52 protein-coding genes and 2 other annotated features are annotated in these 46,230 nt (G+C 48.6%); of the genes, 9 read left to right on the top strand and 43 right to left on the bottom strand.

Annotation, left to right across the window (positions count from 1 at the left end):
- Positions 1-185: 185 nt before the first annotated feature.
- Positions 186-1,529: a type I glutamate--ammonia ligase gene (gene glnA / locus QOR82_RS03905; RefSeq protein WP_283583461.1), complete on the bottom strand. Its 1,344-nt coding sequence runs from the start codon at positions 1,527-1,529 to the stop codon at positions 186-188.
- A gap of 210 nt (positions 1,530-1,739) precedes the next feature.
- The gene (miaA, locus tag QOR82_RS03900) at positions 1,740-2,660 is read right to left on the bottom strand and encodes a tRNA (adenosine(37)-N6)-dimethylallyltransferase MiaA (RefSeq protein ID WP_283583460.1); all 921 of its coding nucleotides are present in this window, start codon (positions 2,658-2,660) and stop codon (positions 1,740-1,742) included.
- A gap of 106 nt (positions 2,661-2,766) precedes the next feature.
- Here miaA and QOR82_RS03895 point away from each other — a divergent pair, with 106 nt between their 5' ends.
- Positions 2,767-2,943, top strand: a complete 177-nt coding sequence (locus QOR82_RS03895; RefSeq protein WP_283583459.1) for a DUF3042 family protein — start codon at positions 2,767-2,769, stop codon at positions 2,941-2,943.
- A gap of 91 nt (positions 2,944-3,034) precedes the next feature.
- Here QOR82_RS03895 and QOR82_RS03890 read toward each other — a convergent pair whose 3' ends face one another.
- From QOR82_RS03890 to QOR82_RS03860, 7 genes are all read right to left on the bottom strand, one after another.
- Positions 3,035-3,460, bottom strand: coding sequence for a rhodanese-like domain-containing protein (locus QOR82_RS03890; protein WP_408612914.1), 426 nt, complete (start codon positions 3,458-3,460; stop codon positions 3,035-3,037).
- Positions 3,461-3,482: 22 nt separating this feature from the next.
- On the bottom strand, positions 3,483-4,448 hold the full coding sequence (locus tag QOR82_RS03885; protein ID WP_283583458.1) for an ROK family glucokinase: 966 nt from the start codon (positions 4,446-4,448) through the stop codon (positions 3,483-3,485).
- On the bottom strand, positions 4,438-4,695 hold the full coding sequence (locus QOR82_RS03880) for a YqgQ family protein (RefSeq protein ID WP_283583457.1): 258 nt from the start codon (positions 4,693-4,695) through the stop codon (positions 4,438-4,440). Before QOR82_RS03880 ends, QOR82_RS03885 begins: the two co-directional genes overlap by 11 nt.
- Complete coding sequence (locus QOR82_RS03875; RefSeq protein WP_283583456.1) at positions 4,695-5,354, bottom strand: rhomboid family intramembrane serine protease; 660 nt, start codon at positions 5,352-5,354, stop codon at positions 4,695-4,697. The genes QOR82_RS03880 and QOR82_RS03875 overlap by 1 nt, the downstream gene beginning before the upstream one ends.
- Positions 5,351-5,908 (bottom strand): 5-formyltetrahydrofolate cyclo-ligase, encoded by a 558-nt coding sequence (locus QOR82_RS03870; protein WP_283583455.1) that lies wholly within the window; start codon positions 5,906-5,908, stop codon positions 5,351-5,353. The genes QOR82_RS03875 and QOR82_RS03870 overlap by 4 nt, the downstream gene beginning before the upstream one ends.
- Before the next feature lie 140 nt (positions 5,909-6,048).
- Positions 6,049-6,198, bottom strand: a complete 150-nt coding sequence (rpmG, locus tag QOR82_RS03865) for a 50S ribosomal protein L33 (RefSeq protein ID WP_104688004.1) — start codon at positions 6,196-6,198, stop codon at positions 6,049-6,051.
- Between the two features lie 172 nt (positions 6,199-6,370).
- Positions 6,371-8,464, bottom strand: a complete 2,094-nt coding sequence (locus tag QOR82_RS03860; RefSeq protein WP_283583454.1) for a peptidoglycan D,D-transpeptidase FtsI family protein — start codon at positions 8,462-8,464, stop codon at positions 6,371-6,373.
- Between the two features lie 194 nt (positions 8,465-8,658).
- On the opposite strand from QOR82_RS03860, the gene QOR82_RS03855 reads away from it, so the two are divergent.
- Positions 8,659-11,304: a YfhO family protein gene (locus QOR82_RS03855; RefSeq protein WP_283583453.1), complete on the top strand. Its 2,646-nt coding sequence runs from the start codon at positions 8,659-8,661 to the stop codon at positions 11,302-11,304.
- Between the two features lie 74 nt (positions 11,305-11,378).
- Here QOR82_RS03855 and greA read toward each other — a convergent pair whose 3' ends face one another.
- From greA to QOR82_RS03820, 7 genes are all read right to left on the bottom strand, one after another.
- The gene (gene greA, locus QOR82_RS03850; protein ID WP_283583452.1) at positions 11,379-11,864 is read right to left on the bottom strand and encodes a transcription elongation factor GreA; all 486 of its coding nucleotides are present in this window, start codon (positions 11,862-11,864) and stop codon (positions 11,379-11,381) included.
- A gap of 115 nt (positions 11,865-11,979) precedes the next feature.
- Entirely contained in the window at positions 11,980-12,339 is a 360-nt protein-coding gene (locus QOR82_RS03845; RefSeq protein WP_283583451.1) for an endolytic transglycosylase MltG, read from the bottom strand.
- A gap of 4 nt (positions 12,340-12,343) precedes the next feature.
- On the bottom strand, positions 12,344-14,770 hold the full coding sequence (gene pheT, locus QOR82_RS03840; RefSeq protein WP_283583450.1) for a phenylalanine--tRNA ligase subunit beta: 2,427 nt from the start codon (positions 14,768-14,770) through the stop codon (positions 12,344-12,346).
- 6 nt (positions 14,771-14,776) lie between these two features.
- Positions 14,777-15,823, bottom strand: coding sequence for a phenylalanine--tRNA ligase subunit alpha (locus QOR82_RS03835; protein WP_283583449.1), 1,047 nt, complete (start codon positions 15,821-15,823; stop codon positions 14,777-14,779).
- Between the two features lie 48 nt (positions 15,824-15,871).
- Positions 15,872-16,072: a binding site (T-box leader), on the bottom strand.
- 49 nt (positions 16,073-16,121) lie between these two features.
- Positions 16,122-16,454, bottom strand: coding sequence for a winged helix-turn-helix transcriptional regulator (locus QOR82_RS03830; protein WP_283583448.1), 333 nt, complete (start codon positions 16,452-16,454; stop codon positions 16,122-16,124).
- A 12-nt stretch (positions 16,455-16,466) separates the two neighbouring features.
- Entirely contained in the window at positions 16,467-16,967 is a 501-nt protein-coding gene (locus QOR82_RS03825; protein WP_283583447.1) for an HD domain-containing protein, read from the bottom strand.
- Between the two features lie 128 nt (positions 16,968-17,095).
- The gene (locus QOR82_RS03820; protein WP_283583446.1) at positions 17,096-17,881 is read right to left on the bottom strand and encodes a TrmH family RNA methyltransferase; all 786 of its coding nucleotides are present in this window, start codon (positions 17,879-17,881) and stop codon (positions 17,096-17,098) included.
- Positions 17,882-17,943: 62 nt separating this feature from the next.
- Between QOR82_RS03820 and QOR82_RS03815 the strand changes: the two genes are divergently transcribed.
- From QOR82_RS03815 to QOR82_RS03800, 4 genes are all read left to right on the top strand, one after another.
- On the top strand, positions 17,944-18,216 hold the full coding sequence (locus QOR82_RS03815; RefSeq protein ID WP_283583445.1) for an acylphosphatase: 273 nt from the start codon (positions 17,944-17,946) through the stop codon (positions 18,214-18,216).
- A gap of 112 nt (positions 18,217-18,328) precedes the next feature.
- Entirely contained in the window at positions 18,329-19,306 is a 978-nt protein-coding gene (yidC, locus tag QOR82_RS03810; RefSeq protein ID WP_283583444.1) for a membrane protein insertase YidC, read from the top strand.
- Between the two features lie 55 nt (positions 19,307-19,361).
- A complete protein-coding gene (locus tag QOR82_RS03805) occupies positions 19,362-19,772 on the top strand; it encodes a peptide deformylase (protein WP_283583443.1) in 411 nt (136 codons plus the stop codon).
- A gap of 159 nt (positions 19,773-19,931) precedes the next feature.
- Positions 19,932-21,248 (top strand): MATE family efflux transporter, encoded by a 1,317-nt coding sequence (locus tag QOR82_RS03800; protein WP_283583442.1) that lies wholly within the window; start codon positions 19,932-19,934, stop codon positions 21,246-21,248.
- 26 nt (positions 21,249-21,274) lie between these two features.
- On the opposite strand, the gene QOR82_RS03795 is transcribed toward QOR82_RS03800, so the two are convergent.
- Positions 21,275-21,658, bottom strand: coding sequence for a PaaI family thioesterase (locus tag QOR82_RS03795; protein ID WP_283583441.1), 384 nt, complete (start codon positions 21,656-21,658; stop codon positions 21,275-21,277).
- 31 nt (positions 21,659-21,689) lie between these two features.
- Between QOR82_RS03795 and menB the strand changes: the two genes are divergently transcribed.
- Both menB and QOR82_RS03785 read left to right on the top strand, forming a co-directional pair.
- Complete coding sequence (menB, locus tag QOR82_RS03790; RefSeq protein ID WP_283583440.1) at positions 21,690-22,511, top strand: 1,4-dihydroxy-2-naphthoyl-CoA synthase; 822 nt, start codon at positions 21,690-21,692, stop codon at positions 22,509-22,511.
- Positions 22,512-22,524: 13 nt separating this feature from the next.
- Complete coding sequence (locus QOR82_RS03785) at positions 22,525-23,943, top strand: o-succinylbenzoate--CoA ligase (RefSeq protein ID WP_283583439.1); 1,419 nt, start codon at positions 22,525-22,527, stop codon at positions 23,941-23,943.
- Between the two features lie 76 nt (positions 23,944-24,019).
- Here the strand turns inward: QOR82_RS03785 and QOR82_RS03780 are convergent, their stop codons facing one another.
- The 26 genes from QOR82_RS03780 to QOR82_RS03655 form a co-directional block, all read right to left on the bottom strand.
- On the bottom strand, positions 24,020-25,495 hold the full coding sequence (locus QOR82_RS03780; RefSeq protein WP_283583438.1) for a HAMP domain-containing sensor histidine kinase: 1,476 nt from the start codon (positions 25,493-25,495) through the stop codon (positions 24,020-24,022).
- A gap of 18 nt (positions 25,496-25,513) precedes the next feature.
- Positions 25,514-26,200 carry a response regulator transcription factor gene (locus tag QOR82_RS03775; protein ID WP_283583437.1) on the bottom strand — a complete coding sequence of 229 codons (687 nt, stop codon included), beginning with the start codon at positions 26,198-26,200 and terminating at the stop codon, positions 25,514-25,516.
- 195 nt (positions 26,201-26,395) lie between these two features.
- Positions 26,396-27,325, bottom strand: a complete 930-nt coding sequence (locus tag QOR82_RS03770) for a CHAP domain-containing protein (RefSeq protein WP_283583436.1) — start codon at positions 27,323-27,325, stop codon at positions 26,396-26,398.
- Between the two features lie 162 nt (positions 27,326-27,487).
- Positions 27,488-27,667, bottom strand: coding sequence for a 50S ribosomal protein L32 (rpmF, locus tag QOR82_RS03765; protein WP_283583435.1), 180 nt, complete (start codon positions 27,665-27,667; stop codon positions 27,488-27,490).
- A 51-nt stretch (positions 27,668-27,718) separates the two neighbouring features.
- On the bottom strand, positions 27,719-28,270 hold the full coding sequence (locus tag QOR82_RS03760; protein WP_283583434.1) for a YceD family protein: 552 nt from the start codon (positions 28,268-28,270) through the stop codon (positions 27,719-27,721).
- 60 nt (positions 28,271-28,330) lie between these two features.
- Positions 28,331-29,473 (bottom strand): nucleotidyltransferase, encoded by a 1,143-nt coding sequence (locus QOR82_RS03755; protein ID WP_283583463.1) that lies wholly within the window; start codon positions 29,471-29,473, stop codon positions 28,331-28,333.
- A 12-nt stretch (positions 29,474-29,485) separates the two neighbouring features.
- Positions 29,486-30,229 (bottom strand): class I SAM-dependent DNA methyltransferase, encoded by a 744-nt coding sequence (locus QOR82_RS03750; RefSeq protein WP_283583433.1) that lies wholly within the window; start codon positions 30,227-30,229, stop codon positions 29,486-29,488.
- Positions 30,229-30,588: a ribosome silencing factor gene (rsfS, locus tag QOR82_RS03745; RefSeq protein ID WP_283583432.1), complete on the bottom strand. Its 360-nt coding sequence runs from the start codon at positions 30,586-30,588 to the stop codon at positions 30,229-30,231. The genes QOR82_RS03750 and rsfS overlap by 1 nt, the downstream gene beginning before the upstream one ends.
- The gene (gene yqeK / locus QOR82_RS03740) at positions 30,581-31,198 is read right to left on the bottom strand and encodes a bis(5'-nucleosyl)-tetraphosphatase (symmetrical) YqeK (protein ID WP_283583431.1); all 618 of its coding nucleotides are present in this window, start codon (positions 31,196-31,198) and stop codon (positions 30,581-30,583) included. Before yqeK ends, rsfS begins: the two co-directional genes overlap by 8 nt.
- Complete coding sequence (locus QOR82_RS03735) at positions 31,185-31,835, bottom strand: nicotinate-nucleotide adenylyltransferase (protein ID WP_408612915.1); 651 nt, start codon at positions 31,833-31,835, stop codon at positions 31,185-31,187. The genes yqeK and QOR82_RS03735 overlap by 14 nt, the downstream gene beginning before the upstream one ends.
- A 16-nt stretch (positions 31,836-31,851) precedes the next feature.
- Positions 31,852-32,163 carry a ribosome assembly RNA-binding protein YhbY gene (gene yhbY, locus QOR82_RS03730; RefSeq protein WP_283583430.1) on the bottom strand — a complete coding sequence of 104 codons (312 nt, stop codon included), beginning with the start codon at positions 32,161-32,163 and terminating at the stop codon, positions 31,852-31,854.
- 9 nt (positions 32,164-32,172) lie between these two features.
- On the bottom strand, positions 32,173-33,294 hold the full coding sequence (gene yqeH / locus QOR82_RS03725) for a ribosome biogenesis GTPase YqeH (RefSeq protein WP_283583429.1): 1,122 nt from the start codon (positions 33,292-33,294) through the stop codon (positions 32,173-32,175).
- On the bottom strand, positions 33,287-33,820 hold the full coding sequence (locus QOR82_RS03720) for a YqeG family HAD IIIA-type phosphatase (RefSeq protein ID WP_283583428.1): 534 nt from the start codon (positions 33,818-33,820) through the stop codon (positions 33,287-33,289). Before QOR82_RS03720 ends, yqeH begins: the two co-directional genes overlap by 8 nt.
- Before the next feature lie 136 nt (positions 33,821-33,956).
- Complete coding sequence (rplT, locus tag QOR82_RS03715; protein WP_283583427.1) at positions 33,957-34,310, bottom strand: 50S ribosomal protein L20; 354 nt, start codon at positions 34,308-34,310, stop codon at positions 33,957-33,959.
- 41 nt (positions 34,311-34,351) lie between these two features.
- A complete protein-coding gene (gene rpmI, locus QOR82_RS03710) occupies positions 34,352-34,549 on the bottom strand; it encodes a 50S ribosomal protein L35 (RefSeq protein ID WP_283583426.1) in 198 nt (65 codons plus the stop codon).
- Positions 34,550-34,572: 23 nt separating this feature from the next.
- The gene (gene infC, locus QOR82_RS03705) at positions 34,573-35,085 is read right to left on the bottom strand and encodes a translation initiation factor IF-3 (protein ID WP_283583425.1); all 513 of its coding nucleotides are present in this window, start codon (positions 35,083-35,085) and stop codon (positions 34,573-34,575) included.
- A 42-nt stretch (positions 35,086-35,127) separates the two neighbouring features.
- Positions 35,128-35,261: a sequence feature (ribosomal protein L20 leader region), on the bottom strand.
- Between the two features lie 37 nt (positions 35,262-35,298).
- A complete protein-coding gene (dnaI, locus tag QOR82_RS03700; RefSeq protein WP_283583424.1) occupies positions 35,299-36,246 on the bottom strand; it encodes a primosomal protein DnaI in 948 nt (315 codons plus the stop codon).
- Entirely contained in the window at positions 36,243-37,637 is a 1,395-nt protein-coding gene (locus QOR82_RS03695) for a DnaD domain protein (protein WP_283583423.1), read from the bottom strand. The genes dnaI and QOR82_RS03695 overlap by 4 nt, the downstream gene beginning before the upstream one ends.
- 12 nt (positions 37,638-37,649) lie before the next feature.
- The gene (gene nrdR, locus QOR82_RS03690; RefSeq protein WP_283583422.1) at positions 37,650-38,135 is read right to left on the bottom strand and encodes a transcriptional regulator NrdR; all 486 of its coding nucleotides are present in this window, start codon (positions 38,133-38,135) and stop codon (positions 37,650-37,652) included.
- A gap of 34 nt (positions 38,136-38,169) precedes the next feature.
- Complete coding sequence (gene coaE, locus QOR82_RS03685) at positions 38,170-38,766, bottom strand: dephospho-CoA kinase (protein WP_283583421.1); 597 nt, start codon at positions 38,764-38,766, stop codon at positions 38,170-38,172.
- A gap of 13 nt (positions 38,767-38,779) precedes the next feature.
- Positions 38,780-39,613 carry a DNA-formamidopyrimidine glycosylase gene (gene mutM, locus QOR82_RS03680; RefSeq protein WP_283583420.1) on the bottom strand — a complete coding sequence of 278 codons (834 nt, stop codon included), beginning with the start codon at positions 39,611-39,613 and terminating at the stop codon, positions 38,780-38,782.
- A 17-nt stretch (positions 39,614-39,630) separates the two neighbouring features.
- Entirely contained in the window at positions 39,631-42,297 is a 2,667-nt protein-coding gene (gene polA, locus QOR82_RS03675; RefSeq protein ID WP_283583419.1) for a DNA polymerase I, read from the bottom strand.
- Between the two features lie 111 nt (positions 42,298-42,408).
- A complete protein-coding gene (locus tag QOR82_RS03670; RefSeq protein WP_283583418.1) occupies positions 42,409-43,125 on the bottom strand; it encodes a Bax inhibitor-1/YccA family protein in 717 nt (238 codons plus the stop codon).
- Positions 43,126-43,209: 84 nt separating this feature from the next.
- A complete protein-coding gene (gene murC / locus QOR82_RS03665; protein WP_283583417.1) occupies positions 43,210-44,520 on the bottom strand; it encodes a UDP-N-acetylmuramate--L-alanine ligase in 1,311 nt (436 codons plus the stop codon).
- Positions 44,521-44,600: 80 nt separating this feature from the next.
- Entirely contained in the window at positions 44,601-45,239 is a 639-nt protein-coding gene (gene ytpR / locus QOR82_RS03660; RefSeq protein WP_283583416.1) for a YtpR family tRNA-binding protein, read from the bottom strand.
- Positions 45,240-45,297: 58 nt separating this feature from the next.
- Positions 45,298-45,618, bottom strand: coding sequence for a thioredoxin family protein (locus QOR82_RS03655; protein ID WP_283583415.1), 321 nt, complete (start codon positions 45,616-45,618; stop codon positions 45,298-45,300).
- Between the two features lie 123 nt (positions 45,619-45,741).
- Between QOR82_RS03655 and QOR82_RS03650 the strand changes: the two genes are divergently transcribed.
- Positions 45,742-46,080 (top strand): hypothetical protein, encoded by a 339-nt coding sequence (locus tag QOR82_RS03650; RefSeq protein WP_283583414.1) that lies wholly within the window; start codon positions 45,742-45,744, stop codon positions 46,078-46,080.
- Positions 46,081-46,230: the final 150 nt, after the last annotated feature.

Genomic DNA, 46,230 nt, shown 5'->3' with positions numbered 1-46,230 from the left:
CTAGAAAAATATTAAACTATCAAACACCGTTTGAGATATTTTTTGAAGAACCGTTGCACTTAGTTTGACAATTCGTCCTAAAAAGCGCTCCTGATAGCTAGCGGCAAATCAGCATTGTCTTTAACAGACTGATAACCACTCTATGCTAACTATCAGAAGCGCTTTAAACTTTTTTCGCTAATTGATTAATACTGGCTAATGTAGGAATTGCGTTCCCAGTCCGATACCTGTTGACGATATGCATCGTATTCCCGCGTCTTGGCTTCGTAGAAACTCTGGTAGAGGTGATCGCCCAGGGCCGCCCGAACAACATCATCTGTCTTAAGATCCTTCAAGGCGTTATGGAGGGTGTCAGGCAGGTTCTTGATGTTCTTTTCTGTCCGTTCCTTTTCGGACATCTCGTAGATGTTTTCGTCGACACTCGGTGCTGGAGTCAGCTTGTTTTCCAAACCGTCCATCCCTGCTGCGAGGATCGTTGCAATCGCCAGGTATGGGTTGGCCGTTGGGTCAACGGAACGCAGCTCCAGCCGCGTCCCCATGCCCCGGTCACTTGGGATCCGGATCAGCGGCGAACGGTTCGAAGCAGACCAAGCAACGTAGACTGGTGCTTCGTAACCCGGAACCAGCCGCTTGTAAGAGTTGACAATCGGGTTGCAAATCGCCGTTAAGCTGCGCACGTGCTTGAGAACACCGGCCAAGAAGTGGTAGGCGGTGTCAGACAGCTGCATTTTGTCTTTGTCGTCATAGAAGGCGTTATGGCCGGCTTGGTCAAAGAGGGACATGTTGATGTGCATCCCTGAACCGTTAATTCCTGATAATGGCTTTGGCATAAAGGTTGCATGCAGACCGTGTTGCTTAGCAATTGTCCGGACAACGAACTTGAAAGTCTGGATATTGTCAGCGGCTTCAAGGGCGTCGGCATATTTGAAGTCAATTTCGTGTTGGCCAGGAGCAACTTCGTGGTGGGATGCTTCAACGTTGAAGCCCATCTTTTCCAGCATAATGACGATGTCACGACGGCAATCTTCACCAGCATCGCCGGGTTCCATATCAAAGTATGATTCGTGGTCATTAACTTGGAAGGTCGGGTTGCCGTGTTCGTCAGTCTTGAAGAGGAAGAATTCGGGTTCGGGACCGATGTTGAAACTCTTAAAACCTGCATCTTCCATCTTCTTGACTTCGCTGATCAGAGCGTTGCGAGGATCACCAGCAAATGGCGTACCATCCGTCATGTGTACACTGCAGATTACCCGTGCAACCTTCCCGTGTTCTTCACCCCACGGGAAAACCAGCCAAGTAGAATTGTCTGGGTAAAGATACATGTCACTTTCTTCAATCCGGACAAAACCATCGATTGATGAACCGTCGAACATGATCTTATTAGCCAGCAGCTTATCCAGCTGGCTAACTGGAATGTCAACACTCTTCATCGTGCCGAACAGATCAGAAAACATCAGGCGAAGAAAATGAACGTTTTCCTTCTTGACCAAGTCGTGAACTTCATCATTGGTATAGACATGTTTTGACATTGAAATCATCCTTCCGTTGCGTCCTGCAACAATCCCTGGGACCAAGTCCGAGTTAACTTCTGGCGATGAGGCGTCACGAAAAGCCGAACAATCTAGCAGCCCCCACTCGTTACTCATCTCTCACTGGTATAAAGATTAACGGCCTGTATGAAAAATGTCAATTCAAATTTAGTGAATCGAACGGTTAAAACTGGGAAAGCGTTTTCTGATTTACTTTGTTAACCATGCCCGTAGATCAGCTTCAATTTCTTTAGTACTATTGACACCGCTGACTAAATCGTACCAATGGACTGTCATCTTATTCCGAAACCAGGTCAGTTGACGTTTCGCATAGTGCCGAGAATCCAGTTTGATTTTTTCAATTGCATCGTCAAGCGAACATTGACCTTCAAAATAATCAAATAATTCGTGGTAGCCGATACCCTTTCCTGACTGCCACTGGCGACCGCCAGCCTGCCACAAACGCCGTGCTTCGTCGACCAACCCTGCCTTGACCATCAAATCAACCCGCTGGTTAATCCGCTGGTACAGAACTTGTCGATTCGTCGTTAAAGCGATGATATAAAATTGGTGCTGACTTCGGTGTTGAGGCTGATCAGAGAAGCGATGTCCCGTTGTCGAAATCACTTCTAAGGCCCGCACCACCCTTCGTACGTTGTTGACCGGAATCCGTTCAGCAGCGTGCGGGTCTTGACGCTTTAATTCATGCCAAGCAGCCTTGGCGCCATACTGTTCAGCAAATTGTTCCCAACGCCGCCGGCTGCTGCCACCTTGCTTACCATTAGAACCACCGAGATTTAGATTGTTGACGAGGGCTTGGACGTAAAAGCCGGTGCCCCCGACCACCAACGGTAAATGCTGACGTTTGCTGATAGCGGCGATTGCCTGATTGGCTAATCGTTGAAAATCTGCCACGGAAAAACTTTCATTCGCTTGGCGGATATCGATCAGGTGGTGCGCTACTCCCGCCATTTCCGCATTTGTCACCTTCGCCGTCCCAATATCTAGTCCCCGGTAGACCTGCATTGAGTCGCCCGAAATCACCTCGCCGTTTAAATCCTGGGCCAGTTGAATCGATAGGGCCGTTTTACCAACTGCGGTCGGCCCGACAATTGCAGCCACTTTGGCCATTCCTAAGACCACCTTTCATTGATTAATTCAAACTTTCTTCGGTGTTAGTAGTGTATAATTAAAGAGTAACCATCACAATACGATTGACAAGAAGGAGGTTGTGAAGATGGGAAAATTTGCTAAAGGCTTTGTATTTGGCACCGTCGCCACGTTGGCAGCAGTAGCCAGTGGCGTAATCACCTTCCACCAAACGGTTATCAAACCCGTTGAAGACGAAGAAAACCGTTTCGACGAAAACCGGCGGGCAGCAATCCGGAAAGGACGGAGTGCTCACCAGGGCTAAATTGCTATAGCCAAATAGACAACAAAAGAAAACCTCTAGAATTCGGAAGTATCCGGATGCTAGAGGTTTTTATCATCTTAGGCTGATCTGACTAATCAGCGTACTTGTCCTTCTTCGTCTTGCCGTGCCATTCCAGATAGCCGCCAGCAAGGATGTAGAGGTCGCGGTAACCGTGCTTGTACAAGACGCGAGCAGCCTGAATTACCGCCGTCGTCCCGGCATCATACAAGTAAACCGGCATGTCCTTACGCAATTCACTGTATTGCTGAGTCAGATAAGCATAGGGAATGTTGCGGGCACCTAAGATATGACCCTTGCGAAAGTCATTATCCTGGCGAACATCCACCACCTGGGCCTTATGGATGCCACGAGCAAACTGATCCTCATCAATTACGGTTGCGTAATGGTGCATCTGCCAACGCTGGAAGAGGTAGGTTCCACCCCAGACAATGATTAGAGCCCCAAAAACAACGACCAGGGAAGCCCACATATTACCACCTGTTGCTGCAATGATCAATCTCTCTCATCCTTCCCTGAGTTTACTCAAACTGACGGGCCAGTGAAGCAGCACCGATCACACCAGCGTCGTTACCTAATTCAGCTAACTTAAGCTTCGTCGAAGTCCGAACAGTTGGAAAGGCAAACTTGGTAAAGTTCTTTTGAACACGATCGAGCAGGAACTTACCAGCAGCCGAAACCCCACCGCCAATAACCATGAATTGCGGGTTCAAAGCGTTAGAGAGGTTGGCACAAGCCAGGCCGAGGTACATGCAAACTTCGTCAACGACCTGGTTGGAGAGGTAATCGTTTTGCTTAGCCAGGTCAAAGACGATCTTAGCCGTTACTTCTTCCCCATTGTCGATCATTGCCTTGAGCTTGCTGTCGCCTTCATATTCTTCCGCCTTGTCTTGGGCAATGTGCACAATCCCGGTTGCAGAAGCATATTGTTCCAAACAACCATGGTTGCCACAAGTGCAAAGGTAGCCACCTGGTTTAACGATCATGTGGCCGACCTCACCACCAGCATCACCAAAACCGTGAATTAACTTGCCATTAGCGATCAAACCACCGCCGACACCGGTGCCAAGGGTGATAAAAGCTACATCGTCACCTTCATTACCAGCACCCTTCCAACGTTCACCTAAAGCAGCAACGTTAGCGTCATTTTCAATAGCAAACTTAAGTCCGGTACCTTCTTCAATCGGCTTGACGACCTCAGTTGGCTTCTTCCAGCCGAGGTTGTAGGCACTCGTTACCGTTCCCTTTTCGTGATCAATTGTTCCGGGAGTCCCCATCCCAATTCCGATGAAGTCCTGTCGATCCATCTTGTAAAGGTCGATGTGGTGGTTAATTGATTCAACGATGTCTGGAGCAATGTGAGAACCGTCATCCAAAATATTGGTCTTGACCGACCACTTTTGTTGAATTTCACCATCTTCGGTCAAAAAAGCGAACTTAATCGTCGTTCCGCCAAGGTCAACACCAATCAATTTTTTATTGCTCATCTTTATTCGTCCCTTTCCTATGCTTTAAATCATACTCTGCTTGTTCTCGGTGTTCCCGCCTCAAAACCAGCTTGGCCTGCAAATAGGTCTGCCGATCAATCACGCCAGCCTGGTACAAGTTATCAACCTCAAGGGCGGCCAATTCAATGTCCCACAGCCGCCGGCCAACGTAGATGAAAACATCAAAACGTTTCAGGAGCTGCAATACATCGTAATAAGTCTTCAAGTAATTGTTATTACTCTGCATTAACGTAACCCCATTCCGCCGAAGACAAAAATAGCTACAAGTAATATAATGCCACTCAGTAAGCGCTTTAGCAAGTCAATTCTTCCGAGGCGCGGTGCAGCAACCACCGCAGCCATCAGAAAGCCACCCACAAGACCGCCAAGGTGACCGGCCAAATCAATTCCGGGCATAAAGACATCAGTAATCAAATTAAAAACAACCAAAAGTAAAAATTGTCTGGCCACGGAACGAATTGCCATATTATCATGAAAAGCCATTCCAAGAAGGAGAAACGCTCCAAATAAGCCGAAAATTCCCGTACTAGAACCAGCGGCCAAACCATTTGTCAAAAAGGCATTGCTCAATAGATTCCCGGTCAACACGCTGACGAGGTAAATAACAAGCATCCGCCAGTGGCCAAATAAGCGCTCCACGTAATAGCCGATAAAAAACAAGGTGATCGAATTGATGACCAGGTGTCCCGTACCAATATGAACAAAACCAGCCGTCAACAGCCGCCAATACTGACCAGCCCGAACGAGAGCCGCATTATTGGCTCCAAAATGCAACAACACTGCCGTATTCGTCGAACCCCCAGCAAAGGTCATGGCCAAAAAGACGACGACCTGAATGACGATCAAGATGGTCGTCACCGGGGCATCACGCCAGGAATAAGTCATTGCTCATCACCTGTGCTAATGACCCCGCCAATTTGAACGTCAGTGTTATCACTGGTCCAGGCATCTTCAGCAGCCAACTGCACATCCAGGGCCAATGAAAGAGTCCGGCCCGAGTAATGCTGAAGATAACGGTCATAATAGCCGCCCCCAAAACCGAGGCGCTTGCCGCTCTTCGTAAAGGCAACGCCTGGAACAACGATCAGATCAATTTGCTCAGCCGGCCAAACATCGCCGTTAACTGGTTCCAAAACGCCAAAGTGGGTTTCTTCAAACTGGGATACTTCGTCAATTGTTACAAATTCCAGCTGGTGTTTCGGCAAGGTCCGCGGCACTAATATCTGCTTTCCCTCTTCTTGTCCCCGTAAAATAATGGGGTGAGTGTCAATTTCAAAGCCCATGCTCATCGTTACCGCAACAGACCGAGCTGTCAGCCATTCCTGCTGACTGAAAAGCTTTGCGTATAGCTTTTGCTCTTCCCTCTGACGAGTGGTCGGGTCCAGCTGCCGCAGGCGAGCGATGTAAGCCTGCCGAATCCCATTCTTACTTGCTGTCATGATCGTGCCTCCCTATTTTAATTACAAAGAAATCCCTAGCATTCAGGCAAGAACACTAGGGACTCATATTGACAGTTATTGACGAGAGCTGAATGACTCCCTTGCGGCTGTCACCCGCAATTTTCCGAGTCAAAGTCGGATTACTTCGTTTCGCGGTGCAGCGTCACTTTGCGTTCGCGTGGGCAGTACTTCTTCAGTTCAAGACGGTCGGGATTGTGCCGACGGTTCTTGCTGGTTAAGTAAGTCCGTTCGTGGCATGAAGTGCACTCTAAGGTAATGTTTACACGCATCGGTTGCAACCTCCAAACATAATTAAGATTATTTCCGGTTATTCGAAAACCTAACTCATTCAATATACCATCAATCAGATCGTTTTTCCAGAAAAAACTCCGACTTTGTTAAGGAGTTTTCCTTGACACGATCTGCCGAAAGAAGAAAGAAAAGCAAAACGACAGCACCGACTTAGTTACTGCTATTTTCGTACTTCTTCGGACTCTGCACCATCTTCCAGTAAGCATTGAAGATTTGCCGGGCCATCGTCATGTTAGCTCCGCCGTCACTGTTCGAGCTACCAGGGATGGAAAGGGCCACGACGACCTGCGGATCATTGGACGGCGCATAGCCCGCAAAACTAAGCGTGGTCGTCGAATGACTCTTGTAGTAAGTTTCGGCCGTCCCAGTCTTCCCAGAAACGGATGGCTTGATGTCTTTCATCTTGCCGGCAGTAACGTAAGCGTTCGTCCCGTGGGTCACCAGATAAAGCCCCTCGTGAACCAGCTTAAAGTCTTCCTTCGTAGCCGGAATCTTAGCCTGAACCTGCGGCTGAGTCGTTGATTCAACCCGCCCTAACTGACCGTTAGCCTTGGTTCCACGAACTTCCTTGACCAGGTATGGCCGCATCTTGTAACCACCATTAGCAATGGTCGACATGTACTGAGCCAACTGAATAACGGTATAGGCATCGTAGTTCCCGTAGGAAAGGTCGAGGGCTGACCCGATATGAGCCTTGTTAGATGGACCAGTAAAGCCGGTTGTTTCACCAGGCAGGTCGATTCCCGTCTTCGTTCCAAGGCCAAACATGTTGAAGTAATAACGCAACTTTGTAAAGGCCTTGGTTGACATCGTCAGGTTCTCGTCTTCCTTATAGTTAAAACCGGCTTCTTTCATGGCCAGCTGCATCATGTACGAGTTGGAAGAAACTTCAAGCGCAGTCGGCGCGTCAACTGCCATGTTGGCGCCACCCGAGTGGTTAAACCAAGAAGACTTCTGGGTTCCAGCCAACGTAATCGGGTGATCGGTCAGCGTGTTGTTAGTCGGGGTGATAACCCCGCTCATCAAACCGCCCATCACCGTAGCTCCTTTAACAACGGAACCAAGAACGATCGGGTGGTTAATCGCCCCAACCTGATCAACTGTCTCTTTACCAGTTTCGGGATCGCGGTCGATCCCTGCCATGGCATAAATTGCCCCGGTGTGAGGATTCATCACGACAGCATAAACACCAGTCGAGTACGCATTCCCCGCAGCGGCGTAGTTGTTCTTGAGGATGTCTTGAACCCTTTGCTGAAACTTCGAATTGATCGTCAGGACCAGGTTATCCCCTTTCTTACCGGCATATTTCGTGACCGACTTGGTGACGTTGTTGCCAGTTGTGGTAACCTCAGTCTGTGACTTGGAACCAGCCAAGGTTGACTGATACTGCTTTTCTAGATAAGAACGACCAACACTGTCATTGCGTGAGTAGCCTTGAGAGAGCAAGCGGTTCACTTCATCGTCTGGCAAACCGGTCTTAGTCGTCGAAACCGTCCCCGTCAACGACTGGGTGTCGGTCCCTTGTGGATAGTTCCGTGTCCAAGCCTTGCCAATTTTGACCCCTGGTATCTGGTTCAGGTGCTCGCCGACTTCGGCCAGTTCCTTAGAGGTAACCCCGGTTTCCTTAATATAGGTCGTCGACAGAGAATAAGCCCCGCTCATCGCAGCGTAAATCTTCGCCTTGTTCTTTTGATCCGCCGTCAGTGAATATTTATCCGGGTGATTTTCCAGGTAGGTCACACTCTTGTTGTAGGCTGCGTTGCTGGTGACACTATCGTTTCCGGCATGAGCCATCTTTTCTACCCGTTTCAGGTGGGCATCGTTAGCCAAGTAGTAATCGATCTTGTTCCGATCAGTCAAACGGTTCTTGCTAACGTCAACATAACGTCCCAAGCGATTGGCAACCTTATATAATTGGGCACTGGAAACGTTGGAGCCTTTTGTGTAGGTTATAGCCTGGTGGGCTTGATTGCCAACCATCACCCGGCCCTGGGAATCGTAAATCATCCCCCGCTGGACGTTGTTCGTCTGGATCGTCGTATCTGACCGTTTCACTTCGGCCTTGTAGGCATTGCCATTAAGCACTTGCAGGTAAAACAGCCGGCCCCCCAGGACCAGCAAGAGAATCCCGACAACAGTGATTAATAAATTCAACCGTGAAGAAATCACAGATTTATTATTTTTACGTTGGTGATCGCCGCGGCCCAGCTTAAACCACCCTTTGATTTGATTCAGGAAATCCACTATTCTTTGCTCCTCAATCTGATCTAATTCGTTCACGAACAATATTATCAAATATACTCCTGGATTGAAAGGCCGGCAAATCGAAAGGACTGAGATTAAACTTTTCTTATGATTCACCCACAGCAAAGCATCTGATCGTCGTTTGACCAGAAGTGCGCTATAATAATAGATCAATTTAGATTCGGAGGCACGTCGTGAAACCAGCACAAAGCAAATATCATCTTAATCCGCACCAGTGGACCCTTCTTGCCAGCTTTTTCTTACCCGTCATTATTATGAGCGGCTACTTTATCAGCCGCCAGATGGCTCCCTTTGGCCAGAGTTCCATTCTGACCGTCGATTTGGGTCAACAATATGTTGACTTCTTTTCTTATTTGCGACGCGCCATCTTACACGATCCCAGCAGCTTTTTCTATTCCCTCGGCAAGGGATTGGGCGGTGAAATGTGGGGGACCAACGCTTACTACCTCTGGAGTCCGCTTAATCTGATCCTCTTACCCTTTGCCGGCCAGCATCTCGCCAGCGGCATCCTTTTTTTGACCCTGGCTAAGTATGGTTGCGCCAGTTTGAGCATGGCCTGGTTGTTGGAACGGCAAGGATTGCAACGTGGCTTCCGGGCTGTCGCCTTTTCCAGCGCTTATGCTTTAATGGGATGGATGATTGCCAACCAGCTCAACTTATTATGGCTAGATGTTCTCTTTATTTTGCCTCCGTTGACAGCCGGTTTAATTGACATTTGGCAAGGGCGACGTCCCTGGCTCTATGTTGCCTGGCTTACCATCTCTCTCATCGACAATTATTATATGGCGTGGATGTGTTGCCTCTTCACCATCCTCTTTTCGCTTTGGCAGATCAGCAGCCAAAAGCCAAGTTGGCCATCTTTGGGCAAGGGGTTCATTAAATACATCGGTTCTTCGCTGCTGGCTGTTGCCAACGCGATGGTCGTTCTTTTGCCAACCCTCTTTACCCTCCTGGATAGTAAAGCTACTTATACTGCCAACAACTGGCAATGGAAGCTCGAATACCAACCGTGGAAGATGCTGGCTAAGCTGCTCGTCCCGGGATCCTTTAATTTCAAACAGATGCCATCGGGGCAGCCGAACCTTTACATCGGAATTCTCCTAACTTGCGGTGCTCTGGCCTACTTTCTCAACCGCAAAATTGCCTGGCAACAGCGCTTAGTCGCTTTCTTGATCACTCTCTTTTTTGCTGCTTCTTTTTGCATTCAAGCGCTCGACCTCTTCTGGCACCTCGGCCAGTTTCCGGTCTGGTATCCTTATCGTTTCTCCTATCTCGCTAGTTTCTGGCTTATCTGGCTTGCCGCCCAAGTGATGCAATCGCAATTCCGGCTGGGCCGGCTCAATACCACGATCATCGCGATTTTACTCATTATCCCTTTAGCCTGGCTATGGTTTCATGCCAGCCAGCTCAACTACGTCAACCACGACCAGTTGTTGATGGCCGCTGGCTTCTTGGTGGCCGCCCTCTTCTTCTTCAACCTGCCGTTGGAAGAAAAACCGTTTGCCATTGATCTCCTCTTGCTATTGCTAGTAGTCCTCGATGTTGGAACCAACGCAGTAATTAGTCTCAACAATATTGCTTACGTTCCGAAAAATCAATTTAGCATTTACACCCAGCGACTCGACCAAGCCGTCAATCGCCTTCATCAGCACGACTCTGGTCTCTACCGGACTGGCAAAACCTTCATGCGTACCAAGGACGATCCCTTTCAAGCCGGTTTTTATAGCGGTGACCACTTTGGCTCGACGATGAAACCCGCTACACCTAACTTCATGGGCGCAATTGGTCAGCCAGATGGTGACGGTTTCGTTACTTATTCAAATGGCACCCAAGTTACCGATGCCCTCCTTGGCTTCAAGTACTTCTTGTCAGCACGTCATGATGGGTACGATAACGGGCAAAGTGTACTTCCGCTGACTGCCTATCGTCCCGACTTGCGCCGTCAACACTGCTTTGCCACCACCAAGATGGTTTGGCTCTCCCACAATCGGGACGCCTTACCGCTTGCCTTCGGGGCCAGCAAACAAATCTTGGGGCTGAAACGAACCACGATGGATCCAATCCAGTATCAATCCCAGATCTTCCAGGCCTTGGCCGGGAAAAAGATCAACCAATCCCTCTTTTCCGTCGAAGACTTTGATCATGTGACCTACAATAACGTTCAACGCTCCAACCGGATCACAGGTACGATCTTTCGTCGCCAAAACCTGCTCAAGCCGGCCAGCATCACCTTGACGATCATCCCCCACACAAATGATTCCTATTACCTCACCCTGGGGCCGGAATTAAAAAGCAATGCCAACATCAGCATCAACGGTCGGCCGCTGCCTCAGTACTCAACCTATCGCAACACGGTAGTCAGCAACGTCGCCTACCATGACAAGGGGCGCCAGATCCGGGTGACCGTTAAACTCAAACATGCATCTCTGTGGATGCAAGACGTCAGCCTCTACCGCTTGCATCAAGTAGCTTACCGAAGCAGTTTGCAGACCTTGCAACGTTCACCACTGATTATCAGCAAGAGTAACTCAACGACTATCAAGGGCAAAGTCAACATCAAAGGCAGTTCACAGGTCTTAATGACTACCATCCCCAACGATGCCGGTTGGCACGTCAAAATTGACGGTCAAGACGCCACCCCGCGGACCGTCGCCGGACTCTTCATGGCAATTCCGATCACAAACGGCTCCCACCACGTGGTGCTCCACTACCGGCCGCCATTCTTGATTCCTGGTTTGATTATCAGCCTGCTTGCTCTTGCTGGTTCCGTTATTGGTGCAAGCGGTTTTTCACGGCGGCACCACCTCCCTGCTAAATAAAAACAACCCCCAAGCCCGATCACCGGTTAAAACCAGTCAATTGAGCTTGGGGGTTGTCTTGTAATATGGCGATATTAGTCGACGTCTTCGACCTTTAGAATCTTCACCTTCATCGTCCCGTTAGGAATAGCAATTTCGACTTCTTCGCCTACCTTGTGGCCCAGAAGCCCCTTCGCCATCGGGGATTCGTTAGAAATCTTGCCTGACAGTGGATCAGATTCGGATTCACCGACAATTTGGTAGCTTTCCGGATCCTCATCAGGGAGTTCCTGGAAGGTCACTTTCCGTCCCATGGATACTTCGTTTTTGTCGACAGATTCGTTATCAATGATCACCGCGTACTGGAGCATGTTTTGGATCTGGGCGATCCGGCCTTCAACAAAAGCCTGCTCGTCCTTGGCAGATTCATACTCGGAATTTTCGGATAAGTCACCGTAACTTCTCGCAATCTTAATTCTCTTAATTACTTCTGGGCGACGCTTCAGGCGCAGATCTTCCAGCTCTTGGGCGAGCTTTTCTTTACCTTCGGCAGTCATTGGGAAGCTTTTTTCCTCAGCCATTTAAAACGCTCCTCTTTCATATATTTGTTAGCATTTGCAACACTACCATTTTCAAAAAGAAATGTAAATAGGCAAAGCGCTGCTTTTGTCTGATTATTAGCAACGAGGCCAGTAATCACTTTGTTTTCGCCAATTGACGCTCCTGTAAGGCCGCCACAATTTGCGGAGTCGTCATCGTGCGGCGCAGGTGAAAGGTGCCGGCCTTCACCCCGTGTGTTTTATGGGTTTCCAGATAATAATCAAACACATAGGCGCTTCGCACCAAATGCCGCTGCTTTAAGATGGCCCCTACTTGCCGATCGGTGGCACCACGAGGAATCGTAACCGCGATTGCCTGCCGGTCCGAAGTATTGACGGCCGCCAATCGCGCAGTGAAAACCTGGTGAATAGTCAAGCCGAGAACAACCATCATAATGATAATGATCAAAACAACCGTGTTTTGGCGACGCAGCTGTTTTTTGCTAAAATGATTCATTCTGTTAACGAATCTCAGCGTTCAAGTCATCCTGCAGCCGTTGAACGATCTTATCAAAGGCGGTGTTAACCTGTTCCTCCTTTAAGGTGGCCCGATCATCCTGATAGGTCAAAGTGTAAGCCAAAGACTTCTTGCCGTTTGGCAGATGAACCCCTTCGTAAACGTCAAAGAGGTGAATATCCTTCAAGTAAGCCCCGCCATGTTTGGTCATCACATCGACAACCTCCTGGTTCGTCACCTTGTTGTCAACCAAGAGTGCGATATCACGGGTAATTGCCGGATACTTGCTGATGTATTCATAGTGACGACTCCGCTTATCAGCCTTAATCAGGGCTTCTAAGTTGAGTTCAAAGACGTAGGTCTCTGGAATACGGTAATCTTTAGCAACCAGCGGATGAACCTGTCCGAGATAACCGATCAGCTGATCATCTAAGAGGATGTCGGCTGTTCGTCCCGGGTGCATCTCATTACGGTCATGGTTAGCTACGTAAGTAATCTTGCCAGCAACGGCGATGTTTTTCAGGTATTGTTCAACAATCCCCTTCATCTGGAAGAAATCAACATTCTTCGTCTTTTGGTGCCAATTGTCGGCCGTCAGTTGGCCTGTCAAAACGCCGGCTAAGTGCTCATGTTCAACCGGCCGTGGCTCGCCATTTGGCAAGAAAACCCGCCCCATTTCATACAAGGCAACGTTTGCCACCTTGTGGGCAATGTTATAAGCCACGTCGTTCAACAGCCCACTGATGATGCTCATCCGGGTGGCAACGTGTTCAGAACTCATTGGATAGTCAACCTGCATCGGTTCACGATCGGTCGGTTGGATCTGAAACTGTTTAGCTTTCTTCGCCGTCGTCAAAGAATAAGAAATAGCCTGGTTTAAGCCCAATCCCTCCATGACGTGACGACTAGCCCGCAAAAACTTTTGCCGGCTGGTCAGCCCTCCGACTGTTCGAGTCATCGTCGGCAAAGTTGACGGAATCTTATCATAACCGTAGAGCCGGGCAATTTCTTCGTTCAGGTCAGCTGGAATCGAAATATCCCAGCGCCGCGCCGGCACGGTCACCATAATCTTGTCACCAACGGTTTCAGTCGCAAAATCCAGTCGCCGCATGATGTCAGTAATCTGTTCCGTCTTCAGATCTGTGCCCAGGACAAAGTTAACCCGCTTGGTTGATAATTGGATTTGCCGCGCCTTCACCGCAGCTTGACTGCCGCGTACGATTCCCTTGGCCACCTGGCCACCAGCAAGCTGTTGCAGCCAGTATGCTGCTTCGTTAAGCGCCTTTTCAACGGTTTCAGGGTTGATTCCCCGTTCAAAACGCATTGAAGATTCACTGTGCAGGTCGAGCCGGCGCGCCTGTTTGCGGACCATGACGGGATCAAAAATCGCACTTTCCAGGGCCACCGTCGTCGTGTTGTCATCAACGGCTGTCTCCAAACCACCCATCGTGCCAGCCAGGGCAATTGGCTTGTCGTCAGCAGCAATCACAATATCGTTGGCCTTCAAAATCCGTTCTTCACCATCAAGGGTGGTCATCTTAGTGCCATCTGCCGGGTGTTTCACGTGGATTTCCTTAACTGGCAGCTTATCATAGTCAAAGCTGTGCAATGGCTGCCCATACTTCAAAAGGACATAGTTAGTGACGTCAACCACGTTGTTTTTCGGCCGAACGCCAGAATTCCACAGGCGAATCTGCATCCAGAGCGGGCTCGGTTGGACCTTGACGCCCTTAATAATCCGCATCAGGTAGGTTGGGGCAATCTTTTCGTCATCGACGTGAACTTTGATTAGATCATCGGCCTGCTCTGCCGCATCCTCAGTACATTCGTGAGTTGAAAAGTGCTTTGGCAGGTCGTAAATTGCGGCGATGTCGTTGACGTTGCCATACATGGACAGCATATCACCACGGTTCGGGGTCACGTCGGTGTCAACGATGGTGTCATCCATCCCCAGGTAGGAGAAGATAGAGTCACCGACTTTAGCATCATCTGGCAGGAAGTAAATACCCTCATCGTAATCCTGCGGGGCAATGCTGTTAGAAAAGCCGATTTCCTGCAGGGCACAGAGCATCCCGTTAGACTTTTCGCCCCGGATCTTGCCCCGACGAATTTTGACATTATCAGCGATCCGTGCTCCCGGCAAAGCAACGATCACTTTCTTGCCCGCCTGAACATTTGGGGCTCCACAAACAATTTGAGTCGTCTCGTCAGGGCTGATTTGTACCTGGCAGATGTGCAGGTGGTCAGAATTCGGGTGAGCAACGCACTCCTTCACTTCCCCCACAACCAACTTTTTCAGGCCGTCGCTCGGGGATGACACATCGTTTAAGTCAACCGAGGTCCGGGCTAGTTTTTCACCAAGAGCGGCCGGCGAAATCTTGTTGGCCTTAAGATCAATATATTGATTCAACCAATTGTATGATACCTTCATTTGGCACTATCCTTTCTCGTTGAACTGGGTTAAGAAGCGAACATCATTGAGGTAAAAGTCCCGAATGTCTTCGACCCCGTATTTCAGCATAGCAAAGCGGTCCGGCCCCAAGCCAAAGGCGAAGCCGCCGTATTTCTCAGGATCAACCCCTGACATCTGCAGCACGTTCGGGTGAACCATTCCGGCACCCAGCACTTCAATCCAGCCGGTGTTCTTGCAAATGGCACAACCCTTCCCCTTGCATTTGAAGCAGGTAATATCAACTTCGACTGACGGTTCCGTAAATGGGAAGTAACTCGGCCGCAAGCGGATATCAAGGTCATCACCAAACAGGTTGCGAGCAACCTCTTGCAACGTACCTTTCAGATCAGCCATCGTAACATGTTTCCCGACAACCAAACCTTCAACCTGGTTGAATTGATGACTGTGGGTTGGGTCGTCCGTGTCACGCCGGTAAACTTTCCCTGGTGAAATCATCTTCAGCGGGCCCTTGGTAAAGTCATGCTTTTCCATCATCCGCGCTTGCATTGGTGAAGTCTGGGTTCGCATCAACACACTGGGTGTCACGTAGAAAGTGTCTTGCATGTCCCTTGCTGGGTGATCCTTTGGCAAGTTCAATTTCTCGAAGTTATAAACTTCTTCTTCAACTTCGTCACCAACCGCAATTTGATAACCCATCCCAATGAAGAGATCTTCCAGTTGGTCAATAATTTGTTGGATGACGTGTGGTTGGCCTTGTGCTACCGCCGTTCCAGGCAGAGTAACGTCCAGGGTTTCTGCCTGTAATTTGGCATTTAATATGTTTTTTGCCAGTTCTGCACTCCTCTTTTCAATAGCGGCCTGCAAGTCATTGCGGACTTCGTTAGCGTACTTACCAACTACCGGCCGCTGATCAGCTGCCAAGTCCTTCATTCCCCGCAAAACGGCGGTCAAAGAGCCTTTCTTGCCCAACATGCTGACCCGTACAGCGTTGACTTTATCAGGATCACTGCTGTTGGCAATCTGCTGCAAGCCTTCCTTGCGTAATTGCTCTAGTCTTTCTTTTAAGCCCATGCAAAATCCTCCTCTAATACTGGTGGAACCAATAAAAAAACGCCTCGTCAAAGGGACGAAGCGTTCGCGGTACCACCCTAGTTTGCAGTTAAACTACACACTCAAAAATCGATAACGGTGATCGACCGGGATACCAGGTACCAACTCCGGAAGTGAAATTCGACACGTCTCATCATGAACAGCTTCCAGTCGCTGACTGTCCTTCCCTGTTGATTAAACGAATCTACTAATTTCCATCGACGTTTTTAATCATTAACATTTTAGACTTGACGATCGAAATTCGTCAAGCCTAAAAAAATTATTGTTGACAATACTTATCGCTCCACTGATGAACAGCCTGCATCACGGGAGCCAGGGCCCGTCCTTCACCAGTCAGGGAATAAATAACCCGACTCTCGCCAGGCCGTGTCATGCGGCTAACGATCCCTTCGTCTTGAAGTTCACGGAGCCGTTCACACAAAACCCGGTCACTGCAATCTGGAACGTGATTGGCCAGATCCTTAAAACGCTGGTTTCGTTCGTGCAATAGCACTTCGATGATCAATCCGTTCCACTTCTTGCCCAAAATCTGAAAAGTACGGGTAAAGCGCGGACACAGGTTAAATTCATCTGCAACTGATGATTCTGCCATTACCAAGCCTCCTTACGCTTTGGCCTTAATTAATGCCACCTCACGTCGCACCCGCTTGCGTAACGGCCCGAAGAATTCGTGTTCGGCCTCATAGTCATCCACGAGTGAAACGATTAGACTTTCAGGATAACGCGGCACGGCCAAGGTCGCCCCAAACATGTGCTTGAGGATAATGTCACGTTCCTTTTTGTTCAGTGATGTTAATTTTTCTGCATTGCGCAATGCGACGCGCGGGTGAATAAAGGCATGAGTTCCCAAATCGAACTTGGTTGTTCGCCAATCGTAGTAAAACAAATCGTGCAATAAACCAGCACGGGCAGTGCTCCGGTAATCAAGATGCAAACGCTTGGTGATCCGATAACTATCATAGGAAACAGAGATGCAGTGTTGCAGGCGGTTAGAGTGGTGATGCTGCCGATAATGTGCTAACTTCTGTACTTCTGGTTTTGCTAGTAAATCTTTGACGAGTGACAAGTACTCACGGTCACTACGCCATTCATTCTTTGATTTCATGGAATTGAACCGACCCCTTTTCTATCAAACAAAGCGCTTCATCGGGCAACTGTTCCCTTGCAGAAAAGCAGGTCCATCCCTGCTTACTTAATTATAGTGCATTTCTTACCTTGCCGGCAAGCAATTGCTTAATCATCTTGTTGAAGAGATTGATTCAATTGAAACATTAAAATTCCCGCCGAAACGGCTACGTTTAAGGATTCGGCCCGGCCGCGCATTGGAATATAAAGATTGTGATCCGTTAAAGCCAAAAGGTCACGATCCATCCCGTTACCTTCATTGCCCATGATCAGAGCAAAAGTAGCTGGTGTCTTGACTTTCCGACAATTTTGCGCTGCCGGATTCAATTCCGTCCCGTAAACCGGCGCACCCATCCTTTGGAAAGCTGCCAGCCACTTCTTCAAATCACCGTTATAAAGGTGCAGGTGAAATTGGCTGCCCTGCATCGACCGAACCACTTTGGGGCTGAACAGATCAGCTGTCTTTTCATTGACAACCACACCCGCAAACCCTGCCGCGTCAGCAGTCCGTACCATTGTACCGACGTTTCCTGGATCTTGGACGCTATCGAGCATCAGCCACGCCCCGGTCAGCTGGCTGGGCATCCCATAGGTCGCAGGAATTTCAGCCACCGCGCAAATTCCCTGGGGAGAAACCGTTTCCGTGATGTGTTTAATGATTTCTGGCGTAACCTCATAGACCTCTTCTACCCGTGATACAATGTCACTGTGCTGGGCCAACTCATCTGGTGTCCCGATCAGTTGAACAACCTTAGCACCGTTTTGGAGTGCTTCAGCAACGAGGTGCCACCCGTCCAAAAGGTAGCGCTGGCTTTGTCGCCGAAATTTCTTGGTAGCCAGTTTTTTCCAATTTTTAACGTGCTGGTTGTGAACCGATTTTAATTGTTCTTTCATTACTTTCACCTCAGTGCGCCTATTATACCATCGTTTGATTTTCTTTTTGGGAGGACTCATTCATGCTTAATTATCACTTTCACGTTTACGGTCGCGTTCAAGGCGTCGGTTTTCGGGGAACCGTCTATTACACAGCAACGAAGCTGGGGCTAACCGGCTTCGTGCGCAACGAAAATGACGGCAGCGTCTACATTGAAATTCAAGGCTCCGCAAAAGCCATGCAAAAGTTCAGCGACCAGCTTGATCGCGGAATGACACCTTACGCCCGTATTTCGAAGATCGAAAAGACTAGCGGGCAACTAACAGATTACCGCGCTTTTACAATAGAATACTAGTGACGAGCCTACTTATCGCTTGAACTGTCAATCTTGACAGATTGGTAGCTTTTTGCCTGCTGATAGAGTATGATACAGAAAGTTAATTTTGAAAGGATCTTTGAGTATTCCAATGAATAAAAAACAAGTTAGTCTCATCGCCTTCGGGGGAATGATGACCCTGCTGCTAAGTGGTTGTCAAAAAATCGTCCCAACCGCCCAGGACCCTGCCCATGCGCATCCCCACGGGATCGTTTATCATTACTTGGGCGTACCGATGATGCACATCATGAACTGGCTCGCTGGTTTTCTCGGCCATAACTACGGCTGGGCACTGGTGGCCCTAGTCGTTATCGTTCGGCTGATTCTGCTGCCAATCATGATCAATCAAATGAAACGCTCAACCATGATGCAAGAAAAGATGAACATGATCCAGCCACAAATGCGGGAAATTCAAAAACGCACCAAGGAAGCCAAGACCCCGGAAGAACAAGCAGCAGCAAGTCAAGCGATGATGCAGCTCTATCGCGAAAATAATATCAGCATGACAGGCGGTATCGGCTGCTTGCCGTTACTGATTCAGCTGCCGGTCTTCACTGGCTTGTACGACGCGATTCGTTATTCGCCGCAACTTTACCACGCCACTTTCATGGGGATCCCGCTCGGAAAGCCTAGCGCCTTAATGGCCTTTCTCTCCTTTGGGATCTACCTCTTACAGGCCTGGCTATCGATGATCGGCGTTCCCGAATCCCAAAAGCGGCAGATGTTTGCAGCAATGATCATGTCACCAGTGATGATTCTCTTCATTTCTCTTTCCGCATCAGCTGGTTTGGGGATCTACTTCTTTATCGGCGGGCTCTTCGCCGTCATCCAAACCCTGGCAATCAATGCCTACCGGCCACGAATGCGGAAGCGCTTGGATAAACAGATGAAAGAACACCCGATCAAGAAAGTTGAGCTGCCGCCAGTTCGCCAAGATGATAACTCACATCAATCAACTGTTGAACAGTTGCGACGCACTGATAGTTCTCACCCGACCCCGCATAATACTGGCAAGGGGAATTCTGACTTGCGTCGTCTCAACGCCGGCAAGCAGCATCACAAAAAGTAATTTCGTATCGATAAGGGCTGGACTGTTCCGGCCCTTTTATTTAGGAGCTTTTTTCATGATCAAAAACATTAATAAAAACCAAGCAAGCCTGCAACAAATATCACAACCGGCCCGCTCCACTGATCGACAGGTTGGCCAAGATCTTGCCGACACCCTCGCTGCCCACCATGATCACTGTGTTGGTATGGCTGCCAACATGATCGGGGTCCATAAGCGAATCATCGCTGTATCGCTGGGACCGGTTGACCTAGTAATGTTTAATCCCGTGATCACTGCCAAAAGTCAGCCTTATACCACCCAGGAAGGTTGTCTGAGTTTGCGTGGACAACGACCTGCCAAACGCTACCACCAAATTCAACTGGCCTATCGTGATATGAACTGGCAAAATCACCATATCAAGTTGACCGACCTGGCCGCAGAAATTGTTCAACACGAAATCGATCATTGTGATGGCATCCTGATCTAGTTGACGGTGGGCTTTATTTCCTGCTAAGATGCCAGATAGAGTTCTGATAAAAAATATGGATGCGGAATCGCCGGGTTTCGCCACGATTAACGAACTGGTCCTTCACTGACAGGCGCCTGTTGAGGGGAGGTGGGACCAACCATTTGGGAGGTCTGAATAATGCAACTCAAGCATGAAGTTAATCACTACGTCGTTCGCAACACGGCCGCATCCGTTGGGATGTCGATGTATTTACTGATCGACACCCTTTTTATTTCGATCGCCGCCGGGCCACTGGGGCTAACTGCCTTAAACGTTGCCCTCCCGCTGTTTTCACTCTTCAACTGTTTGGGGATGCTCCTGGGCGTCGGTGGGGCGGCTTATTACTCCCTCAACAAAATCAAACATCCCGAACGCGTCAAATCAACCTATAGCGAGCTGATGATCTTCGGGATCAGCCTGGGTTTGCTGCTGACACTAGCGATTGAGATCTTCATCCATCCCTTAATCTATTTTTTGGGTGGGACGGCCCAAACCTACCAGTTAGCGCACACCTACATTTCAATCATTGCCTTTTGCGCGCCGCTTTATATTGCTAATATTTTGTCGATTAACTTCATCAGAAACGATAACCACCCGAGTCTGACGATGGCAGCCACCCTGACTGAGACCAGCAGCGTCCTGCTTATTGACTGGTTCTTCATCTTCGGGTTGGGTCTCAAAATGGAAGGGGCAGCTCTAGCAACGATTTTTTCACCAGTCTGCTCCCTGTTGATCCTCTCCCGCCACCGTCACTTTCCTCAGCGTCAATTGTCACTGTACTGGACCAAGCCGCGGTTGAAGACGATCAAAGATTCGGCCCAACTAGGGCTGGCAGCTGGAATCAACGAATTGAGCAACGGCTTTGCGGTCTTTGTCTTCAACATCATCCTGCTCCGTATTGCTGGCAACTACGCGATTGCCGCCTATGGAATTATCTCCAACATTGCTTTAATTTCGGTGGCCCTCGCCAACGGGGTTGCCCTTGGAATCCAACCAATTGCCAGTCGAGAGTACGGCATTCACCACTATACCAACGTCAAAAAAGCCTTCTGGCAAGGACTGAAGATTACGATTGCCATCGGGCTGGCAGCTTTTGTCATCCTGACGATTTTCCGTTCGCAAGTGATCGCGCTCTTCAATTATCAGCATCAAGCCGCGATGACCAAATACGCGCTGACCGGGGTGCCGATCTACTTCAGCGGCGCCATTTTCATTAATTCTAACATCTTGATGATTCTCTTCCTGACCTCTATCCGAGCGGCCCGCACGGCTTTTACCATGTCCCTTTTGCGGGGCTACCTCGTCTTAGCACCGGTCACGATCATCCTGGGATTTTCGGTTGGGGTCAACGGAGTTTGGGCCGCCGTTCCCCTGACAGAGCTGATTGTTTCGTTACTCAGCGCCGGCATTATCGGTTATCACTTTAGAAAACTACCGTCAGCTGACGATCATTAAATAAAAGCCAAGGACCTTCATTTTCTTTACGAACGTCCTTGGCTTTTATTATTGACTAAGGTCACCAGACTCTGACTCGTCAGTCGTTGCTGATTATAGGTCCAAACCTGCCAGCTTTGAATACGCCGACCACAATGAACAGGGCGGGCCACCGCCCTAATTTGTCCCTCCCGCACCGGAAGTAAGTGCTGTGTGTTAATATTAAGGCCGACAGCATTATAATCTGGAAGGTGCTCTTTAAGCCAACAGTTCGCGCCGAGGGAAGCTGCAGTTTCCGCGAGAGTCGCGTTGACTCCGCCGTGGACAATCCCGAACGGCTGCATCAATTCAGCCGTGACTTTTACCGCAATAACTGTTTCACTTGCCGTCACCTTCACCGTTTTAATGCCTAGGTAATCTAATAAACTCATAGGAATCCTCACTTTCCAAAGGAGATAAAAAATGACAACTGTAAATTGGCAAGATGTCAAAAAGTATTCAGAAATTATCTTTGAACGGGCCGGTAAGATTGCTAAAATCACGATGAACCGTCCCAAACGGCGCAATGCCTTCACTCCCGTTACCATTCAAGAGATGATCGACGCTTTTACCATTTGTCGTGATGATAGCACAATCGGCGTCATTATCCTAACCGGTGCTGGTGATAAGGCCTTTTCATCCGGCGGTGACCAAGGGGTTCGTGGCAATGGCGGTTACGTCGGCCCTGACCATATTGCCCGGCTGAATGTCCTCGACCTTCAACATTTAATCCGGATCATCCCCAAACCAGTGATCGCGATGGTCAAGGGTTGGTCTGTCGGTGGCGGCAATATCTTGCAACTAGTTTGTGATCTCACAATTGCCGCGGATAACGCTAAGTTTGGCCAAACCGGTCCCAAAGTCGGCAGTTTTGATGCTGGCTACGGCTCCGGCTACCTGGCGCGGGTAATCGGTCACAAGCGAGCCAAGGAAGTTTGGTTCCTCAACCACTTCTACACTGCTGAAGAGGCCTACCAAATGAACTGGATCAATAAGGTTGTTCCACTGGACCAGGTTGAATCCGTCACTCTTGACTGGTGCAACGAGATTCTCCAAAAGTCACCGACAGCTCTCCGTTTTATTAAGGCGGCAATGAACGCAGATACGGATGGTCTGGCTGGCCTGCAGCAACTAGGCGGTGACGCAACGATGCTCTTCTATACCACCGATGAAGGTAAAGAGGGGCGCGACGCCTTTAACGAAAAGCGCAAACCGGATTTTGGTCAGTTTCCGACTTTCCCGTAAAGCGTGATCAACCATGCAAACAGAAAATTGGCTTCTCAAGCAGGCCAGAACGAACCCAGACCACGTGGCAATTGACGATGGGACCCGACGTTTGACTTTTCGCCAGGTCAAAAATCGGGCTGGACAGATTGCCGGACAGTTAGATCAACTAAAGATAGGTAGCAAAGTGGGCCTGCTCAGCGGCAATAATCTTCAAGCCTACCTGTTGGCAATGGCTATTCTTGCAAGTGGCCGCACGATCGTCTGGCTTAACTGGCGCCTCTCTGATGAGGAACTAGCACGGCAGATTGCCGACAGCCAGCTCAACTTATGTCTGGTGAGCGATGAATTACGGCGACATTCAATGGATCAACGCTCCATGACTTTTAGTCAATTCCAGCGAATTCTAGCTGAACCAGCACAGTTGGTGCCTACCTTTGATTCGGACCAAATTGCTAGCATCATGTATACCTCTGGGACAACTGGGCAGCCAAAGGGGGTCTTGCAGTCATTCGGCAACCATTTCTATTCAGCGATTTCTTCCGCGCTCAACCTCGGCTTAACCAAACATGATGAATGGCTCTGTGTCGCCCCAATCTTTCATATTTCTGGCTTTTCCATCCTGATGCGCAGTTTAATTTACGGAATGACCGTCCGCCTGGTAGACAAGTTCCGGACTCCGGCTGTTGAAGAGATTCTTGTAAACGAACCGGTGACGATCATGTCCGTGGTGCCCTTCATGTTAAAGAAACTGCTGACTCACCAGCAAGAAAGCCACCATCACTACCAACACGCTTTCCGCTGCATGCTCCTCGGCGGTGGCACAACCGAACGTCCCGTTTTGGAACAATGTCAAAAACTGGGCATTCCCGTGGTGCAATGCTACGGCATGACAGAAACCTGCTCGCAGATTGTGGCACTGTCCGCTAATGATGCGCTGACCAAACTCGGCTCGGTCGGCCAGCCTCTCTTCACCACCCAGCTGAAATTGTCACAGCAAAACGAGGTGCTTCTAAAAACCCCAGCTCTTTCTCCCGGTTACCTCAACATGAAAGGAAAACTGGCTAGCAAAATGAGTGATGGCTGGTACCGCACTGGTGACGTCGGCCATCTCGATTCAGACGGCTATCTCTACATCGATGGTCGCTTAGATGAGATGATTATCTCCGGTGGGGAAAACATCTTCCCGGCTGAAGTTGAAGCAGTTTATCAACAATTTCCCACCATCGACGAGATCGCGGTCGTTGGCCAGGCCGACGCTGAATGGGGTGCCCGGCCCGTGGCCTTTGTCGTAAGCCAACATAGTTTAAATTCTGCCAAGCTAATCGACTACGGTCGCCAACACCTCGCCCATTATAAAGTCCCCGTCAAGTTCATTGCGATCGATCATTTACCCAAAAACGCCAGTGGCAAGGTACAACGCTATTTGCTGCGGCAGCAATTGACAAATTAGAAATTTCATACAGAAAAAGACGGCTCACGCGTGGTTATTCCACGAATGAGCCGTCTTCTTTACTATTATCTAAAAGCTAATCATCTTCCACAATCGGCAGGGTCACCCGAAAGAGAGAACCGTAACCGAGAGAGCTTTCTAAACTAATCGTACCATGGTAACCTTCAACCAGCCGTTTCGCAATCGACAAGCCAAGGCCGTTGCCACCTTTCTTGCGGCTCCGGGCTTTATCAACCCGGTAGAAGCGATCGAAGACCCGCTTGGCATCCTCAGGACCGATTCCTTCACCAAAGTCTTGTACCCCGATCTCAACAGAATTCAAGTTACGTGACAAGGTGATATGGATCTCCTTGCGTTTATCAGAGTACTTAACTGCATTGTCACAAAGAATGATCAGGATTTGTTCAAGGTGATCATGATAAACCGGCACCTTGACTTTCTCCTTCAGATCATTGTCGAGCATAAACATAAAGTCCGGGTGCACCATTTTATAATCATTGTAAACGTGAGTTACCACGTCATTAACGACTGATTCAGAGCCCTTAAAATTGACATCGACCTCTTCCGCCCGGCTAAGGTCCAGCATCTCTTGAACCAAACTGTTCATCCGGCTCGTTTCCTGGAGAACCGCCTTGATCGACGAGTCCAGCAACTTAGGATCCTTCTTGCCCCACCGATCCAGCATCTCCACGTGGCCCTGAATGATAGTGATCGGCGTTCGCAATTCATGGGAAACGTCGCTAATAAATTGCCCCTGCTGATCAATGTAGCGTTGCATCTGATCCAGCATCTCATTGACCATCTGCCCCAGTTCTGACAATTCGTCATAGCGCTTCATCGCCGGCACCCGGATGTCTTTGACCGGATCATTACGAACGGCGACGACTGTGTCATGAATGTCGTCCAATGGCCGCAGTAGAACAAATGACAGGAAATAGCCAAGCAAGCCGGCCGCAATAATAACAAGAATCAGCAGGAGTAAACTGACCAGCCGCAATCGTCGCAAATGTTGATAGTAGGAAGTCAAATGATTTTCTACCTGCAAATAACCGAGAGTTTGTCCTGTCGACTGACTCTTCAGGCGGCGATAAGTAACATAGATCTGGTGCGATGTTCCCCACACCCGGTGCACTTGCTGATCGGCTCCACGTCGTAGCGTCAATTGGGTCTTCCCTGTCGCAAAGAGAAGCCGCCCCTTGGCGTCGTAAACATTGATCGTCAAATCAGCATTTGACAGACTCTGTGCTATTGATTGATGGTAGTAAGAGCCTTCGTGTTCAAGATGACGCGGTCGCTGGTAAAACAGACCGGCAACGGATTGAGAATCGAACTGCTTTTCAGTTCGAAAGGAACTATCGAGGCGCTGGGTCACCGTTGCTGCACTGGTCTGCAACGAGTGACGTTCCTGACGCAACAGATCCGTTGTAAACGCCGAAACAAGGGTCATGGCCAAGACCACGAAGATAATCAGGGAGCCAAGTGCGGTTCCCAGTGCCCACTTGACTTTAAGTGAGACAAAACGGTTCCCTTTTTTTAATTGACGTTTACTCATTGAAAATTCACCTTCAAATCAGGAGCGAATAACGTAGCCCGTCCCACGAACGGTCTGGATGTAACTCTTTTCGCCAGGACGGTCAATCTTGTTCCGGAGGTAACGAATGTAAACGTCCACCACGTTCGTTTCTACGTCAGAGTCATAGCCCCAAACTTTGCTCAAAAGATCCTTCCGGGACATCACGACGTTGATATGTTCCATCAAGATCAGTAGCAACTCGTATTCCCGTTTGGTCAGGTTGATGACCTCATCACCACGCCGAACAACTCGGTTCTCTTTTTCAATCGTCAGGTCCTTATAAGTCACCGTCGTCTGGTGAGATTCGTTGTTGCCATCTTCGATATTGATCCGCCGCAACAAGGCCCGTACCCGGGCTAATAATTCTTCGATTGCAAAAGGTTTGACGATGTAATCATCCGCCCCGTGATCCAAGCCAGAAACCCGGTCGATCACAGAATCACGAGCCGTCATGATGATGATTGGGGTATCCTTGAGTTCCCGAACCCGCCGGGCAACTTCAAGTCCGTTCAATTCTGGCAGCATCAGATCCAAAAGAATGACATCAAAATCCTGATTCAACGCGGCATCCAAGCCTTCCCGGCCGTCCAGCTCAACGTCCGTTTCGTATCCTTCGTGCTTTAATTCCAGCTCCACAAAGCGTGCCAGATTCTCTTCGTCTTCGATAATTAAAATCCGACTCATTTTTAAACTCCCTTTATTAATCTCGGGATCCCTTTTGGGACCGTAACACCTTTTAATTTTAGCATAGTTTCGCGGCATGCTTACCGCAGATCATTAAAAATTTTCTTTGATTTTGCTCAGATCGTCTACTTCCAAAAAAGCACGGCCCGTGCCATTCACCACGTCCGCGCTTCATTGAATTTCACTGTTAGCCGTCTACCACTTTAATTGCCAGCGACTCTGATTGTCAGCATCGTAACTTGGCGTAAAGAATTGCGCATGGATGATGTCGTGATAACAATGCTTTGAAATCAGCATGTAGTTCCACTGGTTCGTCCCTGCTCCTTTAGTATTATTGCCGCCAGAGTAAAGACCATTCTGCTCGGCCGCAATAATGTCACCATTGGCCAAGACATGAATGACGACGAAAGTATGACCATAGGGATTGGTACCTAACGGCTCAGGGTGGTCATGCCCTGTCCCGGCAATTGCCCCGGCATGGGGTACCGAGCTTGTGTGACCGCCCACCGCTTTCGCCCAGTCGGCAGCTGCATCGCCGCCCATGGCAACCTTAACCTGCGGAAGCCGTTGCTCGCTACCCTTTTGAGCCCACAAGGCATAAAAGTAACTCGATGCAAAACCAACACACTGGTCAGCAGCGACCCCTTTGCCATTGAACCAACCGCTAGGATCCTGATATGCTAACCCAGCCGTCCGCGGTGTTTGCAAGTACGGCTTGATGTCCTCTGGCTCTTCCCCCAGGTACCAACGCTCTACCCCGCCGTTATTTTTGTCAGGATCTTCGGCGACATGCCCTGTCCCGTCCGGTCGCAAACCGTACACGGTGTTGGGCGTAAAGAAATCCGTACTGGTCCCCACCGGCAAAATCGTATTTGCGGCGGACTGACTATCACTTGTCGTTGTGCTCATGGCCGCATCAGAGCTACTAGGCCGGTTTTGGGAAGAGCTAAGACTGTTGGCTGCTGACATCGACTTAGGAACCGTCAGCTGAGTGACCAGTTTGACTGGTTGGTGTTGATGATAAACAGCAGCGGCCGTCTGAATTGGCATCAAGGCAACTGAAGATAAAAGTGTCAGCAAACCCAAGCGATTGATAAAATGGCGCGACATATGCGGAACGAACAAAATGTTTTCCCCCAAAAGTTTTTTCTTAACCGTTATCCAATATAGCAAATTAGTACCTGCAAAGGGGAAAAGCAATCAATCTGTAACGTGAGAACAACTATTTTGTAACATAGGAAAAGAAAAGCCCTGAAGAACCGGTTTCTTCAGGACTTTTCTTTTGATTTAGTTGTTAGTCTTAACAACCTGTTTGCCATCGTAGTAACCGCAGTTAGGGCAAACCATGTGTGACTTGCGGAGTTCACCGCAATTTGGGCAAGGTGCCAAGCCAGGAATCGTCAACTTAATGTGACCCCGACGAGTACGCTTACGCATCTTAGACTTCTTACGTGCTGGAACAGCCATTTAAGACACCTCCTTATAAAAGAATCATCCACAAAGGTTTTTAACCGCCGGCTAATGCTTTTCATCCTGATCAGGAAATAAATTTTTCAACTTCGCCAGGCGTGGATCAACTTGTTCACTGTTGCGTTGTTGATGCTCTTGGTCACTGATCACCGTCCAGCCTTTGCCGTGCGGCATCAATTGCTTTTGCTTTTCGTCCTCCGTTAAAACACGCGAGGGGATCTGCTCAAAGATATTTTCAACCAAAGCATTGTCCAAATCAATAGCGGATTCGTCTGGATCGATGGTGAAGACAATTTCATCGCGATCATAACGCTCGCGGTGCGTCTCATCACCGATATAAGTCTCCGTAAAATCAAAGTCTAATGGCAACTCCACCGGGGCCAAAGACCGGCTCGATGGAACTGTAATCGTCGTTTTGACATTTATGGACAGCGTCGCGTCTCCCCGCTCATAACTTAGATAGCCATCAACCTGGACAGGCTGGGCTGCTAATACCTGCTTGGGAAACCGCTGGGTCAGAGACGAATCCAGCTGGAAAGTCTTGGTAATATGAAGGGCTTGGTCAGCATATTGCTTTGCTTCTTGTAAAGACCATTTCATTGCCAAACCTCCTAATGCAACATTTTGAATTATACTAGGTCACTTATTAGTTGTCAATGTTTATTCCTTGACAGCAATCCGCCAGGGAGCGTGTTTAAGATCCTGCTCCGCCCCGTTAAAGAGTTGGTAGAGTTTGCCGGCCCGATAATCGAGAGCCAGATCGTGATCGCGGAGATCTTGATTGACGTTGGTCACAAGGGGAATACTGACTTGTTTCTTAATGGCGTGTAGGTAAGCCTGTCCCCGCGTAGTAAAGCCGAGTACGCGTAGGTAAGGCCTCTGTTGGTGTGTTCGCACTTCTTCTTTAGTCATTTCTAACAGGGTGTAGAGATATGCTCGCAACAAGCGGGCATATGTATAGCGCTTGGACTTAACCGCCCGGTTGAAACCATCAAAGCTTAGATGACGACTAGCGGCCTCCTTCATTCGGTATTCCAGCCCTTCAGCCACTTCATAATATGATCCTAGTTCCTCCACTGGTGCTTGAATCAGATGATTCCGTAACAAGGGATAAAGCCGCGCCCAGCTCGGCACCTGCGATACATGTTGCAAAGCTTTCGCCGTGGACGACGGCACCGCTTGTTCCAGCGACCGGTGCTTGACCACCGCTGTGCGAATCGCGGTCGCACTGGCCAGACGTCCCTCGATGCGTTGATCGTGATAATCATTGCCCCGGCGTTGCAAAGGGAGCAAGTTAAGCGATAAGCCCAGCTGCTGTTTTGCCTTCTCATAGGCAAAGGCCAGAATATCATTCGAACTTGTCAATTGATGCCCCGTCACCGTCTGAAGTTCCTGGTTAAACTGGGTGGCGAAAGTCGCGTTATAGCGATGAAATTCGCTACTAGAGAAGTGCCGTTCGGCCTGGACCATCGCGGCAAAATCCCAGTCAGGGTGCTCAGCTCCAAAAACAACGTCGCAAACCTGCAGCTCGCTCAAAAGCATCAAGGCCCCGCGCGCGAAGAGATGGGCAGGCTCTACTGCATTGAAGATTGGCAATTCAACCACCAAATCGACCCCGTTTTGGAGGGCAAGTTTGGCGCGGGTCCACTTATCAAGGATTGTCGGTTCACCGCGCTGGGTAAAATTACCGCTCATAACGGCAACAACCACATCAGCACCAGTCATTTCTCGTGCCCTGCTCAAATGGTAACGATGACCATTGTGGAAGGGATTGTATTCAGCTACTATGCCTACTGCTTGGATTGTCTTCACCACCTATTTGTGACATTCAAAGAAGTACCGTCGGGTCTTGTCAGCAGGAGACTTTTGACCAAAATCAGCCGAAACCTGGACGTCCTTAAAACCGGCTGCTAGCAAACTTTGTCGCCACCAGGCCAGTGAATATGCTCGTTCAAAATGAGTTTCAGCAAAGCGCTGGTAACTGCCATCATCTTGCTGCTGAAAAATTGCTAGGTCGTGGATTACTCCATGATTAACGTCGTCATTAGCATAACTCGACCACATAAAAGCCCAGCCAGCATCTTCATCTTGGTAGTTGTACATATAACCCGGATAAACCACGTCGCATTGGTAAAGCGTGATCGCATCAAAAAGGAAAACCCCGCCATCTTTGATGTGCCTAAAGACTTGTTCCAAAGTTTGCTGAACGTCTTCGGGTTGCGGCAAATAATTCAACGAGTCGGCAAAACAAGTTACCGCGTCATATTTTGGTAAACCAGCCAGCTGCCGCATATCTGCAGCAATCAGCCGAACGTCCACCCCTGCTGCACCGGCATGTTCACTCGCTAAGGCAAGCATCTCTTCAGACTGGTCGAGGTTGGTCATCACCATCCCCCGCTGTGCTAATAAAACTGCCAAGCGGCCAGCTCCGCCCGCTAAATCGAGCACTGCTGGCCGCCTGTTTAAAATGCGACTGACGGCATAGTCCGCCCACCGTCGATACTGTTCTTTGTCAAAGATGGCATCGTAAACCTGAGCAAAACTCGAATAGATCGCCATTAGTCTTTAACCCACTGACTGACGTCAACTTCTGGTGTCTCAGCCCAGAGTTTCTCCAAGTTGTAGAATTGCCGCGTCTCTTCCCGAAAGACGTGAACCACCACATCTCCCAGGTCGATCAGAACCCACTGGGCATTGTTCTTGCCTTCAACACTGCCAATTTCGACCCCATTTTCATGGGCAGCTTCAACAACAGCGTTAGCAATCGCTTGTACTTGCCGGTTAGAACCACCGGTCATAATTACGAAATAATCCGCCATCGGACTGATTTGGTCAACTTTCAGGGCCACAATATCTTCAGCCCGTCGACCATCAGCCGCTTTAATAACCATTTCTAATAAATCTTTACTATTATCCATTAATTTCTCCTTCATATTTGGGCACCCAAGCATTATAGGTCAGAATCGTTGCCGGGTAGATTGGTGAACCATGATCAAGCAAATACTCCAAAGTCCTTTTAGTTTGGTAGGCCACCCCCAGGGCAAGCAACTTATGGGTTAACTGCCGAGCTTGTTCGACTCCCGGAAAGTCCCGACCCGGTTCAATATAGTCAGCCATGTATACCACCTGCTCGAGCAGGCTCATGGTCGCGTCGCCGGTCGTGTGGTGACGAATGGCATTGAGAATGTCTTCATCCCAAACGCCGAGCTCGTGCTTGACCAGTTCGGCACCAACGACACCATGCCAAATTGGGTTAGCCCAATTCTTTAAATCTGGCGCTAAGCCATAACGATCAATGGCAGCTAAAAAATCAGCATCCGAACGCTGTTTGGCGTAATCATGGCACAGACCGGCAATGCTGGCCTTTTCAAGATCAACCCCGTTGGCCTTTGCCAGGTCGATTGCTGTCTGTTCAACACGAAGAACGTGATGAAAGCGATTCGAATCCAGCGCTATTTTCAACTTTGCCACTAGCTCGTCCCGCGTCAGGGGGATGAGCTGTTCGGAATAATCACTAATGCTTGTCATAATACAGATGATGCTCCTCAATATAGTCCTCGACAGCGGAAGGAACCAAGTAGCGAATAGACCGGCCGTCTTCGATTCGCTTGCGAATGTCGGTCGAACTGAAATCAACTTGCGGCACGTCCACCCAAATCACCGGATACTTACTGATATTATTGGCCTTGGGACGCCGAACACCGACAAATTGGACCATCTTAGCTAAGGCGCCGATCTTGTGCCACTTTGGCAAGTAATCAACCATGTCGCCGCCGATAATAAAGTAAAAATCAGTATCCGGATGACGATTTTTCAAGCGCTTAATCGTGTCGTAGGTGTAACTGACGCCCTTGCGGTTAATTTCGTCTAATTCCAAACCAAAAAATGAATTATCGGCAATCGCCAGGCGAATCATGTTCACCCGGTCTTCAGCAGCAATGGCGCTCTTGTGGTCAACGTGGGGCGGCTGATAATCTGGCATAAACAGTACCCGGTCTAAGCACAGGGCTTTGCCAGCCTGATCGGCAACTAAGAGGTGAGCATTGTGGATGGGGTTAAAAGTCCCCCCATAAATGCCAACACGTTTACGGCGTCCGAATTGGACCCGTTGGGGCCGAACTTGTGGAATCACAGATGATGCTACTGAAGTTTTTCTTTGCACAATTGCTTCTTCCTTTACTTTAAATTTTGGCCACTTTCAACGACAGATCGCGTTGCTTTTCGTGATCAGACTGCTTGAAGAGAACCAGGGTCTTCCCGATAATCTGGATCACTTGAATCTCTGTCTGACTTTCAATCATCTCTTTGACGTCTTCCGTCGTCACATCGGTATTTTGTTGCAGGCTAACCTTGATCAGTTCACGACGGTTCAAGGCTCCGTCCAGCTGGTCGAGCCAGGCGGTTGTCAAACCGTTTTTGCCAACGCTAAAGAGCGGCGTCAAATGATTGGCTTGCGCCCGTAAAAAACGTTTCTGTTTTCCCCGTAATTTCATTTTAATCCCTCAAATCATTGCTTTGCGCACTAAAACTGCAACACCCTTTGGTGCCCAGCCAACAACACTGGAATTAGCCGGTACGGTAATCCAGCCGAGACCTTCAATTACCAAATCGCTCTTGTGAGTAACTGAAAATTCATGATGTTCTAGCGGCGGCATCTGAGCCAACTCCGTTCGGGTCGGCGGTGTTAACAGTTGACCAGCGTGCTTTTGGTAGAAGTGATCCGCGTTGGCCAGCTTAGTCCGGTGAATCATCAAACCATTGTCAAAGTATGCTTCAAACCCCTCCCGGGAACCGACAACATAATCAAAACGAGCAATTGCCCCTAAGAACAGGGTCTGTCCGGCATTGAGCTGATAGGTCCGGGGCTTGATTTCCCGCTGTGGTGCAACGATCTTGAGATACTTGGGCGGTAAAATGTGAGCCATCTGTTCTTCATGAACGATCCCTGGAGTGTCAATTAGTTTGTGTCCATCATCCAGTGGAATCTCGATCTTATCAAGTGTTGTCCCCGGAAAACGTGAGGTCGTAATCAAGTCCTGAATCCCACTGCGTTGCTTGATGATGGCATTGATCAAAGTGGACTTACCCACGTTGGTAACTCCGACGACGTAGACGTCTTTACCCTGGCGATAATGATCAATCTTGTCCAATAACTGATCAATCTGGTGCCGCTTCTTCGCAGAAACGAGAACGGTGTCCCGTGGCCGCAAACCAGCTGCATTGGCCTGCTGACGGACCCAGTCGGTCAACTTGGATCGCCGCAACGAATGTGGCAACAAGTCCTCCTTATTACCTACCAAGAGAACGGGATTTTTACCCACAAAGCGGTGGAGGCCAGGAATCAAACTACCACTAACGTCAAAGACATCGACGACATAAACAATCAACGCGTCCTGGTTCCCAATCTGGTTAAGCACGCGCAAAAAGTCATCATCATTTAAGCTTACTGGTGCAATCTCGTTGTAATGTCGCAGACGAAAGCAGCGCTGACAATACAACTGGTTATTTTTTAAGCCCTTTTCAATCGCTGATTGGGGCGTATAACCGACGCCTTGAGGATCCGTCGATTGAATGATTGCTCCACAACCAATACAACGTAATTCGTCATCTGATGATTCAGTCATTAATTTTCTCCCGCCATTTCATCTGCTCTGGATATTGCCGCTTTAACTGCTTCATCACCCGCTTCTCAAAAAAACGGTTGATTTGGGTGTCCCATTTATCCGTCTTAACCAGCGGTTGAACTAAGGCGCTCCGGACTCCCGCTTGGTTAGCTGCACAGACGTCAGTCATCAATTGATCGCCGACCATCAATACTTCATCAGGGTCAAGGCCTAGCTTTTTGCGGGCTCTAGTAATTCCAAAACTCAAGGGTTTAAAAGCCCGAGCCATGAACGGCAAGTTCAAACTCTTAACCGCTCGGCTTACTCGGCGAACGTTGTTGTTAGAAATCACAATCAACGGAATCCCTGCATCATGAAGCTCCTTCATCCATACACGCATTTCAGGGGTACCGTTCGGGTTATTCCATGCTGTCAAAGTGTTATCCAAATCACTAAAGACGGCCCGAATTCCTGCCTTTTTGAGCGCTGCTGGCGAAATGGCATAGGCTGTCTTCACCATCCAGGTTGGTTTAAAAGTTTCAAACATCTTGTACCCCTTTTATATCCAAATGAGTTACTACACCATTAATTATAGTTAAAATCAGCAAGTGTTTTCAAATTTTTGCTACAGAAAAAGCGAGGCTCGACAACAGTCAATCGCCAGACCCCGCTTTTAATTTCAACTAGTTTAATGCCTTTTTAGCTTCATCAGCAACCGCCTTAAAAGCGTCGGCGTCGTTGACAGCCAAGTCCGCCAGCATCTTCCGGTTGATGTCGATCTTTGCCAACTTCAAACCGTGCATCAACTTGCTGTAGCTCAAACCATTGAGCCGGGCAGCGGCGTTGATCCGCGCGATCCAGAGTTCACGGAACTTACGCTTGTTGACTTTCCGGTCACGGAAAGCGTAAGTGTAGCTCTTCATCACTTGGTCCTTAGCCGTCTTAAAGAGCGTCCCCTTTGAACCGCGGTAGCCCTTTGCTAATTTCATAATCCGCTTGCGCCGTGCGCGCGTAACAGTTCCACCTTTAACTCGCATATTGTGGTATCCTCCTATTTATTTCGTAATCAATCCGTCGCTTAGTTGAACGGAAGCATCTTCTTGTAACGCTTTACGTTAGTATGGTCCATCATGCTGGTACCACGCAATTGACGACGTTGCTTCTTGGTCTTGCCGTGGAAACGGTGACTAGTGAAAGCATTGCCACTCTTGAAACCACCCTTAGCGGTCTTCTTGAAACGCTTTGCAGCAGCGCGATTAGTTTTCATCTTTGGCATAAGATAATCCTACCTTCTTTAAATTATTTGTTGTCCTTATCAGTCTTCGGAGCTAATGTCAGGAACATACTCCGGCCTTCCATCTTTGGCCGTTGCTCAACATCGGCAACATCCTTGGTTGCTTCAGCCATTCTTTCAATCATGTCACGACCAATATCCTTGTGCGTAATGGCACGGCCGCGGAACCGGATCGAAACACGAACCTTATCACCCTTGCTGATAAACTTTTGCACACGCTTCAGCTTAACATTGAAGTCATTGGTATCAATGGTCGGGCTTAAGCGAATTTCTTTGACGGCGACAGTTTTTTGCCGCTTACGGGATTCACGTGCCTTCTTTTGCATTTCAAAGCGGTACTTCCCGTAATCCATGATCCGAGCAACAGCTGGCCGCGCCTTTGGGGCAACCAATACCAAGTCCAAACCAGCATCTTCAGCCATCCGAAGGGCTTCCCGCTTGGACTTAATGCCCAGCTGTGCACCGTCCTGACCGATCAACCGCACTTCACGTGCACGGATGCCGTCATTGACAATCATTCCTTGAGCTATAGCAACACACCTCCAATTATGTTGCGAAAGAACCAGCAAAAAAGCGGGATGCAACACACATCCCGCCATTCGGCACTATCTTTCCGTGATACTGCCTTATTTCATCTCGTTTGCCCGGCCACACTAGTAACCAAGGCGAGAAGCGGGTGCTTCTGCTTTTTCTTTCAACGATTACTAGAATAACCAAAGTCATCCTAAATGTCAAGCCTTATCTCTACCGTGCTTTTGCCGCAAATTTGGCCCTAGCATTGGCATTTCTCGCGATAAGAACTGAATACGTTCCATAATACGCTTGGCCTTCAGCGGCTCCTGGTTTCCTTGGGCATCAACAGCCAAGTGTTCTTCCTCCAATTCTTCCATACTAAAGTTGGAAGAGAAGAAGGTCGGCAATTCCTGTTGCATTCGATATTCCAGAATGATTCCGAAAACATCGTCGCGAATCCATGCTGACATCGCATCAGCCCCAATATCGTCGATCATCAAAACCGGAGCACTTTTGACAGTGTTGAGGAGGTTTTCAGTCGTGTTATCCTTGATTGAATTCTTCATCTGGACCGCAAAACTTGGGAAGTGTAGCATCGTCACTGTATCACCTTGCAAAGCCAGCTGGTGCGCAATTGCTCCTAAGAGGAAGGTCTTGCCAACGCCAAAGCTCCCGTAGAGATAGAGCCCAGGAACAAAGCTCCCTGGCTGATATTCCTGTGTGAATTTAATGGCTGCATTGAAAGCCGCTTGCCGACTGGCAGATTGGTACTGTTCATCCATATAAAAGTCATCAAAGCTTGCCTGACGGATAAAGCGAGGCATATTCAGCAACCGCAGCCGTTTTTTTAACGTTTCTTTTTTCCGCTGTTCCTTTAATTGCGCCGTTGGTACGTAGACGACATCGATTTGGCGGTAACCCATTTGGAGGTGGGCACTATAGCCCGGTGCCACCGTCACCTGTCCTTTAGCTGCCCGTTGTTTCTCATCATAAAATTCGAAGAGCTTGGACATGCTGCGTTTGATAATCGCCTGGTCAACCTGGTCCGCATGCTGTTGCAAAAAGGCTTGGACATCAGGATCAGCCATGACCTGCTGCTCTTTTTGCCGATACTCGGCTGCATGGTTAGCAAATAACGATTTCATTTCGTTGCCCACTGATTTCATGAACGCGGCCCTCCTTCTTTATGATTGTGCTTTTGTTTTCGATGAAGTGACTGCAGTAATTTTTTTGATTCAGCTAATTGTTCATCAGTCGCCTTCGGATGGTTATCTGCCGATGTCTGCGCCCAAGCAGGTAGCTTTTCTTTTACCTGGCCGCGCTGCCGATAACGACTAGCGGAGCGCCGCTTTGTCGATTTCTGAGCCCTTTTTTGATGTTGTCCCACTTCTTTTAGCGCGGCAATTGCATCAGTAATGCCGGCTCGCTGCCAGCTATTGGCAATTGTGTCGACCAGGTTTTTGCGAAGAGTTGGCAGCTCCTGATTAATGATGACATAGTAGCTGAGGATATTGATGACATCGGTTGCCATCCCCATTTTTATAAGGTTGGCAATAATATAACGCTCGTTGCTAGTGACAAAGCCACCCCCAGTTTGTTTCTTCAGGGTCGCTAAAAATTGGAGAGGGGCAAGTTTTTTGGCAACCGCCACCAGCTGTTGTTCTTCTGTCGATAAAGAGAGTTGCTGACTTTCCTTCTGTGGTTCAGCCAAAGCTGGCTTGGTTTCGACAGTGGCCGGGGCTTTTCTTTGCCCCTGGGAAGCTGCCACCGCAAGTTGAAAGCGGCGTGGCTGAAAGCTGTTTTTAACACCCCAGTCGACAGCCTGAAGGACTAACTTACGCAAAGCAACCTCATCGAGACCGTACAACAGGTGATTTGTAGTAATGAGTTCCCGATACTTTTGCAGATCTTCACTAGCTACCCCGTCTTGGCGCAACTGCTGGGCGAGAACTCCATAATTAAAACCGTCAGTGGGAAGCTGCACGACCCGCTCATGCGCTGCTAGTTTGAGTGACTGCTTCGCATTTTTTAGGACCTTTTCATCTCGGCCTAATTCCGCCTGATCAGGTTGGAAAACATCAAAAAAGCTGTGAGTGTCCTCATCTAAGTTTTCAACGTCATATTGGTACTGGCCAGCCAGGTCAACCAGTCGTTCAAAGTGCTCTGGACCGACGTTTTGCAGGAGCAAGGTACTCAGCAGGTCATCGCTAAGCAACTGGCGTGGCGTCAGCTGAGCCTGCAAATCATAAACAAAAAAGTTTTGTTCGCCATCGCTGACGTAAAAAGTCCGCAACAATTCCAAGGCTTCCAACTGGTTACGAGCTTCCGTCAAAGTATTAAGGCCAACGTTCAAAAGTGCCAATAAGTGTGAATGCCGCCGCAACTGGTCGCGATTAGGGTGCGGTTGCAGCTCCGTTCTTAAAAGCTGAATCAGTGCAAAAGCAGCAGTGCTCATCAGTGGCTGGTAAAATTCCGCTAACTCGCGGTTATTTAATTGTGAAATGGCCGCGGAGGTAGTTACCAAATAACCGCTCTTGGGACTGATTGCTTTTGCCAAATTCGTCACCTTTTACTTCTTTGTCTTGCTGTCAGCGGATGTCTTATTTTGCTTAATCATCGTTTCCAGTTCATTCATAAAAGCCCCAACATCCTTAAATTGCCGGTAAACACTGGCAAAACGAATGTAAGAAATTTCATCGACATCCTTCAATTCTTCCATGACATACTGACCAATTACAGCACTAGCAACTTCATTTTCGCCGAGACTACGTACTTTTTTCTCGACATCATTGGCAATTTGGGTCAGTTGATCGATGCTCACCGGCCGTTTTTCTGCTGAACGAACCAGTCCGTTAAGGATTTTTTTACGGTCAAATTGTTGGCGGGTGCCATTCTTCTTAACTACAAGCAGCGGTGTCTCTTCGTAACGTTCAAAAGTAGTAAAGCGCGTCCCGCAATGTGGACACTCGCGGCGGCGCCGAATAAACGTTCCGTCCTCACTCGGCCGACTGTCGACAACCCGTGACCCATCGCGGTGGCAATGTGGACAAATCATAGTAACCCCCTCTTCTTACTATTGGTTGCTTTTACTATATCATACTAAAGTGATCAATCAACCAAGCAACCTGGAGCCACGTTGCCTGCCAGCTGCCAGAATTATCAATCACCCAGTCAGCCCGAGCCACCTTCTCCTTCAGCGGCATCTGACTGGCAACTCGCTGACGCGCCTCTGCTAAAGAAAAACCATCGCGTTGCTGCAATCGCTGCAATTGTGTTCCCAGGTCAATACTAACGACAACTACCTGATCACAATCATCCTGATAGCCTTGTTCAAAGAGTGTCGGCGCATCGAGGACTACATAGGGCTGTCCCGCCGTTGCTGCCTGATCAAACTTTTCTGCGATTCGCTGGCGGATCAACGGCTGCATGATTCCGTTTAATGTTTCCAGCAACGCTGGATTCGCAAAAACCAAACGCCCAAGTTTGCGACGATTCAAGGAACCGTCTGATTGCAAATAATCAACGCCGAAAGCCTCCTGAATGAGCGGGAGTGCCTTCCCGCCAATCGCTGTCAACTGATGAGCAATCGCATCTGCGTCAACAATGGCCCAGCCATGCTGAGCAAACTGCTCACTTACCGTTGATTTGCCGCTCGCAATTCCACCTGTTAAACCGATAATTTCCATGATCACAACCTCGTTAACTTTCTGGTAACGCTTGGCAATGCGGACAAAATGTGGTCCCCCGTTCTGCGACTTTGATCTTGATCATCTTTGTGCCACAACGGGGACATTTATCGCCAGCGCGGCCGTAAGCTTGCAAATGATCTTGGAAACCGCCGGCATCCCCCTGGGCATTTTTAAAGGTATGAACCGTAGTTCCCTTATATTTGGTAGCCGTAGCGATTTCCTGAATAATATTGTCATGGAGAGTTTTGATTTGCTTTGAGCTTAGAGTGTTAGCTGCCTGTTCAGGGTTAATCCGACTTTGCCACAAGACCTCGTCACAATAAATGTTGCCAAGACCGGCTACATGCTTTTGATTCAACAGGAAAGGCTTAATTTTGCCCCGGGACTTCCGCAGAATTTTCGTAAAGTAATCAACCGTGAAATCCTTGCTGGTTGGTTCAGGGCCGATCGTCTTCAAACCTGCCACCTGCATCTCCGAACCAGTCGGCACCAGTCGCATCCGACCGAATTTGCGCGTGTCATGATAGCAAAGCTCAGTGCCATCAGTAAAGTGAAAGACAACATGCGTGTGTTTGTCGAGCGGTCCACCTTCGGGCTGGGCAAAATACTGGCCTTCCATCCGCAGATGACTCACCATCGTCAAATCATTGCTGAAACGAAACAAAAGGTATTTGCCGCGCCGGTCAATCCCTGTGATGGTTTGACCGATTAAATTTTGGCGAAATTCTTCAACATCGCCACGGATGATTTTGCCATAGTAGACATCGATGCCGTTAATCTGACGGCCCTTGGCAATCTTCATCAGTCCTCGGCGAACAGTTTCAACCTCAGGCAATTCGGGCATTCGTCCCGACCTCCTTCCTATTTCTTCAAATCATACCATGTATCGCCCCATTTGCTGTCCACCTTCAACGGTACATCCAATTTGACAGCAGAATCCATCACATGAGGCACAAGCTTTTGCAGCGTTGCAATTTCGTCAGCCGGCGCTTCGAAGACCAATTCGTCGTGAATTTGCAATAACATCCGGGCTTTCAGGTCTCGCTTCTTTAATTCTTCAGCCATGTGAATCATGGCAATTTTGATGATGTCAGCCGCACTGCCCTGGATCGGCGTATTCATCGCCGTTCGCTCGGCAAAAGAACGGCGGGCAAAGTTCTTAGCGTGGATATCAGGCAGATAACGGCGCCGGTGGGTCAAAGTTTCAACATAGCCATTTTCGTGCGCCGACTTAACTACCGTGTCGATGTACTTCTTCACTCCAGGAAATTCGTGGAAGTAGTTATCAATAAATTCCTGGGCCTGCTTCCGGCTAACGTGAATACTCTGCGACAAACCATAAGCACTGATTCCATAAACGATTCCGAAATTGACCGCCTTGGCATGGCGCCGCATATTTGGCGTCACGTCCTCGCCAGGAGCAAGATGGAAGATCCGCCGCGCGGTGCTGGCATGAATGTCCTTGCCATCCTTGAAGTCTTGTTGCAGATTCTGATCACCAGTGACGTGGGCCAGGACCCGTAATTCAATTTGGGAATAGTCAGAGCTAAAGATCTTCCAACCCTCATGACTTGGCACAAAGGCGTGACGAATTTGCCGTCCTTCTTCAGTCCGCACCGGAATGTTTTGCAGATTCGGGTCGACAGATGAGAGCCGCCCCGTTTGAGTTAAAGTCTGCAGATAACGGGTGTGAACCTTGCCGTCAGTGCTGTGAATCACCTTTAAAAGGCCTGCAACATAAGTTGACTTAACTTTATTAATCTGTCGATAAGTCAAGATGTGGTCAATGATTGGTGACTGGCCCCGCAATTTTTCCAGAACCGCTACCGCCGTGGAATAGCCACTCTTCGTCTTTTTGATAACCGGCAAGCCCATTTTTTCAAACAGAATCTTACCCAACTGCTTCGGCGAGTTAATATTGAATTCTTCACCAGCATCATTGTAAATTTCCTGTTCGAGTTCCGTGAGCCGCTCCGTCATCTTACTGCCCATTTCCTTCAACAATTGACTGTCAACCTTAAAGCCATTGATTTCCATTTGGGCGAGGACGTAGGTCAGCGGTAATTCGATGTCGTGATAAAGCGCTAGTTGCTCGTGATCGGCCAATTGTTGTCGCAATTGAGCGTGTAGGTCCTCGATTGCCCGCCCCTTTCGGGCTAAATGGGTAAAGAAAGTCTTATCATCTTCTGGAATCGCGCGCTTAGCGCCCTTACCGTAAACCTCTTCGTCGGTCTGCACGTCAAAATAATCATGTTGGTGGACTAGGGCGCCAAGGTCGTTATTATTGTCGTTAGTGTCTAATAGGTAGGAAGCCAACAAGAGATCAAAGTCAACGTTTTGCAGTGTAATCCCCAGCCGGTGCAAACCAACGATCTGTTCCTTAGCATTGAAACAGTTCTTTTTGACTTGCTGGGAATTCAGCAAATCGGCAATAACCGGCTCCTGAAGAAGTTTGACATCGCGACTAACCAGCCAAGTATCCCCGCTGCCGATTAAAAAGCCGACCATCGGTGAAAGATGGTAATTGGCATCCGGAATTTCCAGGATAAAGGAAACGCTGTTCGGCAAATCATGAACCAGGTTTAGGTTGTCCTTAGTTAATTCTTGGTAATGGATCGCTTTGGTCGCTGCGGCAACCTGATCATTGTCGGCAGCTACCCCCATTTTCGCCAGAAAACTGTTAAAGTTCATCTGCTGATAAAATTCAATCAGTTCATCACGTTGCTCACCCTGGTAACTGATATCGTCGAGGCCGATCGTGATCGGCGCATCACGCAAAATCGTCGCCAGCTTCTTGTCTTCACGAGCCACTGACTCATCTTCAATCAGATGTTCCTTCATCTTGCTGGTCTTTAATTGGTCAATGTTTTCGTAGAGCTTTTCGACCGTCCCAAATTTCTGAACTAGTTTTAGGGCCCGCTTTTCACCGATACCGGTTACTCCGGGATAGTTGTCAGAATTATCACCCATCAGGGCCTTTTGATCAATAATTTGCTCCGGTTTAATTCCAAACTCTTCCTCAATGACTTGGGGGGTGTAATGTTTCGTGTCAGTAACCCCCTTCATCGTCCGCACCACCGTACTGTTGGCTGTACTGAGCTGAATTAAATCCCGGTCGCCAGTCACAATCATCGTTTGGTATCCCCGCTCATCAGCCTGCTTGGCAAGAGTCCCAATGATGTCATCAGCTTCATAATTTTTCAGCTGGTAGGGTGTCAGGCCACACAATTTACAGAGCTTGTGGACGTAAGGGATTTGCTCAACCAGTTCATCAGGGGTTTTATTACGCCCGCCCTTGTAATTGCTATCCATCTTGGTCCGAAAAGTCACCCGGCCAGCATCAAAGGCTGCCAAAGCGTAATCGGGCTGGAACTTGTTGAGGACGTGATCCAGCATCAATTTAAAGCCGTAAATGGCTGCCGTGTGGAGCCCATCGCTGTTAGTAAATTTATCAATCTGATTATGCATGGCAAAAAATGCCCGAAACATAATACTATTTCCGTCAATTAGCAGTACTTTTTTGGACATAAAAGTTTTCGCTCCCTTATTGTTCTCACTTCCACATTGTACCAAAGATGGCCAAGTGAAGACATTTTGCACGACTAAAAAACGCCCGCACAAGGCGGACGCTTAAGTAATTTAATTCCGGTCGCTGCCCATCTGTAAAATGTTAAGCAGCTGGATGAACAGGTTAATGAAGTCGAGGTAGAGTTGCAACGCTCCGGTAACCGCCAAGCCATTAGTCGAAACTTGACCGGCATAGTTGACATAGAGCTGCTTCATCTTTTGGGCATCGTAAGCTGTCAAGACTACGAAGATAATAACGGCGATGTAAGAAAAAATGTAGGTAATCATCGCACTCTTCAAAAAGATGTTGATCAATGAAGCAATGATTAAAGCAATCAGAGCGGCAAAGGCATGTGAACCTGCTCGATCTAAGCTGCGGTGGGTGACACTACCATAAATAGCCAGTGCAACAAAAATTGACGCTGCTGAGATAAACGCCACTGTGATGTTGGCGGCCGTGTATACTCCGGCAATCAAAGCAAATTCCACACCATAGATGATTGACATGACCATCAACATCAGAAAACCGCCGACCGCGTTGCGGGTTGCACTGACCGATACCCCAATCGACAGAGCAATCGGCAGTAACAGCAGAAGCCAAACCATTCCCGGATGCTGGCTGAAGTAGCCTAACACCTGGGTTCGAAGTGGGTTCATTACGACATAAGCACTAACTGCTGAGATTAGAACGGCAAAGGCCATTGTACCGTACATCCGTGTTAAAAAACTCGTCAACCCATTCGTATCAACAACCGCTTTACGTTGTTGTTCTGGTTGAAAGTTATCCATGGAGATTCCTCCCATCTAACTAAAAAATCGCTAACTGTTTAATTTGGCATGATCTTATCAAATGCCAGCTGATCAAGCAAGCGTTTAGCGTTGCGCCAGCAATTTCTTATACGCATCTTCATATTTTGGAATATCACCGGCACCCATGAAGACAACCACCGCATTGTGATAGTCCAACAAGCGCTTAATATTGTCCATTTCAATGTCCTCACTGCCAGCAATCCGGTCTTCCAGATCCTGGCGTGATACATGACCGGCATGTTCCCGAATGGAACCGAAGATCGGTGTAACAAAGACCTTGTCCGCCCGGGATAATGACTTACCAAAGTCGTCCAAGTAAGCAGCCAGACGCGAGTAAGTATGCGGCTGGAAGACAGCAATCAGTTGCCGATCCGGGAATTTCTGGCGTGCGGCATCAAGGGTGGCCTGAATTTCAGACGGGTGATGGGCATAATCGTCAATAATCTTCATATCTGCCACGTCAGTTTCGCTGAAGCGCCGCTTGACACCGGAGAAGTTGGCCAGCTCATCCTTAATGACTTCGAGATCAACCTTTTCCATGTACGCAACAGCAATCACGGCCAAACTGTTGAGGATGCTGTGTTCACCATAAAGATGAATAGTAAAAGTGCCCAACAACTGATCACGGAAGTAAGCGTCAAAGGTGGAACCAGACGGCTCACGCTGGATGTTGGCGGCCCGGAAGTCATCCTGTTCGCCGGTCCCGTAGTAATAAATCGGGACATCCAGCTTCAGTTTCCGCAGGTTCTCATCGTCACCCCAAGCAAAAACAGCCTTCTTCACCTGCTTACCGAACTGCTCAAAGGATGCGCGAACATCGTTGATATCCTTAAAGTAATCTGGGTGATCAAAGTCGATATTGGTCATGATCGCATAATCAGGGTGGTAGGCCAGGAAGTGGTCACGATATTCATCAGCCTCAAAGACAAAGAAGCGGGCATCGGGTTCGCCATGACCAACCCCATCCCCGATCAGGTAACCAGTCGGCGCCACAGCATGGAGAAGGTGCGAAAGCAAGCCCGTAGTGCTGGTCTTGCCATGAGCCCCGGCAATCCCAATGCTGGTAAAACGGCTAACCTGTTCTTCAACAGCTTCAGGATAGCTGAGAACGGTCAGACCCATTTCGTGGGCGCGCTTAATTTCAGGCTGGTCATCTCCAAAAGCATTTCCCTGAATAACGGTCATGCCATCTTTCAAATTAGCAGGGTCAAAGTTATGGATTTTGATACCAACTTGTTCCAATGGTCCCTGGGTAAAGGTTTGCTTGGCGATGTCGCTGCCCTCAACGTGGTTGCCCTCGTCATTCAGGATCCGAGCGAGGGAAGCCATCCCAGTTCCCTTGATGCCGACGAAATAATATGATTTATCACTCATTATTGGTCCTTCTCTCTAAAAATCATTTTGATTTGGAAAAAGGACGTACACCAATATTGGCTAGACGTCCTCAATCTAAATTATGCAAATAAGGTGTTGCCCTTTTCAAAGTCGAAAGCTGCACCAACCTCAGCAAAATCATCAGGTAAGATGACACAACCAGGACGGTTTGGGGCTCCTGTCAGCTTCAATTCACGGCCAGAGCAAATCATCCCGTCGCTTTCAACGCCACGCAGTGAGCCAGGATAAATAATCTCCCCGTTCGGCATCATCGCTCCCACCTTAGCAACGACCACTTTAATCTTATCCTTGATGTTCGGTGAGCCGCAAACAATCTGCAGCTTTTCATCACCAGTGTCAACCGTCGTAATATGTAAATGGTCTGAGTCAGGATGATCCTTCATTGTTTCAACATAACCCACCACAAACTTCGGCTTGTGATCAGCAACCAGTTCATCACTGAAACCAGCTTTTTGAATCGCGGTGTTAAGCGTTGCGAGCTGATCGTCAGTCAAAAAGACCTGACCATTCTGATTTTTTAGCTCTGGCAATAACTGACTGGCATTCAAAAAGTTGTAGCCCAGGAGATGACCATCTTTTTGATCAGTAATCTCGACGACACCAGAGTTTTTAATAACTTTTTGGCTAGCGGTACTAGCCGCACAAATCACCACAAGCACGTCGCCCATGGCTTTTGGATTGTAACTTGCGATTAGCATGACACATTTCCTTTCCAAAAATTAAACGGCTTTGCACCGCTTTTATATTCTATCTCATTTAGTTCAGGCCGTGAAGAAATTCTTCAACTTGCTGCTTAGTTTTCCGATCCTTGTTGACGAAGCGGCCAATCTCTTTACCATCACGGTAAACAACAAAGCTCGGAATCCCAAAAATGTTGAGGCTGCTAGCCAAATCGATATTTTCGTCCCGATCGACCTGGAGGAAGTGGTAATTGGCAAAATCTTCTTCAATCTGCGGCATTGCCGGTTTGATAAAGCGGCAATCCGGGCACCAGTCAGCGGTAAAAAAGAGGACGTAACTGCCATCTTGGACCTTTGCTTTCAACTGTTCTTCCGTCATCTTTGGTAGAATTTCCATAATTGGCCTCCCTGTTTTCATTGTGAACTTTCCTTACAAATTATAACTAACCTTGTGCAAAATTGCCAAGGACTTGGATTGTGTTAGAATAAGCGTATTGTCAAAGCGAAAGAAGGAGACTTCATGAACGATTCCAATAGCACACTTAAACCATTAGTCGTTTCTGCGACTCTGGGAGCTTCCGGGCTGGCCGGTTTCCTAATCGGCAAACTGCTTGGCAACCGCAAAATGTCTGCTAATAAAATTTTAAGAAGGATCCGCCGCGATTTCCGGACTGAAGGCCCCGTGGCCGGCAGCTGGATTGAGCATTTTACCAAACCCTACCAGCATTTTGCTTTTAAAGCGGATGTCTACCGCGGCGGGATCAGCCGGATTGAAGATGGTCAAGTCGTCAACTACAATTTTTTAGCTGATGCCCACACTGGTACTTTGCTACAGCTTGACCGGGAAGATCAGCATTAATTGATTCCCCACTCACAGTTAATCAAAAAGAAGTCGGAATGATGCGTACCCCCCCAAAGTTGGAAATCGACTCTGGGGGTATTTTTTTATGACTAAAATTAGCATAAACACTAAGCTTAAGGCTGTCGAAGAGTATGCCAATGGTAATGA

Origin of the sequence: Limosilactobacillus difficilis, assembly GCF_947387495.1 — a bacterium.
Lineage (GTDB): Bacteria > Bacillota > Bacilli > Lactobacillales > Lactobacillaceae > Limosilactobacillus > Limosilactobacillus difficilis.
The sequence above is the reverse complement of the archived record's forward strand: the minus strand, read 5'-3'. Positions and strand labels throughout refer to the sequence as shown.

What these genes read in the sequence shown, in the direction of transcription:
- QOR82_RS03780 (WP_283583438.1), bottom strand. Translation starts at nt 25,495, where the DNA reads ATGAGTAAACGTCAATTAAAAAAAGGGAACCGTTTTGTCTCACTTAAA.
- QOR82_RS03825 (WP_283583447.1), bottom strand. Translation starts at nt 16,967, where the DNA reads ATGAAATCAAAGAATGAATGGCGTAGTGACCGTGAGTACTTGTCACTC.
- ytpR (WP_283583416.1), bottom strand. Translation starts at nt 45,239, where the DNA reads ATGCTAATCGCAAGTTACAATCCAAAAGCCATGGGCGACGTGCTTGTG.
- QOR82_RS03895 (WP_283583459.1), top strand. Translation starts at nt 2,767, where the DNA reads ATGGGAAAATTTGCTAAAGGCTTTGTATTTGGCACCGTCGCCACGTTG.
- miaA (WP_283583460.1), bottom strand. Translation starts at nt 2,660, where the DNA reads ATGGCCAAAGTGGCTGCAATTGTCGGGCCGACCGCAGTTGGTAAAACG.
- pheT (WP_283583450.1), bottom strand. Translation starts at nt 14,770, where the DNA reads ATGAAGGTATCATACAATTGGTTGAATCAATATATTGATCTTAAGGCC.
- mutM (WP_283583420.1), bottom strand. Translation starts at nt 39,613, where the DNA reads ATGCCCGAATTGCCTGAGGTTGAAACTGTTCGCCGAGGACTGATGAAG.
- yqeH (WP_283583429.1), bottom strand. Translation starts at nt 33,294, where the DNA reads ATGACTGAATCATCAGATGACGAATTACGTTGTATTGGTTGTGGAGCA.
- rpmF (WP_283583435.1), bottom strand. Translation starts at nt 27,667, where the DNA reads ATGGCTGTTCCAGCACGTAAGAAGTCTAAGATGCGTAAGCGTACTCGT.
- greA (WP_283583452.1), bottom strand. Translation starts at nt 11,864, where the DNA reads ATGGCTGAGGAAAAAAGCTTCCCAATGACTGCCGAAGGTAAAGAAAAG.
- QOR82_RS03830 (WP_283583448.1), bottom strand. Translation starts at nt 16,454, where the DNA reads ATGGCAGAATCATCAGTTGCAGATGAATTTAACCTGTGTCCGCGCTTT.
- QOR82_RS03650 (WP_283583414.1), top strand. Translation starts at nt 45,742, where the DNA reads ATGAACGATTCCAATAGCACACTTAAACCATTAGTCGTTTCTGCGACT.
- QOR82_RS03870 (WP_283583455.1), bottom strand. Translation starts at nt 5,908, where the DNA reads ATGACAGCAAGTAAGAATGGGATTCGGCAGGCTTACATCGCTCGCCTG.
- rplT (WP_283583427.1), bottom strand. Translation starts at nt 34,310, where the DNA reads ATGCGAGTTAAAGGTGGAACTGTTACGCGCGCACGGCGCAAGCGGATT.
- QOR82_RS03880 (WP_283583457.1), bottom strand. Translation starts at nt 4,695, where the DNA reads ATGCAGAGTAATAACAATTACTTGAAGACTTATTACGATGTATTGCAG.
- glnA (WP_283583461.1), bottom strand. Translation starts at nt 1,529, where the DNA reads ATGTCAAAACATGTCTATACCAATGATGAAGTTCACGACTTGGTCAAG.
- QOR82_RS03800 (WP_283583442.1), top strand. Translation starts at nt 19,932, where the DNA reads ATGCAACTCAAGCATGAAGTTAATCACTACGTCGTTCGCAACACGGCC.
- QOR82_RS03875 (WP_283583456.1), bottom strand. Translation starts at nt 5,354, where the DNA reads ATGACTTATTCCTGGCGTGATGCCCCGGTGACGACCATCTTGATCGTC.
- nrdR (WP_283583422.1), bottom strand. Translation starts at nt 38,135, where the DNA reads ATGATTTGTCCACATTGCCACCGCGATGGGTCACGGGTTGTCGACAGT.
- dnaI (WP_283583424.1), bottom strand. Translation starts at nt 36,246, where the DNA reads ATGAAATCAGTGGGCAACGAAATGAAATCGTTATTTGCTAACCATGCA.
- QOR82_RS03845 (WP_283583451.1), bottom strand. Translation starts at nt 12,339, where the DNA reads ATGAATCATTTTAGCAAAAAACAGCTGCGTCGCCAAAACACGGTTGTT.
- rsfS (WP_283583432.1), bottom strand. Translation starts at nt 30,588, where the DNA reads ATGGATAATAGTAAAGATTTATTAGAAATGGTTATTAAAGCGGCTGAT.
- QOR82_RS03750 (WP_283583433.1), bottom strand. Translation starts at nt 30,229, where the DNA reads ATGGCGATCTATTCGAGTTTTGCTCAGGTTTACGATGCCATCTTTGAC.
- QOR82_RS03785 (WP_283583439.1), top strand. Translation starts at nt 22,525, where the DNA reads ATGCAAACAGAAAATTGGCTTCTCAAGCAGGCCAGAACGAACCCAGAC.
- murC (WP_283583417.1), bottom strand. Translation starts at nt 44,520, where the DNA reads ATGAGTGATAAATCATATTATTTCGTCGGCATCAAGGGAACTGGGATG.
- QOR82_RS03835 (WP_283583449.1), bottom strand. Translation starts at nt 15,823, where the DNA reads ATGGGCTTAAAAGAAAGACTAGAGCAATTACGCAAGGAAGGCTTGCAG.
- QOR82_RS03655 (WP_283583415.1), bottom strand. Translation starts at nt 45,618, where the DNA reads ATGGAAATTCTACCAAAGATGACGGAAGAACAGTTGAAAGCAAAGGTC.
- menB (WP_283583440.1), top strand. Translation starts at nt 21,690, where the DNA reads ATGACAACTGTAAATTGGCAAGATGTCAAAAAGTATTCAGAAATTATC.
- QOR82_RS03805 (WP_283583443.1), top strand. Translation starts at nt 19,362, where the DNA reads ATGATCAAAAACATTAATAAAAACCAAGCAAGCCTGCAACAAATATCA.
- QOR82_RS03760 (WP_283583434.1), bottom strand. Translation starts at nt 28,270, where the DNA reads ATGAAATGGTCTTTACAAGAAGCAAAGCAATATGCTGACCAAGCCCTT.
- polA (WP_283583419.1), bottom strand. Translation starts at nt 42,297, where the DNA reads ATGTCCAAAAAAGTACTGCTAATTGACGGAAATAGTATTATGTTTCGG.
- infC (WP_283583425.1), bottom strand. Translation starts at nt 35,085, where the DNA reads ATGATTGTCAATGACGGCATCCGTGCACGTGAAGTGCGGTTGATCGGT.
- QOR82_RS03795 (WP_283583441.1), bottom strand. Translation starts at nt 21,658, where the DNA reads ATGAGTTTATTAGATTACCTAGGCATTAAAACGGTGAAGGTGACGGCA.
- rpmI (WP_283583426.1), bottom strand. Translation starts at nt 34,549, where the DNA reads ATGCCAAAGATGAAAACTAATCGCGCTGCTGCAAAGCGTTTCAAGAAG.
- coaE (WP_283583421.1), bottom strand. Translation starts at nt 38,766, where the DNA reads ATGGAAATTATCGGTTTAACAGGTGGAATTGCGAGCGGCAAATCAACG.
- yqeK (WP_283583431.1), bottom strand. Translation starts at nt 31,198, where the DNA reads ATGACAAGCATTAGTGATTATTCCGAACAGCTCATCCCCCTGACGCGG.
- yhbY (WP_283583430.1), bottom strand. Translation starts at nt 32,163, where the DNA reads ATGAAATTACGGGGAAAACAGAAACGTTTTTTACGGGCGCAAGCCAAT.
- QOR82_RS03670 (WP_283583418.1), bottom strand. Translation starts at nt 43,125, where the DNA reads ATGGATAACTTTCAACCAGAACAACAACGTAAAGCGGTTGTTGATACG.
- QOR82_RS03820 (WP_283583446.1), bottom strand. Translation starts at nt 17,881, where the DNA reads ATGAAAGAACAATTAAAATCGGTTCACAACCAGCACGTTAAAAATTGG.
- QOR82_RS03720 (WP_283583428.1), bottom strand. Translation starts at nt 33,820, where the DNA reads ATGTTTGAAACTTTTAAACCAACCTGGATGGTGAAGACAGCCTATGCC.
- yidC (WP_283583444.1), top strand. Translation starts at nt 18,329, where the DNA reads ATGAATAAAAAACAAGTTAGTCTCATCGCCTTCGGGGGAATGATGACC.
- QOR82_RS03775 (WP_283583437.1), bottom strand. Translation starts at nt 26,200, where the DNA reads ATGAGTCGGATTTTAATTATCGAAGACGAAGAGAATCTGGCACGCTTT.
- rpmG (WP_104688004.1), bottom strand. Translation starts at nt 6,198, where the DNA reads ATGCGTGTAAACATTACCTTAGAGTGCACTTCATGCCACGAACGGACT.
- QOR82_RS03815 (WP_283583445.1), top strand. Translation starts at nt 17,944, where the DNA reads ATGCTTAATTATCACTTTCACGTTTACGGTCGCGTTCAAGGCGTCGGT.
- QOR82_RS03885 (WP_283583458.1), bottom strand. Translation starts at nt 4,448, where the DNA reads ATGAGCAATAAAAAATTGATTGGTGTTGACCTTGGCGGAACGACGATT.